The following is a 57,671-nucleotide window of genomic DNA, read 5'->3' as shown; positions in this document are numbered from 1 at the left end:
TGGTTTTAATCCAAGGTCTGAAAGGTTTTTGCGAAGCTTCTCCATAAACTCATCTCCTGGATCAGTTTTCACAGTGCGGTAATCTGGGTCGGCCTCCTTCCACAGTGGAGTGTCCTGGAAAAGTTGGTATTCATGATGCCCGATTACGTAGTCAATGGCCGGGTATTTTTTGCGGAGATAGCGAATCAATTCCTCGTTTGCACGAAGCTGGGCAGAAGTCAAAGGAGCGTCAGGTCCTCCCACATTTTCTATCCCCACAGCGCAATAATTCAACCCAATAGTGTGTCGGGCAAAGGTGGTATCGGGCAAAAGCCGAAAAATCGTTCCATCCCGATCTATCAAAAACTGACTTGATACATTCAGATTGCCGGCACTTGTCAGATCTTCCCTTCCTCCCAAAGTCGGGGAATCAAAAACATCGAATGTCACCTCTACATTGTCGATAGCTGTCCAATGGACTACGACCATTTGGGGCTCGATAGTGGCCTGAGCTTTTTCCAATCCGTGACGGTCTTTTAAGTATTGAATGGAAAGCTGCTCGCGCTCAGCATTCCAAGTTATCGGCTTATCAATGATTCGAAAAGTAGCCTCCTGTTGGGATTTACAGGAGAGAAAAAGTAATGGTATCAGTAGGCTAAAGATGAAAGGGTGAGTTTGGTGCTTCTTCATATTTTGGGTCAAATTTTGAATAGTACTCGATAGCTAAACTACCTAGAAATTTGCAGGATTGAGAAGAAAATCCCGCAATTTTTTGCAAAGCACATCTAAAATGCCGGATTTTTTGCAAGTTTTTGCTGTTTTGATTAGCTTCCAAAAACAATCAACCCAAAATGCTTAAAGAAGAACGGCAAAAGTTCATTCTCGACCAAGTACATCTTCATCACAGAGTTTTGCTCAATGACCTCGCAGAAGCACTCGAAGTCTCTATCGATACCGTTCGTCGAGATGTCAAAGAACTCGACAAGGAAAAAAAGCTAAAAAAGGTCCATGGTGGAGCCACATCATTTGGCTTCATGAATTTTTCCAAAGAAGATGGAAATACTTATCTCCTTTCTAAAAAGATTAAAATTGCCGAAAAGACCGTTTCATTACTTTCCGAAGGTCAAGTCATCCTGATGAGCGGAGGTACAACCAATTTGGAGGTGGCAAAGATGATCCCCAGGAAATTTCCATTGACAGTCTTTACGCCCAGTTTGCATATCGCTGTACAGCTTTTAGAGTTGCCGGAAGTAGAAGTTTTCTTTTTGGGCGGAAAGCTACAGCACGAATCAAAATTTGCCATTGGAGGCACAGTAGTCAATGCGCTCAATCGACTCAAAGTAGACCTTTGCATTCTAGGCACCGGCTATTTAGACGCTGAGGCAGGACTCACAGAATTTGACTGGGAAGTCATCCAGGTGAAGCAGGCGATGATTCAAGCTGCCAAAAGGACGATTATCCTATCCGTATCGGATAAGTTGCATAGTGTTCAAAAATACCGGACCTGCAGCCTAACGGAAGTTAACACCTTGGTGACCGAATTGGATCCGATGGATTCCAAGCTCGACGCTTTCCGACCTTTTCATCTGAAGATCGTTTAGAGCCTAGACACCTCTCCCACTTTCTTTTAGCTCAATGTCAGTCAAGTCAGCTATTTTGACTGGCTTCTTGGATTCGATGCTATTTCGAGCTGCGATACCTACCAAAATTGACATGGCTCCATCTCGACTTCCAGCCGATTGACGCCAAGGATCAGCCATTTCAGGATCTTTGAAAAGCTTATCCTTGAGACGGGTATCGCCTCCACCATGACCTCCACCTCCGTGGGGTATGACTACCTCCTTTCGCTCCCCAAAGTTGGTTGTCAGGTAAAGCACATCTTCGGCTTTTTCCTCCCAAGGCTGTCTTTCTTTGATCCATGCCTCGAGCCGACCTTTCGTCCCATTAAATGCGATGCGGTAGCCTTCATAAGGCGAATAGGTGGTCAGGGAGTAACTAACCTGAACCTTATTTTTATACTTGATTTGCACGGCCATTTTATCGTAGATATCCACGTCCTCGCGGAATACACATCCATCTCGATCATAGCCATCATATTGAGCATTATCCACATAAAGCTTTTTCAAATGCTCATTTCTGGTAATGTCCCAGAAGAAGTCACAATTATCTTTGTGCGGACAGCTACGACAATTTTTTCCTCGGAATGGTCCATTTTTTCCATAAAATTCCAACTCTCCGAAAGCAAAAACTTCCTCGGGATCTGAATCTATCCACCAATTCAACAAATCGAAATGGTGTGTTGATTTATGCACCAATAGCGACCCTCCAAATTCTTTTCTGCGATGCCACCTTCTGAAATAATCGGCTCCATGGTACACATCGAGATACCAGTGAAAGTCTACTGATGTCAACTCTCCAATATCTCCTGCTCGAAGGATCTCATACATTCGCTGCCTATGAGGAGAATAGCGGTAGTTAAAGGTAACGATCAACTTCTTGCCTGATTTCCGCTCTGCATCCAAAATCGCCTGGCACTTAAACTCATCAGTGGTCATGGGTTTTTCGGAAATGACATGAATCCCATTTTCCAATCCTTTGATAATATACTCATGATGGGTGCTGTCCATGGTGGTGACAATCAACACATCCGGCTTGGTCTCTTTAATCATCTGATCACCATCTGTAAATACCGGACAATCTACCCCGATAAATTCCCTTCCATATCGCAAGCGCCCTTCATTGATATCACACAAGCCGACAAACTCCACTAGTTCACCATAGACCCTGACCACATCTCTTCCAAACATGGTAGTTCCCCGTATCCCTGTTCCTACCAGCGCCAATCGCATCTTTTGATTCTTTTTTTCCTTTTCAAAAAGTGAAAGCGCTTCAGCTACAGGATGAACAAACATGCTTCCGGCAAGTAGTCCTCCTGTCAAGGCAATAAAGTCTCTTCTGGATTGGGCGTCTTTTGGGTCCATCATATTTTGGGTTTGAGTTTAAAAGATTAATTTAATTAATCTCGGATTGTTTACAGAATCTTTAATCGGAATCGATTTCATTAAGCAAAAAAATATTTCCTTAAACCTCGGATGCCCTAATTTAGTATGTTTGAATATGAATCAAAACGCCACCATTGAGCGAAACATCTCCATCAGCAGTTTACTGCGAATCAGCAGACCTATCAATTTACTGCTGGTGGCATTCACACAGCTGATGACGGCCTATTTCCTGGTGGAAACTAGTCAGACAGGACTTCCTGTATTGGAGGACTTCAAGCTGTATATTTTGATTCTGTCCACCTTGATCATTACTGCTGCAGGCTACATGATCAATGATTATTACGATGTCAAAATTGACTATGTCAATCGTCCCAATGAGGTCATCGTCGGAAAAGGCATCAAGAGACGAGTGGTCATATTTCTGCATACCATTTTCAATTTTACCGGTATTGGGCTTGGAGTGTTGGTTGCGCCTAGAATAGGCCTAGTCAACTTCATCGCAGCCTTTCTTCTTTGGCTATACAGTAACCAACTCAAAAGAAAACCTTTCATCGGCAATCTCACGGTGGCTTTCCTCACAGGACTCTCGGTCTATTTGGTAGCCTTTTATTATCAAAAAAATGAGCTGTTAGTCTTTACTTATGCCATTTTCGCCTTTTTTCTCAACCTTATCCGCGAAATCATCAAGGACATCGAAGACCGGGATGGGGACAGAAAGCATGGCTGCCAAACGCTTCCTATCGTACTGGGATTCCGAAAGACCAAGCAAGTAATTTTCATTATTGCCATCTGCTTTGTATCTGCGATCAGCATTGTGACTATAGAGCTCAACAAGCCAGAACTATTCTACTATTTCGGGATTTTAGGCTTCTTTTTCATCTGGTTTATGCGGAAAGTTTACGTTTCGGATCGCAAAGCACACTTTACCGAGTTGAGTACTTTTGCAAAAATCCTGATGCTTGTCGGCACCCTAAGTATGGGTTTTTTGTAAAGTGAAAAAACGAGTAATCGGCTAAATTTTAGCAATTCCACAACATTCGGGATATTTTTATAAAAATTCTTCATCAATGAAGCATCCCAGCACCCTAGTCATTAAAATCGGCTCAAATGTACTGACTCAAGCAGATGGCCTGCCCGATCTTGGCAGAATGGAGCATTTGGTCGGTCAAATTATGCAGCTTTTGAAAGCCGGAAACAAACTTGTGCTGGTAAGCTCCGGTGCGGTGGCTTTTGGTAGACAGGCGGTAACTATTCCAGAAAAACTTAACCCAATCAGCAAGCGCCAAATTTGGGCAGCTACCGGTCAGGTTCATCTGATCGAGGCTTATCAGCGGCTTTTCCAAATACAGGGACAATCAGTAGCCCAAATCTTGGTGACCAAGGAGGATTTTAGGGATCGAAAGCATTTTCTGAACATGAAGAACTGCATGGAAGGGCTGATGCAGCAAAACATTCTTCCGATCGTCAATGAAAACGATACGGTTACGATCACGGAGTTGATGTTTACAGACAATGATGAACTCGCTAGTTTAACAGCGGCCATGGTCAATGCCGACAGTCTGATTCTTCTTTCCAATGTAGATGGCATTTTCACCGGAAACCCTGCAGACCCAGATTCAAAACTCATCGAATGGGTTTCCTCTGATACCAAAGACCTCTCTGAATACATCTCCGCTGCCAAATCCTCCTTTGGAAGAGGTGGTATGCTGACCAAGTTTTCTACCGCAAAAAAATCTGCCGACTTGGGAATCAATGTCATCATTGCGAATGGGAAGCGAGATGGGGTTTTGGAGGAATATCTTTCAGGGAAACTTGCCTGCACCCATTTTGAACCGAAAAAGAAAAAACAAGCTCCGAAAAAATGGCTAGCCCATGGCGCTCAATACTATAAAGGAGAAGTCTTTATCAACGAGGGAGCCAAAGCTTCATTAACTTCAGCTGTCATTCGCAGCCTCCTTCCCGTCGGAGTCACTCGGATAGAGGGTGAATTCTCCAAAGGTGACATTTTGCTGATTCGGGATGAAAAAGGAATAAAGATAGGCTTAGGAAGAGCCGAGTATTCATCCAAATCAGCGGTTGAAAAGCTTGGTCAAAAGAACCAAAAAGCCCTAATCCACTACGATTACTTATACTTATTTGACCATGACTGATTACAATGATATTTTCCAATCTGTCAAAAACAAGTCCCGAAAACTCATTGCTATTTCGGAAGAGCAGGTACAAAAATTGCTTACCGAATTAGCAGAAGTGGCGGTAAAGCAGGCTGATTTTATTTTGGCAGAAAATCAGAAAGACCTAGAGCGGATGGATTCAGACAATCCTATGTATGATCGCTTATTGCTAACACCTGCTAGACTTGAGGGAATCGCTGAGGAGATCAGACAGGTTAGTCTACTCCCTTCACCATTGCATTTGAAATTGGAAGAAAAGCTACTTCCCAACGGATTGTATTTGGAAAAAGTCACGGTGCCTTTGGGGGTTTTAGGAATCATCTATGAGGCTAGACCTAACGTTACATTTGATGTATTTTCCATTGCTTTGAAATCCGGAAATGGCTTGATTTTGAAAGGAGGTTCGGACGCGGATTATTCCAATAGGGCAATCATCTCTGTCATTCATGAAGTTTTAGAGAAGAATGGAATTCCTACTGAAGCTTTCCAACTGCTGCCAGCAGATCGGAAAGCTACCAAGGCCCTTTTGGAGGCGGTGGATTATGTGGATGTCATCATTCCTCGAGGCTCTCAAGGCCTGATCAATTTTGTGCGAGAGCATGCCAAAGTTCCGGTCATTGAGACAGGTGCGGGGATCGTCCATACCTATGTAGATGAAACTGCCGATTTGGAGAAAGCCAAGGCAATTATTCACAATGCCAAAACCCGAAGACCGAGTGTATGCAATTCCTTGGATTGCTTGATTGTCCATCAAAGTCAATTAAAAAATTTGAATGAGTTGATTCAGCCTTTGTTGGAAAGTGAAGTAAAAATCTATGCAGATGAGCAGGCTTTTAGCAACTTGGAAAATCATGAATTGATACAAAAAGCGATGCCAGAGCATTTTGGAACCGAGTTTTTGAGTTTGCAATTGGCTATCAAAACAGTGGACAGCCTGGAGGAGGCGATTGCTCATATTTCGACATTTTCTTCCAAACATTCTGAGGCAATTGTTTCAGAGAGTCAGGAAAACATACGGCGATTCCTTTTGGAAGTAGATGCCGCAGCTGTCTATTCCAATGCTTCCACGGCTTTTACTGATGGGGCTCAGTTTGGACTTGGTGCTGAGATCGGAATTTCCACCCAAAAACTGCATGCACGTGGTCCGATGGCTTTGAGGGAATTAACTAGCTATAAGTGGGTAATAAGGGGAAATGGGCAGGTGAGGAAATAATCTAATAGACTAGATAATTTGTTGTTCCTCTAATTTCCATCATGAAATTTGGTCTTGATTCTAGGTTTTCCAGTGGTTTTAAACAGTTGTCAATAACCTCTATTAGATCCTTATTTGAAATATTTCCCAAAGTAATCCAAAGAAGTTTTTTTGGAACTTTTTTCAAAAGGTAGCTATGTCTAAAATCAGAATCTTTGGAAATGAGAATAAAATCAAAATCATCACAGTACTCTGAAATTTCTGAATCCTTAGATCGATATCCATTTAGAATATTATTGACGTGGATGGTCTCAAATCCTTTTTCACTCAAAAATTTTACAAGCTTAAAAGAGATATGGACATCGCATAAAAATCTCATCCCTATCCATTCAAAACTCCTGAAAGAGAAGCTCTGGCAAATTTGATAGCCTCAAAAATATCTTCTTTTTCAAGTTCTGGATGATCTTCTAAAATTTCTTCAATAGACATCCCAGAAGCCAGCAAATCCAGCAAGACTTCTACGGGCCAACGCATTCCACGAATCGTCGGCTTTCCGTGACAAATTTCGGGATCTATCGTTATCCTTTTGAAAGAATTCATATTCTAATATACTGACTTAGATTATTTTAACGAATAAATCTACCCAGTAAGTTTCCTTACTTTTTGTGCCGATCAATCAGCACCTCCATCACCTCATCCAATTCATATCCTTTGGCCTCCAAAAGGACGAGATAGTGAAAAAGTAGATCTGCAGCCTCACCCAAAAACAATTCCTTATTGTCATCCTTGGCTTCGATGACGATTTCTACCGCTTCCTCTCCTACTTTCTGAGCGACCTTGTTGATACCTTTGGCAAACAGCGAAGCCGTGTAAGACTTGTCCGATGGATTATTTTTTCTATCCTTGATGATTGCTCTCAGTTGATCGATAAAGCCTGTCTTGGACGAATTTTCTTCATCCCAGCAAGTATCAGAGCCAGTATGACAGACAGGTCCACGAGGATTTGCTTTTACTAAAATGGAATCCCCGTCACAATCTCCCGCAATCGAAACCAACTCCAAAAAATTCCCTGAAGTTTCCCCTTTGGTCCATAGCCTATTTTTACTTCGCGAGAAAAAAGTCACCATGCCGGATTCCTTTGTTTTCTCCAAAGCTTCCTCATTCATATATCCCTGCATCAAGACTTTGCCTGAAACAGCATCTTGTACGATGGCGGGAATAAGGCCGTTCATTTTTGAAAAGTCGATGTTCATGTTTTCTTTTTATTTGAAACACAGTGGAAATACTGTAGAAATATACCCTGACAAGTCAGGGTGAAATAAAAACGGAAAGAGTAAATCCAATATTTCGGCCCGTTTTAACGGGCCACATTTCAACGTATTTCGATTGTATTTCTCACATAACTATTTAAAACTTCGAGGTCTAAAAAACCTCAAGGGTTACTTTCTAATCGATATTCCCTCCCCAATCAAATAACTTTTCAATCCAGGAATAGGAATTTCTTTAAAGTGGAAAATACTCGCTGCCAAAGCAGCATCTGCTTTTCCAAAGGTAAACACATCTTTGAAATGAGGCATGGTACCCGCTCCTCCTGATGCAATCACAGGAATAGAAAGCGCTGACGAAATCTCAGCGGTGATTTCATTTGCAAAGCCTGCCTTCGTACCATCATGATCCATGGAAGTAAGTAGAATTTCACCTGCTCCTCGATCTGCTACTTCCTTTGCCCATTTCTGCGTTTGCAAAAGGGTTGGCTTCCTTCCCCCATGCGTATGTACATAGTCTGTTCCATCCACATCCCGGGTATCGATGGCGACCACGATGCACTGCGAACCGAACTCCCGAGCCATTTCATCAATCACACCTGGATTTTTGACCGCTGCCGAATTAATGGAGATTTTATCTGCACCAGCATTTAGCAAAACCTTCACATCTTCCACTGTGGAAATTCCTCCTCCGACAGTAAAGGGAATATTGATCGCCCTGGCAACCTTAGTCACCAATTCAGCCAGGGTTTTTCGCTTATCTACCGTAGCAGTGATATCCAAAAAGACCAGTTCGTCTGCTCCTTCATCTGAGTAGACTTTGGCTAGTTCTACCGGATCACCTGCATCCCGCAATTGTACAAAGTTGACACCCTTGACGGTGCGACCGTCTTTGATATCGAGGCAGGGGATGATTCTTTTGGTTAACATTTTCGGATTGGAAAATTTTAAAATTGAAAGATTGGAAAATTAAGTTCCAAAGTTGGCCTATCGATTAAATTTTGCTAGTTCCTCTAAACTCACCTTTCCTTCATAATAAGCTTTTCCAACAATGGCTCCATAGACCCCAATTTTCTCCAATTCTTCTAAATCCTTGACTGAGGATACTCCTCCACTAGCTATCAATTTTAGATCAGGAATCTCTTCCATGATTTCTTGATACAATTCCACTGATGGACCTTGTAGCAAACCGTCTTTAGCCACATCTGTGCAGATCACATAGCGAACTCCCAGTTGGAAATAGGACTTTATGAAAGAAATCAGCTCTTGTTCGGTGGTCTCCTCCCAACCATGAATAGCAATCTTGCGGTCTTTAGCATCAGCTCCCAAGATAAGTTTTTCCGGACCGTAGGTAATCAACCAAGATTTGAACATGTCAGGCTTTTTTACCGCTACGGAACCTCCCGTCACCTGAGATGCACCAAGGTAAAAGGCTTTTTCGATCTCTTCTTCACTTTGAACTCCTCCTCCAAAATCCACTTTCAAACTGGTTTTCTGAGTGATATCCAATAGCACCTGATCATTGACGATGCGTTTGGCTTTGGCACCATCCAAATCTACTAAGTGAAGTCTTTGGATGCCCGCGTCTTCGAAACGCTTGGCCATTTCAACGGGATCGTCGTGATATTCTTTTTTGCTGCTGTAATCGCCTTGACTGAGACGAACACACTTACCATCTATTAGGTCTATGGCGGGAATGATAAACATATTTTAGATACAAGAGCCAAGATTCAAGAATCTGGACACCTTTTTTTAATAGTTTGGATAATTATAAAGGTTTAGGCTCCCTGCCTATCGTCAGACAGGCGCTCGACCTGACCGGAATCCTTGTCAGGCTGAGCGGAGTCGAAGCCTAATTAAATGCCTAAGAAGTTGGAAAGCAACTTCTCCCCCACAGTACTGCTTTTCTCAGGATGGGCTTGAATCGCCCAATAATTATCCCGATGAAGAATAGCTGTAAAATCATGAATATAATGCGTGCTAGCAATCGTAGCATCACTCAATTCCGCATAGTAGCTATGCACATAATAGAGAAATTTTGGGTCAGGAAGATCCTTTAGAAGGACATTATCAGCCAGATTCTCCAACTCATTCCAGCCAATGTGGGGGACCTTGAATTCCTGAGAGTTTTCAGGGATAAAGCGTTTTACTTTCACCGGAAAAATCCCCAAGCATTCCGTATTATTCTCCTCTGAATGCTCGCAAAGTAATTGCAAACCCAAACAAACACCTAAAAAGGGTTGCTTAATTTCCCGAATCAACTGATCTAGTTTTCTGGCTTTGAGATAAGTCATTGCGGTACTGGCTTCTCCCTGACCAGGAAAAATAACCTTATCGGCATTTAATATTTTCTCAGGGTCATCGGTTAGCTCAGCATCTGCTCCCAATCGCTCCAGCGCATACAATACCGACTGCACGTTGCCGGAGTTGTATTTGATTACGGCTATATTCATTTTAATAAAGTCCGATGCACGGTGTCCGATGCCGGATGCCCTATCGGTCATCTGACACCGGACACCGGACAAATTCCTTGCTTATTGATTCTAGCTTCTTGTTTCTTTCGTTAACATTTCCTCCAAAACCGCTTCTATTTCCGGTATGGAGTTGTAAAGTTGCTCATAACTTTCGATCACGAAGTATTTATCTTGGAATTTATTCTTCCAATACTCCTGATTCATGATTCTTTTCACGTCATAAGGATAATGAGCAGGCTCATCAGAGAGAGAGAATTTGGTTTCACCTTTAGAGCTCAAAATCCCTGCTCCATATATGCGCAACTCTCCATTCTCCCGGATCAAACCAAACTCAATTGTAAACCAATAAATGCGGCTGAGCAACTGAATCGCCCAGGGATCATCGATATGCTTCAAGGCAATACCTGAAAGCTTCTCCAAAAAGTCCACATAAGGCTGATTGGTCAACATAGGCATATGGGCAAAGGCATCATGGAACATATCCGGCTCCTCGAGATAATCCAACTGCTCCATTTTTCGCAACCAGGTGGAAGAAGGAAATCTTCGGTTGTTTAGCAAGCCAAAGAACAAATCATCATCGATCAAGCCCGGCACAACTTGCACAGCCCATCCTGTAGTTTCCTTCAAAATCTTATTGAGTTCCTCAAAATTAGCAATGCGATCAGCAGTGAATTTTACAATCTCCACCCCGTCCAAATAAGCCTGAGAGGCTGCTTTTGGGAGGTTAGGCATTTGTCGCTCATAGAGAATCTTCCATACCTTAAAATCTTCCGCCGTGTATGCCTCATAGTCCTGCCTGAGGTCCTGCAATCGGGGGTCGCTAAAGATCCAGTTTTTCGGTTTATCAGTCATATTTCTATTTGGGTTTATACTTATCTAACTTTTAATTCTCGCTTGGGTTTTGTTTACCTATCATCCATGGGCTTTAAAACGAAAAAAGCCCATCCCGCAATTGGAATAGGCTTTAATATCGTTCGCAAGAAACCATACTTATCCCATTCCTTCATTGAAGCGGATAGTGGGAATGATGAATATAAGTTCTTGGAGTTGGACTCATAATCTAATTTGCTACTAAGATACTCAATAGGAGGTTTACAAAGCAAGTGCTTTTACAACAACTCAAATCCCTTTCTCATTGCGAAACTCTCCCGAATCCAATTAGCTAATCTGGCACTTTGGGCAAAATCCAAGGTTTGCTGTCCGTCTGAGTATGCTTTTTCCGGAATCTCATGGGATTCATAGATAACTCCATCAGCTCCAGCCATCACACCGGCTAAGGCCATCTGTGGCACATAAGAGCGAATACCAATACCATGAGAAGGATCCACAATCACAGGAAGATGAGATTTGGCTTTCAAAATCGGAATCGCATTCAGATCCAAGGTGTTTCTTGATGCCTTTTCGTAAGTTCTAATTCCTCGCTCACAGAGAATCAGTTTTTCATTTCCTCCAGAGAAAACATACTCAGCAGACTGAAGCAATTCTTCTATCGTACCAGAAATACCCCGTTTGATCATTACGGCTTTATCCACTTTACCGAGTTCATCGAGCAGGTTGAAATTTTGGGAGTTTCTAGCCCCTACCTGATAAATGTCTACATAAGGATACATCTCTTCGATTTGGGAGGTCTGCATCACTTCGGTGACTATTTTGATACCAGCCTCGGAGGCTATTGAGTGCCAAAGCTTGAGTCCATCAATACCCATACCTCGGAAAGCATAAGGAGAAGTTCTTGGCTTGAATACACCACCACGCATCATTCGGATTCCGTTTTCGACGCAATGAGCGACCACATTTCGAATCTGCTCTTCCGACTCGATGGAACAGGGACCTGTGATGATCGCCATTTCTCCATCCTTGATAAATACCCCGTCGCCCAAGTCGATGGAAGTTGGTTTGGCCTTCCATTTTTTGGAAACCAGTTTGTATTCATCAGAGACAATATGTATATCCCGGATGCCATCGAGTTGGCCGATTTTACGGATATCAAAATCTTTCTTGCCAATACCGATCAGGTAATCCCCCAATTGAGTCTTGACCTCTGTAGTTTTATAGCCGATTCCGTTGACCTTATCGATCAAGGTTTCCTTTTGCTTGGAAGAAATATCGGGTTGTAGTTGAATAATCATTTTTATGTGCGATTTACGAAATACGAATTACGAGTCTTCCCAACTCTTTTTGGTTAATTGTATGAATTGGGTTGATTTAAAGGATTTTCAAATCTGACGCAGCGGACAAGAGCTTTCAATTTTTCAATACAGATTGTAAATAGTTCTTAATATCCTCACCTAAATCCTTTGAGTCTTTGATAGTTTTGATAAAAGCCGAACCGATAATGGCTCCGTGGCTGTAGCTTGAAGCAGTTGTGAAGGTTTCTGCATCAGAAATCCCAAAGCCGATTAGACGAGGATTTTTAAGATTCATATCCTGCACCCGTTTGAAATAGGTGATTTGCTCCTCGCTGATTCCACTTTTTGCTCCGGTGATCGAATGTGATGAAACCATATAAATAAAGCCATCTGTATTTTCATCGATCTCACGTATACGCTTTTCGGAGGTTTGTGGGGAAATCAGGAAGGTGTTCACTAATCCATATTCTTCGAAAAGCGATTTGAATTCATCCAAATACTGCTGCATCGGCAAATCAGGGACGATCAAACCATCAATCCCAACCTCCTTGCACTTTTTACAGAAGTCCTCCATTCCAAACTGAATGATTGGATTCAAGTAACCCATCAAGACTACGGGAATATGGATTTTGGCACGAAAGCCCTTCAGTTGCTCAAAAAGCTTCTTCATGCTCATGCCATTTTCCAAGGCAATCTTATTGCTATCCTGAATGGTCGGACCATCGGCAATCGGATCGGAATATGGAACACCGATTTCGATAATATCAGCACCACCTGCTTGAATGGCCTCCATCACCGGAATCGTATCTTCCAAATGGGGAAAACCAGCCGTAAAGTAGATCGAGAGCACCCGCTCCTGCTTGTTGTTGAATAAATAATGTATTCGGTTCATTTTTAAATACGATTTACGAAATACGAAATACGAGGCTTGTTGAGCTTTTGACCCTGGAGCTTAATCTATTCGTAAATTCAAATTGATGTTTTTTTGCGATTGAAAGAGGCTTTTCGATTGAGGTTCAAAATCCATCCGTACTTCGTTCTTCAAACTACCTACTTCCCTCAATATCCCCCCCATTTAATATAAGTCTCCAGATCCTTGTCCCCTCGGCCGGAAAGGTTGATCACAATAACGTCATCTTTGCGGTACTCAATCATGTTCAATGCATGAATAGCATGGGCTGTCTCAATAGCTGGAATGATTCCTTCTGTGCGGCTGAGTAGAATCCCCGCTTGCATGGCATCTTCATCTTCCACGGCCACGAATTCTCCCCGACCGATATCGAATAGATGCGCATGAACAGGTCCGATTCCAGGATAATCCAAGCCTGCAGAAATTGAATGCGGTTCGACCACTTGACCATCTTCGGTCTGCATCAGAATCGTCTTGGAACCATGTAAAATACCGGGCGTACCCAAAACGGTGGTTGCAGCCGATTTACCACTACTGATTCCCAATCCTGCGGCCTCAGCTGCAATCAATCGAACATCAGGAGTATTGTAATAGTGATAAAAGGCACCTGCTGCATTCGATCCTCCACCCACACAAGCGATGACCAAATCCGGGTTTTCGCGTCCTTCTTTCTCCTTCAGTTGCCATTTCATCTCCTCTGAGATCACCGATTGGAATCGGGCTACCATCTCAGGATAAGGATGCGGGCCTACTACCGAACCGATGATATAATGTGTATCCACGGGATTGTTGATCCACTGACGCATAGCCTCATTGGTCGCATCCTTGAGTGTACGCGAACCTGAAGTTGCAGGGACTACCTTTGCCCCAAGGATTTTCATCCGCTCCACATTGGGACGCTGACGCTCTATGTCCAGTTCTCCCATGTACACGGTACAGTCCATCCCCATCAGTGCACAAACCGTCGCTGTAGCTACTCCGTGCTGTCCAGCTCCCGTTTCGGCGATGATTCGCTTTTTTCCGAGCTTCTTGGCCAAAATGATCTGACCGATGGTATTATTTACTTTGTGCGCACCGGTATGGCAAAGGTCTTCCCGCTTTAGGTAAATTTTTGCACCAAAGGTCTCGGACAATCGGCTGGCAAAATATAACGGCGTTGGTCTTCCCACAAAGTCCCTCAGCAAAAGCTGAAACTCTTGTTGGAATTCCTCTGAGGCCACAATAGACTCGTAATTATCTCTCAACTCCTCGATATTGGGATGGAGCATCTCAGGGATGTATGCACCTCCAAACTTTCCATAAAAACCCTTTTCATCCACTCTTATCATATCTTCTCCAGTTTAAATGGCCTCTTGTGACAGAAGCTTTTGTTTAAATTTTTTCAATTTTTCAATATTCTTTAAGCCAGGCGCATCCTCAAATTTGGAATTCAAATCTACCCCGCTAAATTGTGGAATTTGGCGGTTCAAATTTAGAATTTCACCGGCACTTTCCTCATCCAACCCACCACTCAAAAGAAAGCTTTTGTCGAAGGGATAAGTTTCCAAAACAGACCAATCAAATTTCTTTCCCGAACCACCATGCGCGGCAGTCGCGGTATCGAAAAGGAATTTATCTACAAATGGCAAGTAGCCTTCCAAACTTCCCCAATCAATCTCCTCTTTCACGGATATCACCTTCCAAATCTCAGCTTCCGTATTTTGGGAAAGCCGCTCGGCAAATTCGGCAGATTCACTTCCATGTAATTGAATGGCTGAGAGTCCAAAAAGATTGACTTTTCGAAGAATTTCGATCTCCGTTTCGTTGACGAAAACCCCGACTTTTTTTACATCAACTTTATTGAAATCTATAGCTTTATCCTCTTTCACAAAGCGTGGGGATTTGGGATAGAAAATCAATCCCATCCAATCAGGCTTGACCTCCGAGATCAAACCTTGGATATTTCCCAACTCACGCATGCCGCAGACTTTGATTTCCATCAGACTTCTGATAATTCGCTCGCAGCTAATTTTTTAAACTCCTTGATGAAATTGTAAGCAGCTTGCTCCGGCCTACTCGATTTCATAAAATTCTCTCCGATCAGAAAACCGTCGAACCCAGCCTTCTTCAATTCAATAAGCGTTTTAGGATCTGAAATCCCACTCTCAGAGATTTTTACAAAAGAAGAAGGAATCGCTGAAACTAGCTCCAAAGAGGTATCGATGGAAACATCGAAAGTCTTCAGATTTCGGTTATTCACTCCTACAAGGTCCACTCCGTCATTTAGGCTTTTTTCCAATTCTTCTCCATCGTGAACTTCCAACAAAACCTCTAATCCCAGACTTTTTGCAAAGTATGCAAGTGACTTAAGCTTCTCTGGCTCCAAAGCCGCAGCTATCAAAAGAATGCAGTCTGCACCAATTGATTTGGCCTCGATGATTTGGTATTCATCCACCACGAAATCCTTCCGAAGAATCGGACAAAAGTTGAATTTGCGAGCGACTTTCAAATCTTCACTACTTCCACCAAAATACTCCTGATCAGTCAAAACGGACAAGGCAGAAGCCCCAGCCTGCATGTAGCCAATGCTGACCTGCTCTACCGAAGCAGCCCCATTTATCAGACCTTTCGAAGGTGATTTCCGCTTGAACTCAGCAATGATTCCGGATTTTTCAGGATCAGTCACATACTTTTTCATCGAAACCACCTTGCCATCGAAGAAGATGCTTTTTTCAAGCAGTTTGACTGGAATCAAGCTTTTGCGCTCGGCTACCTCTCGGTATTTGTCAGCAATTATTTTTTCTAAAATATTCATAATCAATGTTTAAGCGAATGAAACAGAGGTTTTTGGATTGACAAGACCATTGAATACATCAAAGGCTTTTCCGCTTAGCAATACCTCTCGTGCTTTCTCCACAGCATCCGGGAATGAGAGATCAGAGTTGGCGGTAACCAAAGCCGCCGCTGAATTGGCTAGGACGACCTCATTTTGAGCCTTCGTTCCTTTGCCTCTTAAGATATTTTCGAAGATTTTGGCGGATTCTTCCACAGTTTCGCCTCCTTTGATTTCTTCGGCATTCAGTTTAAAGAGTCCGATTTGCTCTGGCTTGAATAATTTTTCCCCAGAATTGGATATCATTTTAAAATCTCCCGTAAGCGAAATCTCGTCATAGCCATCCAAGGCATGTAAAATGGAAAATTGCGCATCACTTTCCTGATAGAGATAGGCATACAACCGGGCCAATTCCAAGCTAAAAACTCCCACCAATTGCTTCTTTGGAAAGCTTGGGTTGACCATTGGGCCAAGCATATTGAAAAAGGTTTTTACACCAAGCTCTTTTCGGATCGGAGCCACATTTTTCATCGCCGGGTGAAAAAGTGGTGCATGCAAAAAGCAAATACCTGCCTCGTCCAATGAGCGCCTGATTTCACTGATGTCATTGGTAAACTCATAGCCAAAATAAGCCAGCAAGTTTGAGGATCCACAAATCGAGGAAACCCCAGTGTTGCCGTGCTTGGCGACATTTTGCCCAGCTCCTGCGACGATGAAGGAAGAAAGGGTCGAAATATTGAAGGTATCCTTCCCGTCACCTCCCGTGCCACAAAGGTCCATGGCATCATATTCAGCAATCTCTACCGGCACACAAAGCTCAAGCATGGCCTCACGGAAGCCTCGAAGCTCCTCCACCGTGATCGAACGCATCAAATACACCGTCATAAAGGCTGCGACTTGAGAGGAATTATAGGCTCCTGTTGCCAGGTTTTTTAATACCTCACGAGCTTGACTTTGACTCAGAGTTTTATGCTCGATCAGTTGATTTAAAATTTCTTTCATTTTAAGGTTGATTTTGGGCAGAAATCAGGATTCCAACCAGTTTTGAATGATTTTGACTCCATTTTCGGTCAGGATACTTTCGGGATGAAACTGAACTCCTCTGACGGCAAAAGTTTTGTGGCGAACGGCCATGATTTGTCGGTCCGGAGTTCTTGCTATCACCTCTAGGTCTTGCGAAAGGGTGGATTCGTCAATGACCCAAGAGTGATACCTTCCAATAGGAAAAGTATCTGTGATTCCTTCGAAAAGCAAATCTTTTTCCACTTTCACCTGAGAAGCTACTCCGTGTAGGACTTCAGACAAATTGATCAAACCACCGCCAAAAGCCTCCCCAATCGCCTGATGTCCCAGGCAAACTCCTAGGATAGACTTCTCAGAAGAATACCTTTTCAATAATTCGGGCATGATCCCAGCCTCTTCTGGAATACCAGGACCGGGAGAAAGCAGGATTTTGTCGTATTGAGCAACCTCTTCCAAGGAAATCTTATCATTCCGAAAGACATCCATTTGATCTCCATAACCTAGCTGTCGGATGATATAAACCAGATTGTAGGTAAAGGAGTCGTAATTGTCGAGTACTAGTATTTTCATTTTTGGGATTGGAAAATTGAAAGATTAGAAGATTGTAAGATTACTTTTCATCCTTTCCTTTTTCGATTCTTTTCAAATTCTTTTAAATATTTGATTAGGCCTTTAACAGCACTAGAAAAGAGGACCAGGTCCTTGTAATTAAAATCATAAATTTCTTGGTTAATTTTTCCAGCTTTCATCATCAGAAATAGCTGACTTCTTAATTCTCCTGCGGAACCTTTAGCAATTTCTAAATACCGGATAAATTGACGGTTTCTATTATATTCAAAGCCTTCAGCAATATTGTTTGAGATCGAAATTGCAGCACCAATTAGCTGATCTTTAGCTCGATAATCCTTTAAGAGTTGTTCAGTTTCTACCAGTTTATAAATTCTAACTCCTATTTCTAACGCATGTTGCCAGATAGGCAAATCCTCAAATCGCTCGTATTTCGCCATAATCTTCCAATTTTTAAATCTTTCAATCTTTCAATTAAGCTAAATCAACCTTTCAACTTTCAAACCTTACAACCTTTAACTCCTAAAACCCCTTAAATCTCCTCCGCCGCCCTTAACGCGACTCTTAGCGCCTCCAGTTTATTCGCAACTTCCTGCAACTCGGAGGGAATGGAGGACTTGGCTACTACACCGGCTCCGGCTTGAAAGCGAAGCTGATTGTTTTCCGAGACAAAGGATCGGATCAAAATGGCATGGTTGAAATCTCCATTGAATCCCAAATAACCAATCGCGCCTCCATAAAACTGTCGACTTATATTTTCAAGGCCGTCGATGAGTTCCATTGCCCGGTATTTTGGAGCTCCGGAAAGTGTCCCGGCTGGGAAGGTATCTGCCACGAGTTGCAGGGGATTGGCTCCTTCCGGCAATTCTCCAGTCACTTTTGACACTAAATGAATGACGTGCGAATAGTATTGGATTTCTTTGAATACATCCACATTGACTACATCGGAAGAACGGGACAGGTCGTTCCGAGCCAGATCCACTAGCATCACATGCTCTGAATTTTCCTTCGGGTCATCATACAATTTGCGGGCAAGAGCGGCATCCTCTTGGTCATTTCCTGTACGACGGAAAGTACCTGCAATCGGATATATCGTTGCTTTTCGATTTTTGACCACAATCTGTGCCTCTGGAGAGCTTCCAAAAACCTTAAATGAACCATAATCGAAATAGAACAAATACGGCGAAGGATTGACGGAGCGAAGTGCACGGTACACATTGAATTCATCTCCTTTGAATTCTGTGGTAAACCTTCTGGAAAGTACGATCTGGAAGACATCACCTCTGAAACAATGCTCTCTTCCTTGATTCAGGATTTTTAGAAATTCCTCATCCGTGTAGTTGGAAACTTCCTCCCCGACTTTCTTGAAGGAATAGGCAGGGATATTTTTATTGTTGAGCAATTGCTCAATTTCAGCCATGTACTCCGGATTTTCAGCTCCGGCTACTCGGTGTTCGAAAAGATGAAGTTCATTTTTGTAATGATCGACCACAATTATGTTTTGATACATGGAATAGTGCATCATCGGCACCTCGTTGGGCTGAGTTTTACTCAGTTTGATATCCTCAAACCAGCCCACCGTATCATACTGGATATAGCCAAAAAGCCCATTTGTACTAAACTTGAACTTGTCTGGTGTTGGGTCAAATTTGTTTCCAAAAGCCCTCAGATGATCCATTAAAGGCTTTTTGGGAGTCACCTCGTAATTAAGCTCTTCTCCGTTCGGCAATTTTTCAGACACCTTCCCATCGTTGAAGGAAAAGGTAGCCAATGGATTGAAGCAAATGTAGGAGTAGCTATTTTCCTGGCCATGATAATCGGAGCTTTCCAGCAAAATCGGATTCGCAAAACGATCCCGAATCTGAAGGTAAATACTCACCGGGGTAATCGTATCAGCCAATCGCTTTTTGTAGGTGGTCAGAATAGGAAATTTCACGTGGTTCATGAGTGGTTATTTTTTGACATAAAAAAAAGCTTACCGGGGGAAACCAGTAAGCCTTTCATGTATTTCTTGCATTCAAATTTAGGCAAGGGCTTTCTGTGCTTTCCCCGGGAAAGTTTCAGTATGCCACCACCAATATTTGTTTGTGCTTTGTTTCATAAGATATCGGCAAATTTAGGAAGGGATCCCAATTCACAAAATCCAATCATCAAAATATTGGCTTAATTTTGAAAAAAAATTAAAAAGAACTCAATGGGCAAGGCAATAGCACAGTATTTCAAGCGGATTTTTGATGACTATCAGGTTTTGGTAATGGTCAATCCCTCAGATTATACCGGTACGGAATTGATTTTACATCCTGACGGAAAAGTAGAAAAAACAGAAATGACCTTCGATGAAGAAATTTTTGAGGATTTGGCCGAAGATGAATTTAAGCCATGCAGCCCTTTGGAGTTTCAGTTGCTTTTGGCAAAAAGTTGATTGGAGGGATTGAATTTTAAATCAGATAAATAACTTAATTTCTTGCCTGATTTTGTTAAATTAAGCTTATCAAAAGGAAAAAGGCTAACCTACAAACTAATACGATGAAGTTATTATTAGAAATCGAAGACGAAAAAGCGGATTTCATTTTGGAACTTTTAAAAAATTTCAAATTTGTAAAAGCCAAAACCCTAAGCCCGTATAAGGCTGACGTTTTCAGCAACCTGAAGCAATCTATTGAAGAATACAATCAAGTCAAAGAAGGTAAAACAAAATTAATTTCAGCCAAAGAACTATTGGATGAATTATGAAATAGTTGCTATTCCGAATTTTAGGAAGGAGTTAAAAAAGCTTTCAAAAAAATATCCTTCCTTGAAGGAAGATTTTTCAGATCTAATCCAGAGTCTTCAAAAGACTCCAATCCAAGGGATTTCTCTAGGTAAAAATTGTTTTAAAATCCGAATGTCAATCAAATCCAAGCGGAAGGGAAAATCAGGTGGCGCTAGGGTTATTTCATTAGTAAAAATTAATAAAAATACCGTTTTCTTACTTTCAGTTTACGACAAAGCCGAGAAAGAAAATATTTCAAACACAGAGTTAAAAGCACTTATAGGGCTGATCGAAGGAGAGGAGCAAGAATAAAATACAAGGAATTAGGGTGACGCTTTTCTCAAAGCAAGCTCTTAATGCCTTTCCCAATCACTTCTTCATATACCCATCTCTCACCGCCTTAAACTCAGAACCAGCCTTCCAATTAGGCCAATTGTTACTATTGGAAATATTCTGTCCGATATTAAAAAGCAATTGGACATCATCGACTGCGCCATTTAGATTCCACCGCTCAGGATCGTACTCATCAGAAGGCTTGTGATAATATTCGGCCGTATAATTAGCCTGTAGGGTTTTCCCAAACTCCTTTCCTTTCTCCACATGATCAATTCCTGTGTGAAAATACAAAGCCGGCACGCCAACTTTGGCAAAATTGAAGTGGTCCGATCGGAAATAATACCCAGCAACAGGATTGGGTTCGGGAGCTGAATACCTCCCCAACTTTTCCAATTCTACATTCAGTAAATCCTCCATTTCGGATTGGCCCACTCCAATCACCGAAACGTCACGCATTTTTCCGTAAGGGTTTATTCCATCCATATTGATATTGGCAACTGTCTTTTCTAGGTCATAAATCGGGTTTTGGGCGTAATGAGCCGAACCCAAAAGTCCCTGTTCTTCTGCCGTGACAGCCAAGAAAACCACAGAGCGCTCTGGCTGCTCACTTTCTTTAAACGCTTTGGCAATTGCCAATAGAGCGGCCGTGCCTGAGGCATTATCCAAGGCTCCGTTATAAATACTATCGCCTTTTTCATCTGGCTTTCCTATTCCCAAATGATCCCAATGCGCGGTATAAACCACATATTCCTCGGGTCTTGTGGAGCCTGTAATCTTGGCAACCACATTTTTGGATGTATTGTAGGTAGCCTCCACTTCCATACTTGCACTAGCTTTCAAATTCATGGGAATCGCTTCAAAATCCGCCTTTCTGGCCTTGGCCAAAAGTTCTCGCTCATTCAAACCAGCCATTTCAAAAAGCTTATTTGCCGTAGGCAAAGTCACCCATCCCTCAAAGGCCAACTTATAGTCCTCTTTCCCGCGATCATCTAAATAAAGCTTGGAGGCATTCCATGAATTTTGAATCACATTGAAGCCATAACCAGCCGGAATTGTATTGTGAACGATCAGGCAACCCAAAGCTCCCTGACGAATAGCCTCTTCATATTTATAGGTCCAGCGCCCATAGTAGGTCATAGTATTTCCTTTGAAAAAATCCTGATCCTCTGTACCAAAGCCTGGATCATTGACCAAGACCACCACAATTTTATCCTTCACATCGATGTTTTTATAATCGTTCCACCCATACTCAGGAGCGACGATACCAAAGCCTGCGAAAATCATTTCCACATCCTCAAAGGCTACCTCAGACTCTGTCCGTTGAGTCCAAAGCACATAATCTTTCAGCCCTTCCAAGGTCAGTTTTTGATCTTCTGATGAAATCTCCATTGTTGGGGAAGCCGAAGTCAGAATAGATACCAAGGGAACATCCTGAATAAAGGAATCTCCATTACCAGGTTCGAGGCCAATTTCTTGAAACTCCTGCAGGAGATAGTCTACTGTCTTTTTTTCTCCTTCGGAAAAAGGCATTCGCCCTTCGAAATAATCCGATGACAAGGTGTCTATATGAGGCTCTAGATCAGCAACCTCGAACTTATAGGGCTTCTCGGAGGTGCAGGCCCCTGCTAAAAACATAAAGACGAGTAACTTGGCGTGGAATGCTTTCATAAAATCCTTTTCGATGATTGATAAATGAAAGCTACGCAAAATTTGATTATGGATAGAAAATTACAAAATTGGAGGAAGCTCAAGCACATATCATAAAAAAATGAAAATGGCCTTACTTTTTTTTGTTTGCCTGCATGGCTTAATCCATTTGATGGGTTTTCTCAAGGCATTCAAATTGGCTGAAATCCAACAGCTCACCCAGCCTATTTCTACAACTCAAGGCGTTTTTTGGCTAATTGGGGCTTTGCTGTTCTTAGCCTTTGCCCTAGCTGCTTTCCTGGAGAAACCATTAGCTGGCTACCTTGGTCTCGCAGCTGTTGTCCTTTCGCAGATTCTGATTTTCACAGTTTGGCAGGATGCAAAATTCGGTAGTATCGCCAATTTGATTCTCCTATTTGTAGCAATACAAATGATCTATCAGGCTAATTGGGAGAAAAAAATCACCTCAGAAAAAGCTGTATTTAAGGAATCGGGAAGTATTCCTGATCTGAGAAAAACAGAAGAACTACCTCTTGCTATCCAAAAATGGTTGAAAGCATCAGGATACCGGATGGAAAGTCCCATGATCTCTGCTGAAATCCATCAAACTGCCCAGATGAAAATGAAACCGGCTCAAAAGGATTGGAAAGAAGCCCAAGCTTTTCAAGTGAGCAGCTTAGACCCGCTTGGCTTCCACTGGCAAGTAGAGATGGATATGATTCCCGGCATTAAAATTTTTGGTAGAGATCAATTCAAAGATGGAAATGGCGAAATGCTTATTCGTATTGGAGCAGCCATCCCCATTGTGGACGAGAGCGGAGATAAAATCAATGAGGGAAGCCTACAGCGGTTTTTAGGCGAACTTGTTTGGATGCCTAGCTTGGCATTTCATCCGGCTATCAGCTGGAAAGAATTAGATCAAAATACTGCAGAAGCTACTCTGAAGATAAATCAAACTAGTGGTAGCGGAACATTTCATTTCAATGAAGCCGGTGATTTTGTTCGATTTGAAGCTTTGCGATTTTATGAAAATAAAGAAGATTCGAAACGATTCCCCTGGATTTTGAAAGTGGAAGAATACCGAGATTTTGAGGGTATTCGGATCCCAAGCAAAATGAATGCAACTTGGAAACTCCCTGAAGGGGATTGGACTTGGCTCCGTTTACAGATTGATTCTATTAGATATACTTACAACTAGAAACCCGTGATTAAAAAGCTCATCATCTGCCTTCTTCTTTTCGGAATGCACCTTAGCGCATTGGCACAAACTGAAAAACTACGACTGGCGGTAGGAGGCCTAAGCCACGGACATGTTGGCTGGGTACTATCTTCTATGGATCGAGGCGATTATGAAATTGTAGGTATCGCAGAAAGTAACCGAGAACTTGCGGAAAAATATGCCACTCAGTTCGGGTTCTCCATGAACATAGTCTATGATGACTTAGCAGAAATGCTTGAGGAGACTAAACCTGAAGCAATCGCCGCATTTGGAAACACCTTTGATCACCTGAAAATTGTCCAAGAGGCAGCTCCAAGAGGAATCCACGTCATGGTCGAAAAACCCCTTGCGGTTAGTTTAGTTCATGCCCACGAAATGGAAGCCTTGGCAAAAAAACATAGAATTCACTTGCTTACAAATTACGAGACCAGTTGGTATCCTACTAACCATCGAGCCAAAGAGATTTTGGAGTCAGGAGAATTTGGCGAAGCAGTAAAAATCATCGTCCGAGATGGACACCGGGGACCAAAAAAGATTGGTGTTGGCCCGGAATTTTTGGAATGGTTAACTGACCCCAAATTGAATGGAGGAGGCGCCTTGATGGATTTTGGTTGCTATGGAGCCAACCTGATGACTTGGCTCACAGCAGGCGAGCGCCCCATTTCTGTTACTGCCATCACCCAGCAGCTTCAACCTGAAAATAATCCCAAGGTAGAGGATGATGCCACTATTATTGTCAACTATCCTGATAAGCAATTGATTATCCAAGCTTCATGGAATTGGCCCATTGGCAGAAAAGACATGGAAATTTATGCTGAAAAAGGAGTGATTTATGCAGACAATCGAAACCAACTCCGGACTCGATTAGCAGAAGGCTATGATGGATTTCAGGAGCAGGTTTTTAATCTTCCCGAGCTCCCACCTCCCTACCCCGATCCATTCCTGATGCTCAAAGCTGTGGTCAGAGGAGAACTAGAATTATCGAGCTTTGATCTTTATTCCCTAGAAAACAATCTCTTGGTCATGGAAATCTTGGAAGCAGCAAAGGAAAGTGCTGAGAAGGGGCAGACTGTTTATTTTGATTGAAAATTTGTAATTTCTTGAAATTTTAAACTTAAAGATCATGAAACTAGGCGCATTCTCCATCAGTCTTTCTGTCAAAGACCTATTAAAATCCAGAACATTTTATGAACAACTCGGATTCGCTGTTTTTGCTGGAAGCATGGAACAAAACTATCTGATCATGAAAAACGATCAGACTTTGATTGGCCTTTTTCATGAAATGTTCGAAAAAAACATCCTGACTTTCAATCCCGGTTGGGATCAGGAAGCGCAACAAGTGGGCGACTTCGACGATGTACGAAAAATTCAAAAATCACTAAAGGAATCCGGAATTCCATTAGCTCAGGAAGCCGACCCAAATAGCTCAGGTCCTGCAAGTATCCTTCTTTTTGACCCTGATGGAAATACCATTTTAATTGATCAGCATGTTGAATCCTAAGAAGCTTTCACTCACTTGCTTGTGGAGTATTGCCGTTTTTATTTTTCTCACGCCCAATTTTCTCCAAGCCCAATCCAAAGAAGACACAGTCTTTACGATTCCATTTCATATGGACGCCAGGCTTTTGGTTTTCAAAGGAAAAATGAACGGCCAAGAAATTGATTTTGCCTTTGATACTGGAGCTGCTATGGGGCTAGCTGGTGAAAACATCCTTGAAAAGGGAGGGATTTCCAAAAAAAGCAAACGAATGACGATGAGGGATTCCAACCGGGAGCGGAAAAGAGTAAGAACAGGAATTACTAATCTGGTGGAGATAGGAGGCTTTGAAATTACTAATGTCAATAACCTTTTGACAGATATGCCTTATTTGGTCTGTCATGATTACTACCTTCTCGGGTCCAATGTTATTCAGAAGCTCAATTGGAAGATTGATTTCGAACAAAAAACTATTCAGGTATCGCTGAAACCCTTTCCCGTAGAAAGCCATTTTATGAAAATCCCTGTGAAATATATGGGAAATCGGCCTTTTTTGGACTTTAGCTTTGAGGGAATTGATTTCGAAAATATCCTCATCGACACCGGATTCTCAGGAATACTGGATATTTCTGACAGGCAGAGTTCTATTCAAGAATTTTTAGCTTCCAAAAAATCGCTTGGATTAGATAATCCCAACATAAGCTTAAATACGGGCGCAGTAAGTCAGACTGTGATCCCTACCTCCATTATACTTTTAGATAGTCTTAGGATCGCTGGAAAGTCTTTCCCTCAGGTACCGGCTACATTTGAGTATCCAACTGCAAATAAACTAGGAATAGGCTTTTTCGCTCACTTGAGCCATCAAACGATTATCAACAATTCGGAGTCCGCTTACTACCTTAATCTAAAAGAAAATCCCGGACCATTTAAATATCCAAATTACCTTAATCTAAACTACCAAAATGGCAAAGTGGTCATCTCTGGCAAATCCGTAGGGCTCATTCCAGAAGACGAACTTATAGAAGTGGGAGAAGAAATTCTAGAAGTCAATGGAATTTCACCTGAAAGTTTTGAAGATCAGTGCCAATTTATCCGATGGTATTATGGGGTAAATGTCGACCAATTCACAATCAAAAAAACGAATGGGCAGGAACTGGTTTTTTCCAGAATACCTTATCGATTTTAAGGAGAATTAGAAATAAATCATAAAGATTTCAAAAGCTAAATCCTTTTAAATCAACACCCTTTCGCCAGTCTCTGCGGATTCTAAAATCGCCTCCACGATCCGGATATCCCGCTTTCCTTCCTCACCCGGTACTTTCATCGCTTGATTATTCATAATCGCGAGTGCATCCATATCCATCTGATTGGCTTGCTGCCAAGGGACTTGATATGGGAAGTTGATTTCACCTAGCGGACTTTTTCCGCGATTTCCTGCGTAGGCCTGAAAGGGTGCCATTTCTATAGTGCCGTCTTCACATTGGATGTTCAAAAAATTGATATTTTCTGCAAAGCTAGTTTTGATCCAAGCAGTCACTCCATCGGGGAATTCTAACTCGGCTTCCACGATTTCACCCAACCCATTTTGGTAGATATCTGGTCTTTCGGTCCAGACTTTGGCAGATTTGACAGCAATAGGTTCCATGTTGCTCCCTAGTCGGGCTCCTTGAATAGAATAAACCCCCATATCGTAAATCACTCCACCTCCCATTTCACGCTTTTGTTTCCAATGATTGGTGCGGTTTTCCCGATAACCAGCAGCACATTCTACCCGCTGAACTGGACCTAGCAGTCCTTCCTTGACTATTCGCTGAAACTCTAGGGTATTCGGTTCATGCTGACAACGGTAGCCAATGGAAAGGCTCACTTCATGGGCATTGCAGGCATCGATCATGGCTTGGCAATCCTCAGCAGTCACGGCCATGGGTTTTTCACACCAAACCTGCTTTTTGGCCGCAGCGGCCCGCTCCACATACTCTCGATGCATGGAGGGTGGAAGGACCACATAGACGACATCAATAGCGGGATTGTCTTTGATGGAGTCAAAGTTTTCGTAGTTATACACATTCTCCTTTGGAATCCCGTATTTATCCATCCAGATTTTCTCTTTTTCGGGCGTTCCGGTTACGATACCTGCCAGGTAGCAATGCTTCGTCATTTGTAGAGCTGGAGCCAAAAGATCCGTGCTGTAGTAGCCCAAACCGACTAATGCAACTCCCAGTTTCTTTTCGGAGTTTTTGGGTTCGGCACAGGCTGAGAATGCATAAGGGGTCAGGTAAGTCATGCCTGAAAGCAATCCGAGTTTTTTAATCAATTCTCTTCTGGAAAAATGTGTCATCTCTTAGTTCAATTTTCAACCAAAATACAGATTTATAAGATTGCTTTCAAAAATTACTTCTATTTAACACTTTGTTTAATTTGATCTCAATCAGCTGATTTCCTGACTTTTGTCATTCCAAATTTTTGGAAGAGAGTCGAAATTTAAATCAACAAAATCAATTTCAATCATGGGCACATTAGCAAAACGAAATAGAGGTTTTTGGCCCAAAATGGTCCAGGACTTCTTTGGCGCAGAGAATCCCTTCGACTGGGATGAAAAATTGTGGTTCGCAGACAATTCTGCGGAGGTTCCCTCAGCCAATGTAATCGAGAATGAAAAGGAATTCAAAATCGAGTTATCGGCGCCGGGATTTGAAAAGAAGGACTTCAAAATAGAAGTGGAGGATGGCATTCTCAATATTTCTGCGGAGAAAAAGGACGAAAAAGAAGAGGAAAAGAATGATTATCGAAGAAAGGAATTTTCGTATTCAAGTATTCGAAGGTCTTTTGTACTTCCCGAAAATATCACCGAAGAGAGCATTGATGCCAAATACGAAAAGGGTTTGTTGAAACTAGTCCTTCCTAAAAAAGCACTAGCCGAAGGAAAAGCTAAAAAGGCAATTTCGGTAGGCTGAAAAAACCCATAGAGGTAGTATTTTTTGATTGATAGTTAGAAAAGGAGCCCCGGATATTCCGGGGTTCTTTTTTGGATTTTATTCCATCCATATAAAAGCAGTTGGAATTCAGTATTTTGAGCTCGACTTTCTATCAAATTCCAACTTCATGAAAATAGCTCGCATTTCCTTTCTTATTTCGACCATTTCCCTCACCATCTTTCTTTCTTGCACAGAAAAAGAAAATGAAATCCAAGGTCTCAATCAGTCTGTAGAAGTCATTCGCGACCAAAATGGGATCAATCACATTTTCGCCCAAAATGAAGAGGACCTATTCTTTGCACAGGGATATCTTGCTGCCAAAGATCGCTTATTTCAATTTGAGCTTTGGAGGAGACAAGCTACAGGAACATTAGCTGAGATTCTGGGAGAGAGGGAATTCGAACGCGATCGAGGTGTAAGACTCTTCAAGTTTAGAGGAGACAAGGAAACCGAACTCAAACATTACCATCCTCGAGGAGTGGAGATCGTAGATGCTTTCGTGGCAGGTATCAATACATACATCGCGGAATCCAAGGCCAGTCCTGAAACTCTGCCAATTGAATTTAAAATGCTGGGCATCCAACCCCAACCCTGGACTTGGGAGGTGGTGATTTCTCGTCATCAGGGTCTGTTGGAAAATGTGGTGGACGAATTGGATATCAGCCGGGTTGTCAGTCAGATTGGAGCCGAAAAAGCAAAAGAACTTTACTATTTCCATCCCAATGAGCCAGTCTTAGATTTGGATCTGGGTATCCCAGAAGAATTATTGATGAAAGATATTCTGGCTCCCTATCAGGCATTCCGAAGGAGAGTTGAATTTCGGCCGGAAGACATCATAGAGGAATTTCGAAGGGATAGTAAAGAGTTTGAGGAAGTCACTGCCTTACTTGAAGAAGAATTAAATTTCACCTTAAACTCAGATGCTTTTGCACAGGGTAGCAATAATTGGGTCATTTCAGGAGAAAAATCTGCCAGTGGCTATCCCATGATGGCCAATGATCCCCATCGCTTACAGGCCATTCCTTCTTTACGCTATTGGGTTCATCTGAATGCTCCGGGTTGGAATGTGATTGGAGCGGGAGAGCCTGTTATTCCAGGCGTTTCCATCGGGCATAATGAGTATGGGGCTTGGGGCTTGACGATTTTCTCGACAGACAATGAAGATTTGCGAGTGTATGATATCAACCCCGATAACCCTAGCCAATACCGACACAAGGGCGAATGGCTGGACATGCAAAGTATCCAAGACACGATCAAAGTGAAAGGTAGTGAAGACCGAATCGTGGAGCATTTATATACTATTCATGGCCCTATTACCTTTATCGATGAAGACTTAAATAAGGCAGTGGCGGTGGAATGTGCTTGGTTGGAACCTGGTTCGGCGCCCTATCTCGCCAGTCTGCGAATGGATCAATCGAAGACCTGGGAGGAATTTAGGGATGCCTGTACCTACAATTATATTCCTGCGGAAAATATGGTTTGGGCAGATCGAGAAGGAAATATCGGCTGGCAGGCAACGGGAATCGCCCCCATTCGAAAGGGCTTTTCCGGACTGGTTGCTACCATGGGTGATGGTCGCTACGGATGGGATAACTACCTTCCCATCGCCGATCGACCTCACTCCATAAACCCCGAATCTGGTTTTATTTCTACGGCCAATCAAAATGTGGCTGAAGCAGATTATCGCTTTCCAGAGGCCCTGGGCTATGAGTGGGCGGATGATTTTCGAGGGGAGCGAATCAAGGAGGTATTGGGTCAGGATAAGAAGTTTACGGTCGAGGAATTGGGAGCTTTGCAAAATGACTATCTGGCTTTACCCGCAAGACGATTAGTTCCTTTTCTGAAAAATCTAACTTTTGAAACTGCGCGTGCTGATTCTTTAAGTCAGGTCCTGCAAAACTGGGATTTTGTTTTGGCTCCCAGCTCAGTAGAAGCGGGAGTTTATGTGATGTGGGAGCGAATTCTGAGGCAAAACGTTTCCGATTTGATGATTCCAGATGAAGTCAAACCCTGGCTGGGAAGCATTCAGCTGACTCGGGTGCTGGAGTGGATGGAAAATCCTTCTAGGATCTATGATCAAAACCCGATAGAAAACCGGAATCAATTATTGATGGCAAGTTTCGAGGAAGCTATCGAAGCTTTGGAGGACAAGCTTGGGGAAAATCCATCCAACTGGCACTATGGACAGGCGGATTACAAACACGCCAAAATCCGTCATCCCCTAGGCGAAGTGGTCAATGCCGAATGGCAGGCCAAACTCAACACCGAAACGCTGCCTCGGGGAGGATATAGCTTTACCCCCGGAGCCAACGCCTATGGAAACAATAATACCTCCGGTGCTTCCTTTAGAATCGTAGTGGATACCGAAGACTGGGAAAAAACCATCGGAATCAACAATCCTGGACAGTCGGGAAACCCCGAAAGCCCCTTTTACAAAAACCTATTTCCCATCTGGGCTAATGATGAATTTGTGGGGATTCCCTTTGCAAAGGAAAGCATACTTAGAAAAAAGGCTGTCCAAGAAAAATTGGAACCGAAAGAATAATATTTACTCAATTCCACATTATTAAATCCCCTCCTGCTCAATCAGGTAAACCAAAGCCGTCATGGCCGCGGCACCTAGCTCGAGCTCGCGTTGATCCACTACTTCAAAAACATCAGCAGGGGTATGATGATAAATAAAATAACGTTGGGAATCGGGATGCAAACCGATCAAAATAGGGCCTTGATCCCGAAGCGGCCCGATATCGGCACCACCTCCAGGCACATCAAATTTCCAGATATTGTAGGGAGTAAAGTGGTCTTTCCAAGCGGCAAGTTTGGTGCGCTGTACATCTGTACCGGAGGAGGAAAAACCCAAGGGCAAAAACCCACCGGCATCAGATTCAATGGCAGCAATATGCCTCTCACCTTTTTCTTTGGCCACCCGGGCATACTCTCTTCCTCCCGCTAATCCATTTTCTTCATTCATCCACATGACCGCCCTTATCGTTCTTTTCGGTTTCCAGCCCAGTTGCTTATAAATCCTCAATACCTCTATCGCCTGCATACAGCCTGCCCCATCATCATGCGCACCCTCACCTACATCCCAAGAGTCCAGGTGTCCACCCACTGCGATGATTTCCTCTGGCATTTCCGAGCCTCTGATTTCACCGATCACATTGTATGAAAGCACCTCTCCCTTCATTTCTCCCTCAGATTTGAGGAATACTTTCAGGTCGGATTGCTCCTGAAGCAATTCACTCAGTAGCTCAGCATCTGCTGTACTAATGGCCAAAGCGGGTATTTCAGGATAATCAGGATTGTATCGTTGATTTCCGGTATGAGGAATCTGATCAATCCGATTGCTCATGGAGCGGACAATCACGCCTTTAGCTCCAAATTTAACCGCCTCTGCAGCTCCTGAGCCTCGCTGACCCACTGCTCCACTGTAGGCTTGAAAGGTATTGATCAGAGTTGGGTCCATTGGCTGATTGAAAAAAACAATTTTACCTCTAGCCCCTTCTCCAAGAGCTTTTAATCCATCGAGTCCTTTGACTTCCACCACATCTCCCAAAAGACCACTTGGTCCTGTCCCTTGCGTATTCCCAAGTGCCAATGCGTTTAATTCCAGCGTGCCCAATTTATTGGAGTTGACGATCTTAACTTCATCCTTGCCTCCACGAACCCAATGCGGAACCATCACCGGCTGTAAATAAACCGTGTCAAAACCATAGCTTTCCATAAGTTGCCTGGTGTATTCCACCGCCGCTGCAGCTTGAGGAGAGCCAGACAATCTGTGCCCGATTTCCTTGCAGAGGTAGCGGAGATTTTCATAAGTATGCCCTTCTGATAGCTCCAGATCAAAAATCGACTTGATTTTCTCTTCATGACTTTGGGCAAAAAGCCCCAAAGGAAATAGGCAAAGTAAAAGGAGTATTTTCTTCATAATGATCGGTTTTATGGGAATAGAATGAAATCTTGGTAAAATTCAAAACTTACTGGGATTAATGGTTAGAATATGCTGTCAACCTGCTTCATCCTGTAGCTTTTGTCGAAGAATGGTACTTTGATCCTCCTCCAATATCCAGCCCATCCCTGCAGCATGTCTACTAGCATCCATGGAATCTTTCATCAGAATAAAGGGTACAGCTACCTTTTCATAATCTTCTTGAAGCCCTGAAAGATCCCTATCCCCAACGGCCCGGATATAAACCCCCTGAATCCGACCCGGGAAGTCCCGGCAAACCTCCAGATAAATCTCCGGATCCTTCTGCCCACTGTCTCCAATTAAAATGAATGGCAAATCAGGATAAGCAGATAAAATATGCTCAGCCTGCTTCAATTTATGATCCCAATGACTCCCGGCTATAAACTGATCCCTTGATAGTCCCAAATCACGCAGCATCAATGGTCCTCTAGGAATCTGGTGAACCGCCATCATTTCCTGAAGAAAATCATAGAGATTCCAAGGGCTACTCGAAACATAAAATATGGGATTGCTATCCTCCCCATCCGAACCTTTTCGAAGTGCATCGTACAAGGCAGCCACCCCTGCAAAGGGAATTCTGGTATGGGCATTCTTGGCAAAGGTGGTTTTCAGCATATCCCAAAGCCTCGTTGCCCCAGTGGGTACGATCGTATCATCTATATCCGAAATGATTCCAAAATCAGCCTTCTTCGAGGGGACATATATCCAGGCGCTCGCTTCTACCTGACCTTGATTTCTGATTGGAGGATTAGGCAGAGAAAGGCTAAGGCTATTCCAACCCGACTCAGGCTTTTTCTTTGGAGAAAACCTGAATTCGAAATAGCCTTCTTCGTCGGTCTTGGCTAAAAGTCTTTCTTCACCCCAAACTAATCGAACATCCACACCGGGAAAAATAACGGTTAAAAACCGCTTTCGCATGGATCGGAAGTTTTCTTTGAATCCGTCCTCCTCATTTGCAGGTGCGATCCCCTTATCCTCCAAAACCCTGCCTGCGAGATAGATTTCCCTTTCACTTCCAAATCCCAAATAGGGTTGAATCTTTGCCTTTTTCACCAGACCAAGCCGAATGCTCATCCATAACTTGGCGTTTGAGACCTGTCGCTTAAAAAAGTAGAGTAAAGGGAGAAGTTTTTTAAAAGGCATTAATCATCAATTTTGAGCTTTGTAATTTTTCTCACAAAATATCGAAAGTCCAATATCCTAATTTTGGAAAAACATTGCTGGTTTGAATTACCTCAGAATAAAATAAACGCTATGAAAAATCTCAGCTGGATATTTCTTTTCTCAATCCTTCTGATAAATGCCTGTAGTACCTCTTCCACAAAAACGGAGAATCAGGTCATCAATTTGGACCCCAAGAAATTCAGCGAATTGAGTCCATCGGGTAAAATTATAGATGTCCGTACTCCTCAGGAAATCGCTCAGGGAAAAATTGAAGGTGCGATAGAAATGGATTATTACAGGCCGGATTTCAAAAGCAAGGTTTTGGAACTTCCTAAGGACAGCCAAATTTTTATTTATTGTGCAGTCGGTGCTCGAAGTAGGGATGCTGCAGAAATGCTTGTAAATGAGGGCTTCACCAATGTGCATCACCTCCAAGGAGGAATCCAAGCTTGGTATCAGCAAGGATTCCCTTTGACTCGATAAAGATGGCCTTCTAGTAAATTGATTCGATTTGATACCGAATCCCATTGAACTCAAAGCTTTCGCCAGACTTCTTGCCTTCCATCACTTTGAAAATAGGGGCCTTCACCGAAATCCCAAAGATTGACTTATCGTTCACCTCCACTTGCTCGATAGAAGTGGAAATAAAAAAGGTCCGCTGATCTGTCACGACGACAGCACCATGTTCAACGTGGGTTTTGGCCTCATTTGGATCCAGATTGTTAAGTGTCTCCAGTTCTTTTTTGAGGAAACTCAATTCGTGCTCTAAACGAACCAACATTTCATTTTGACCACCGCTTCCGCGATGCGCCTGACTGGCAATTTCATCATGGTCGGTGAGATTCTGTCGGATATTTTTGACTTCCTTTTCAAAATCTGAAATAGTCAACTCCTGCTTGATTTGGCAAGCATGAAGAATACTGGCTTTGGATATACGCGTATCACTCATAACTCATTGGGATTAATGAACTCAATTTTAAGCCCAAAACGGCAGAGAAAATATGACATTAATCACCCAGAAGCCTGAATTAAATCGAATGATTGCTTTTGACCTAATTAATCAACTTTCTGATCATCGGCTAAACTGCCAGATTAAAAGCCTACGTACTAGACTAAGCCTAGAGGTTTAGATTATGCCAGCTTCACTCTTCCTACTCCCCGCTTCCCACCAGATAAAAAGAGAAATTATGGCACTTTTCATCATTTCAGAAAATCATATTCAGACAGTACAAATCTCCTCATTCAAATATCTCATGAATTGGCTGGCCTGTCGCGCCATTTGGAAGCCGAATATTGAGCAGCATGGATAGCGTCGGGGCGATATCCGTGATAGTTGCATAGCGGGTACTTGACCCTGCAGCCACGTTCCATCCATAAAAAAGAATCGGAACATGTGTATCATAAGTGTATCCCGTGCCATGAGATGTCCCTCTAGGACCTCCTGTCAACCAACCCGGCTCCAGGATCAGTAGCAAATCTCCTGAAGATTTATGATTATATCCCATCTGCAAAAGCTTTGCCCTCCCGGATCCAAACTCGGTGCTTCGCATGGTGTGAGCCGTATAGACTTCCTTGATCCCTCGGAATCGTAGAAGGAAGTTTGCCAAGTCCTCCTGCATGTCATCCAGATCAATTTCCTTCTCTTGGATCAACTTGTGATTCAAAAAGACCTGATCATTTGACACGTTTTCGATCCAGTCTCCTTCACCATATACATAGTTGCTGTAGCCCATCAGCTGACTTCGGATATAGCCAACATTCACATTCCCAGCAAAGATATTTTCGCTTTCCATGTGAGTGGCAATCTCAGCTACCCCATGATCAGCAGATAGAAAAATCAAGTAGTTACCCTCGCCGTACTCTTTATCCAAAAAGTTGAGAAATTTTTCCATTTCTCGATCAAGTCTAAGATAATTATCCTCCAGCTCCATCGAGGATGGGCCAAAGCGGTGACCGATGTAGTCAGGAGACGAAAAACTAACCGCCAGAAAATCGGTTTCTTCCCCTTTTCCAAGCTTCTCTCCTTCGACCGCCGCATAGGCAAAATCAAAGGTCAAGCTATTTCCAAAAGGAGTCGAAGAAATCATGCCTGCTCCTCCATTATTTTCATTCAGTTTTGAGAGATCGTAAGGGAAAACAGGGGCATCCTTTCCGATAAAAGGTTGCTCAAAATTATTGTCATCATCAATGCTATTCACATAAGTATTCGCTGGAAAAAGGGGCTCCCAAGTCATCTGAAGATACTTTTGTACCTGCTTTTGCTCATTAAATTTCTGAACCCAGCCTGGTAATTTGTCTCCGTAATAAGAAGAGGTCATAAACTCTCCTGACTCACTATCAAACCAGTAAGCATCTCCCAGATGGCCGGCAGGCATACTCGCTCCACGGTCTTTAATAGCAATTCCAACTACTTTAGATCGCTTATTATTTGAAAGGCGCAACTCATCCGTGATGGTGGTACTAAGTAGGTTTCTTGGGCTGATTTGCCCTGCCCGAGGCGTGCCACCTATATTGTAAACAGTAGTATCTTCTGCACAATACACTGATCGCTTAAGCGTTTTCGAATACCAGTTATTGGCTATAATTCCATGAATAGCAGGAGTGGTGCCGGTATAAACAGAAGCATGGCCCGGACCGGTGTAAGTTGGGATATAATTATAATGCCCATTTTTCATCATAAACCCTTCCTTCATCAGTCGCTTAAATCCTCCTTCAGAATATCTGTCAGAAAAGCGATAAAGATATTCTTGACGCATTTGGTCGACGATGATTCCTACGATCAATTTTGGCTTTTCGGACGATTGTTGCGCAAAAGCTCCTAAAGAGACAGACAGGAAGAACGTGAGAAAGAATTTGGAGATGATTTTCATTCTTTTGGGTTTTTTAACGCCACAAAGATAAGGATATAGATACATCTGCATATTAACACTTTGTTAAATGGACAAAAGCCTACATCTTAGGCTTGTTAGATATACTTATTATGAAAACATACTTTCTCTCTTTTTTATTTCTTTTGGTTTCCTCTCTCTCATCGGCACAGTCATATTTTGATGACGGGCTGAGCGCCGAATGGCACCGACAGCGGAGAGATGCTTTGCGAGAGCTTATGCCCGCAAATAGCATGGCAATCCTCTTCAATAATCCGGTGAAGAATCGATCCAACGATGTAGACTTTATTTATCACCCCAATACCGATTTTTATTACCTGACCGGGTTTCGTGAGCCAAACTCAGCTTTGATTATTTTCTCCGAAAAGCGCATGATCGATGGCATGGAAACCGATGAGATCATTTATGTCCAGCCGAGAGACCCAAGGTCAGAAATGTGGAACGGAAAACGTCTAGGAACAGAAGGCGTGCAGGAAATCTTAGGCTTTCAAGCGGTTTTTCTTTTTGATGACTTCGGGAAAAAGCCGGTGCTAAATGCCGGAGATTTTGACAAAATTTTATCCATGGATTTAGGCGCTGAAATAGAGGGAAGCAGTGCAAATGCACCCTTGCGACGCATGATTGCTGATTTTAAAAAAAATGCAAACTACCCGAGCGACAAAAGCCCTGTTTCACTTCAGATGTATGATTTGATTCGGGCTACTGATATCGAAAATTCCGCCAATGTAGCACAAATCATCGGTCGCTACCGCCAACGCTATCCGGAAGTGGAAAATGATGAAATCCTTCGAAATTTTGTCGAGGCAGACAGCCCTGAAAAACGAATGGAAGTGAAATCCAAGATTCCCGCAAGCAAAACAGACCTTTTTGCCTTATCCCAGATGATGGATGTCCTACGAGAAGTCAAAACAGCCGAGGAAATTGCCTTGCTCCGAAAAGCGGTTAAAATCTCAGCTATTGGCCAAATCGAGGTGATGAAAGCTGCAAAGCCTGGCATGTCAGAGCGTGAAGTTCAGGGAATCCATGAATTTATCTACAAGCGCTATGGTGCAGAAGGAATCGGCTATCCGTCTATTGTAGGTGCAGGTAATAATGGTTGCATTCTGCATTACATCGACAATGATATGAAGCACATGAGCGAACGCCTGATCCTGATGGACCTAGGAGCTGAATGGCGTGGCTATACCGCTGATGTCACGCGTACCATCCCTGTCAATGGGACTTTCACCCCAGAAGAAAAAGCCATCTACGAACTCGTCCTAAAATCGCAAGAGGCAGGAATAGCCCTCTGCAAACCTGGAGTGGACTTTTCAGAAATCGGCCAAGTGACCCGAAACATCATCAACGAGGGACTTGCCGAACTGGGCATTATCAAAAAGGGTGAGCGTCACAACTATTTTCCCCATGGAACCAGTCACCATCTGGGCTTGGATGTACATGACCGAGGAGGATATGGAGCCCTGAAAGAAGGGGTTGTTTTGACCGTTGAACCAGGCATATACATTCCTGAAGGCAGCGATTGTGATCCTAAGTGGTGGGGCATAGCAGTAAGAATCGAGGATGACATCCTAGTCACTCAGTCAGGTCCTGAGAATCTTTCCAAAGACGCTCCACGCACTGTTGCAGACATCGAGCAAATGATGAAAATCCCGAGTATTCTGGAAAATTGGGTGCTACCTGATTTAGACTGATGCTTGAATCCTCCCGCAAAGGTTGAAGGAGCAAAGATTAGTTTTAAAAACACATTAAAGGTAGACCTAGAAACCAGATCTAAAATTTACTTTAACCAGAGTGATGATCAAACAAGTCTATTTATTTGTAAATTTAAAATCAAAGCATTAAAAAGGTTTTTCCTTTATAATGACTCGCTCATCAAGTAAAACCTGAAATAGCATTTGAATTTAATGGAATACAATGAAAATGAAATTTCAAAGATTGTCCTAGATACGGCTTTTGAGGTTTACTTTAAACTTGGGCCAGGTTTGCTTGAATCAATTATGAGCAAATTTTGGCGATAGAGCTTAAAAACAAAGGCTTGAAAATAGAGACTCAAGTACCAATACCAGTATTTTGGAAAGGTAATGAAATAGGAACTGCTTATCGCGCAGATATCCTGATCGAAAGAAAAGTACTTATCGAGCTGAAATCAGTAGAAAAAGTTCTTCCAGTTCATCCAAAGCAATTGAAAACGTATTTAAAAGTACTGGATTTAAAGCTGGGCCTACTTATAAATTTTAATGAGGCTAAGTTTGTTAATGGAATTGTGCGGGTAGTCAATGGCCTCAAAGATCCAAGTTAAAAGCTCCTTATTAGAAAACTTTTTTTCTTTGCTTTCTTTGCGGGAGACTCCTAGTCTCGTCTATTCAGATCACCCCGCTTAATCGACCGAATGAATTGAGCCCAAGCAAATGGATCTAGGAGACGCAATGGCCTTGGCCCGTAGAGATCCTGATTTTGTTGCATCAGGCCTTGTTGGAAGTAGCGGAAGTTTTCATTCCCCGAAGCTGGCATCATTTCAGCAGCTCGTAAAAGCATCTCTGGGCTCATATTTGAGCCACTGATGGTCATTGGATCTACCACAGACATTGCCAAAACCGCCTCTTTGAATTCTTTTTCCGAAGGATATGGCATAACTTCTATTTCCTCCAAAGCAATCTCATCCAATTCCATCGTCAAAATCAAGCTAATCCGGTCATCCTCCATATTCTCCGGAACCTTATAAGTTTGTCTTTTCAAACCAATAAAGCTGAAGACCACACTATCGCCTTCCAAAACAGGCATTGAAAAATATCCAAAGCGACCACTACTCGTTCCCCGACCTTTCTTAGGAACATAAATATTTACTCCTGGAACAGCATCTGTGCTATCAGCATTGAGGATGATACCGGAGAGTTGGACTACCTTTCGCTCGCGTTGATCTTGGGCATGAACCCATCCACTAGCCAAAAGCGAGAAACAAATGATAAGAAAAGAAGGTAGAAGTAGCTTTTTCACAAATAAAGAAACCAAATTGATGGACGAAAGTTGCCAAATGAAACGCACAACTCCTGAAAGTTCGGTTGATTTTTTAATTTCACCAGCAAATCGCTGTTAAAATTGCTCAAATGAGACTCAAAAATATAAGTTTAAATTATGGATTGCGAATTTTTAAAGCGTTAAGTGAGGAAGCGAGAGTCCGCATCATTCATTTGTTGCTTTTAAATAAGGAGCTGAGTATCTCTGATTTGGAGTTAATTCTGGATTTTACCCAGACCAAAACCAGTCGTCATCTCATCGGTCTGAAAAATGCTGGACTTCTCGGTAGTCGGCGTGTAGATCAATGGGTATTTTATTACATCCTGGAAGAATACCTCGAAATCATTCAGCAGATTTTTAAGTTTATTCAAAAGGATCCCAACTTGCTGAAAGATCAGGAGACCTTTGAAATCCTCAAATCCAATCGTGAGCTGGCGATCAATAAAATTCAAAACAACCAATACAGACGATAAACCCATTGAAAACTTACCAACACCTCTTCTTCGACTTAGATCATACGCTGTGGGACTATGATCGAAATGTCAGTGAATCCCTGCAAGAACTTTATGAAATCTATACCTTAAAGGAATTGGGTATCCCAACATTCGAAAAGTTTTTCGAAGCTTTTCATGCTGTCAATTTCAAACTCTGGGACTGGTACAATATTGGGAAAATCGACAAAATCAATCTTCGTAAGGAACGCTTTCCAATGATTTTTTCCCATGCAGGAGGTCGCGTAGATGCGATCCCCCTGGAATTTGAAGAGGACTTTATGCATCGAACTTCAAGCAAGCCACATGTTTTCCCCTATTCGAAGGAGATTTTAACCTACCTAAAAGAAAAATATCGAGTCCATGTCATCACCAATGGATTTAATGAATCCCAAGCGAAAAAGATGAAGTCCTCGGGTTTGGATGTGTTTTTCGAGCTGGTGGTCACCTCAGAGACCACAGGCCATAAAAAGCCAGATGTTCGAATTTTTGAATATGCATTGACTGAGCTGAAAACACACCCTGAACATTGTCTGATGATTGGTGACAATCCCAACTCGGACATCTTAGGTGCTCAGCAGGCTCAGATCGATCAGGTTTATTTCAACCCTGAGGGAAAAACCATAGCCCTCACCCCTACTTATGAAATCAGACATTTGCGAGAGCTTGAGCAGCTTTTGTAAGTAAAATCACGGCCCGTTTTGACGGGAAAGCTTATCTTTGGCGCATCAGAATCACATAAACTCCAAATAGTATGTTAAAAGGATTTTTCAATGTCCCCACTCCCGTCAATGAGCCGGTAAAGTCTTATGCTCCGGGAAGTCCTGAGCGAAAAGAATTGCAGGCGATGTTGAGCGAATTACGGGCTAAAGAAATTGACGTCCCGATGTATATCGGAAGCGAGGAAGTCCGCACTGGCAAAACCCGTCCAATGTCTCCTCCACATGATCATCAGAAAGTATTAGGCCACTTTCATGAAGGAGATGCTTCCCATGTAGAGCAGGCAATTAACGCTGCTTTGGGAGCCAAAGAGGCATGGGAAAACCTGGAATGGGAACAACGAGCAGCTATTTTCCTGAAAGCAGCAGACCTTTTGGCAGGTCCTTATCGCGCCAAAATCAATGCAGCCACCATGCTTGGTCAGTCGAAAAATGCCTTTCAAGCAGAAATAGATTCTGCCTGTGAATTCATAGACTTTTTGAGGTTCAATGTGAAATACATGACTGAAATCTATTCCCAGCAGCCGCCAGTGTCTGGAAATGGCGTTTGGAATAGAGTAGAACAGCGTCCTTTGGAAGGCTTTGTTTTTGCTTTGACTCCCTTCAACTTTACAGCCATTGCCGGGAATCTACCTACTTCTGCAGCCATGATGGGAAATACCATCGTATGGAAACCAGCCTACACGCAGATTTACTCAGCGAATGTGTTGATGGAGGTTTTCAAGGAAGCTGGAGTTCCTGACGGCGTGATCAACTTGATTTACGTAGACGGCCCAACAGCTGGTGAGGTGATTTTCAAACATCCGGACTTTGCGGGAATTCACTTTACAGGTTCTACCGGCGTATTCCAGCACATCTGGAAAACTATCGGAGAAAACATCAAGCTCTACAAATCTTACCCTAGAATCGTGGGCGAGACAGGAGGAAAAGACTTTGTCTTGGCTCATAAGTCTGCAGATGCAAAAGCAGTGGCGGTTGGATTGGTGAGAGGGGCTTTCGAGTACCAAGGCCAAAAGTGTTCTGCCGCTTCCCGTGCTTACATCCCGTCCAACCTTTGGGAAGATGTGAAAAAGTACATGCTGGAAGATCTAGCTTCGCTCAAGATGGGTGGTACGGAAGACTTCACCAATTTCATCAATGCGGTCATCGATGAAAAGGCCTTTGACAAAATTGCCAAGTACATCGACAATGCAAAAGCAGCCGATGGTGTTGAAATCATCGCTGGAGGAAACTACGATAAGTCTAAAGGCTACTTCATCGAGCCTACCGTCATCCTAAGCCAGGATCCGATGTATACGACCATGTGTGAAGAGATTTTCGGTCCGGTTTTGACTATTTATGTTTACAATTCCGAGCATTTCGAAACCGTATTGGAATTGGTGGATCAGACTTCTCCGTATGCTTTGACAGGTGCTGTATTCTCTCAAGACCGCTATGCGATCGAATTGGCTACGCAAAAGCTAAGAAACGCAGCCGGTAACTTCTACATCAATGACAAGCCAACAGGGGCCGTAGTTGGTCAGCAGCCATTTGGCGGAGCTAGAGCATCTGGAACCAATGATAAAGCAGGTTCCATGATCAACTTGCTACGTTGGGTGTCTCCTCGCACGATCAAGGAAACCTTTGTATCTCCAAAGGACTACCGATATCCGTTTTTGGGGAAAGACTAAAAAATGCTCAATGAGCAATGATCAAATTCAATTTTCAAGAGCCTCGGCTCCGATAAAATCGGGATCGGGGCTTTTTTAATACCCCAATCTTCTCTTTTTAAATAAAAAAAGGCTGAATCACTCCAGCCGCTTTATTGACCTTTGAGGTTTTAAATAACCTCGAAGGTCTCACTAACAAATATATTTTTGACCTAAATATGGATTTAGTTAACTTGTTGTTTTAAAGATCAATGTCAAAACTTCAACTTTTATGACTGATCCATTTTTCCCAGAAGAATTTTACCATGTTTATTCCAGAACTATTGGAGAGGAACTTCTTTTCCGGACTGAAGAAAACTGTATTTACTTTCTTAAAAAATATCAAACTCATTGCTCAACTCACTTTTCAACATTAGCCTACTGTTTATTACCCAATCATTTTCACTTTTTGATTCGAGTAAAAGAAATTACCGAACCAGAAGTTGCTTTAAGTGCTTTTTCAAACTTTTTGAATGGCTACGCTAAAGCATTTAATAAGCTTTATGACCGACACGGAGGATTATTTCAACGCAAATTCAAAAGAAAACGAATCGATAAAGAAAGCTATCTATCTCAAGTCATAATTTATATTCATCGAAATCCTCAAAAGCACGGAATAGTAGAAGATTTTAAAAAATGGAGGTTTTCATCCTACCAAGCCATCATCTCTCAAAAACCCACCCAAATCGACCGAGATTTTGTAATTGAATGGTTTGGAGACCTTGAGCAATTCCGAAAAACACATCACTTGGAAAACGTTTCAAATTTTCCAGAGGAGCTTTCCCTTGAATAGAATAAGGATTAAAAATCTCAAAAAAACTCGAAGGATTTCTCTAGAGGAAATCTTCGAGGCTTTGAGTTGAAAATGTGAAAGGAAAATAAAACCTTCGAGGTCTTGAAGACCTCAAAGGTTAATTAGGTATACATCGCTCCATTCACATGAAGCACCTGTCCGGAGATGTAAGTACTCATATCGGAACCCAAGAAAACACAGGCATCCGCAATTTCCTCCGGCTTGCCACCGCGTTTCATTGGGATCGCATCTCTCCAGCCCTGAACTGTCTTTTCATCCAAAACCTCGGTCATTTCAGTCTCGATAAATCCAGGTGCTATGGCATTACAACGGATATTCCTTGAACCCAATTCCAAAGCGACGGATTTGGTGAAGCCGATGATTCCAGCCTTGGAGGCTGCATAGTTGGCTTGACCAGCATTGCCTTTGGCACCGACTACAGAAGTCATGTTGATGATAGAGCCGGACTTGGCTTTCATCATGGTGCGGGTTGCGGCTTTGACCGTATTGAAACAAGACTTCAGGTTGACATTCATGATTTCATCCCAAGACTCCTCAGTCATTCGCATCAAAAGATTATCTCGGGTGATTCCAGCATTATTAATCAGGATATCCAAAGACCCAAAATCTGCCACAACACTATTTACCAAATCTTCAGCAGCTTTGAAATCAGAAGCATCAGATCGATATCCTTTGGCTTTGATCCCAAATTCAGCCAGTTCAGCTTCCAAAGCTTGACCTTTTTCGACCGAAGAAAGATAGGTGAATGCGACATTTGCCCCTTCTTGAGCATATTTGATGGCAATGGCTCTCCCGATTCCCTTGGAGGCACCGGTGATCAATGCAGTCTTTCCTGAAAGTAATCCCATAAATTCTATTTTTTGATTGGTCAAAAATATAAAAAAAGCCAGTAGTAATCCTTCCCTAAACCGAGCAAATCGATCTCCTTCATTTTTAAACCTTGAAAAACAAGCAAATATCTACTCAGACAAAATTAATCATCTGTAAATAACCACTTTAACGAAAGGAATTTTCGAAAATTGACTTTCCGAGGCCCTAGAGGCGGATTTAATAGCGTTTTCAAGCTTTTGAGTAGATTTTTTTCTGAAACCAAAAGGCCTATTTTTGCATAGTTTCAAAATTGTAACAAACTCAAGAAAATATGTCTTCATCAAAATTTGATCTGATCGTATTGGGAAGCGGACCTGGAGGCTATGTGGCTGCCATTCGTGCATCCCAACTCGGACTGAAAACTGCTATCATAGAAGCTGAGGAGCTGGGTGGAATCTGCCTCAACTGGGGTTGTATCCCAACAAAGGCCCTTTTGAAGAGTGCACAGGTATTCGAATACATCAATCACGCCAATGACTATGGAATCAGCGTCAAAGATGCTTCGGCCGACTTCACAGGAATGGTTAAGCGTAGCCGAAACGTAGCCGACGGCATGAGTAAGGGTGTTCAGTTTTTGATGAAGAAAAATAAAATTGAAGTGATTGCTGGCTGGGGCAAAATCCAACCTGGTAAGAAAGTAGAGGTTACAGATAAGGACGATAAAAAGACCGTTTATTCAGCCGATCATATCATCATTGCTACCGGTGCTCGATCTAGAGAATTGCCTTCTATGCCTCAAGATGGCAAGAAAATCATCGGCTACCGAAAAGCTATGACTCTAGAGAAACAGCCCAAGAAAATGGTTGTTGTGGGTTCAGGTGCAATCGGAGTTGAGTTTGCTTATTTCTATAATTCTATTGGCACGGAAGTAACAATCGTAGAATACATGGATCGAATCGTCCCTGTAGAAGACGTAGAAGTTTCTAAGGCTTTGGAAAAAATCTACAAGAAAGCAGGGATGAAAATCATGACTTCCTCCGAGGTAACTGGCGTGGATACGAAGGGCGCCGGATGTAAGGTAAAAGTAAAAACTGCCAAAGGCGAGGAGACGCTAGAATGTGATGTAGTGCTTTCTGCAGCTGGAGTAGTCTCTAACCTAGAAAATGTCGGTCTGGAAGATGTAGGAATTCTAGTAGACAAAGGCAAAATCAAAGTCGACGAATATTACAAAACCAACATGCCTGGCTACTATGCCATCGGTGATGTGGTTTCCGGACCTGCATTGGCTCACGTAGCTTCTGCCGAAGGGATTATTTGTGTAGAAAAGATTGCAGGCCATCATCCTGAGGCTTTGGACTACAACAATATCCCTGGTTGTACTTATTGCTCTCCTGAGATTGCTTCCGTTGGTTATACAGAAGCGAAGGCTAAGGAAGCAGGCTACGAAGTGCGAGTTGGTAAGTTCCCATTCTCTGCCTCCGGCAAGGCTTCAGCAGCTGGCGCAAAAGACGGATTTGTAAAATTGGTATTTGACAAAAAATATGGTGAGCTTCTAGGCGCACACATGATAGGAGCCAATGTGACCGAAATGATCGCTGAAATCGTCGCAATCCGTAAGCTGGAAACTACAGGACATGAATTGATCAAAACAGTTCACCCTCACCCAACTATGTCTGAAGCGGTGATGGAAGCCGCAGCAGCAGCTTATGATGAAGTGATTCACCTCTAAAAAAGTTTTAGCAAAATTACACCGGATCAAAACAATTGGTCCGGTGTTTTATTTTTCTCATATTCATAGACAATTATTTTGGAGGAAAAGGAACTAATACTGGGATTACGCGAAAGAGACCGCAAGACGGTAGAGTATTTATATGAAAAATACTCGAGAGCTCTTTTTGGAGTAATCCTTCGCATCATCAATGATCGGGATTTGGCTGAGGAAGTCTTTCATGATGCCTTTGTAAAAATCACCCAAAAAATCGATTCATACGACGAGTCAAAAGGGCGACTATATACCTGGATGGCAAACATCTGCAGAAACTCGGCTATTGATAAATTGCGATCCAAAGAAATCTCTCAATCCAGTAAGACCAATACTATTGATGACTTCGTATATGGTCTCGAAGGAGGTGCTCAGACCCAGGAGAAAATAGATGGTATCGGTGTGAAGGAACTGATGGATCAACTCAACACAGACCAAAAGTTCATCATTGAGTATATTTACTTTCAGGGATATACCCACTCGGAGATTGCAGAGGAATTTGACATACCCTTAGGGACAGTCAAATCCAGGCTACGGGCAGCCCTTCAGGTTTTAAAAAAGAATATTGAAAGAATTTAGCGTGAACACCCAAGAATATATCGAATCAGGCAAGCTGGAGCTCTTCCTAATCGGAGAGCTGAACGAGCGTGAGCGGGAGGAGGTCATCGCTATGGCTAAAGCCCACCCTGAGATTCAGCAGGAATTAGATTCCTTGGAGGAGGCTATGTTTTCTTTGGATGAACTGACGGGAGTCGAGCCTTCCATTCAGACAAAAGAAAAAATCTTCGCCACTCTTGATGAAGATCTTCAAGAAAGGAAAATTCCTACTCCAACGGCAGCTCCTAAGGAAACCAAAACGGTCAAAATGACTCCTTGGAAACCTTTTGCTGTGGCGGCATCATTGGTGGCTGTATTGGCCAGTGCGGCGGCAATTTATTTTGCCGGAAAATTCTATGAAACTGATCAGAAGTTTGTCGCCTTGCAACAAGAACAGGCCGTTTTGGCAGATAATCTGAATCAGGTAAAGCAAGAATTTGAGCAAACAGATTCTCGTTTGGACCGCTTGGTTGCGGGTGATTTCAGACGTATCGAAATGGTCGGAGAAAGCTTTGACATGCAAAAAGATGCGAAGGTGGATGTCTTTTGGGATCAATCTCAGCAAGAGGTCTTCATCGCGGTCAACAGGCTAAACTCACTCAGCGCTTCATTTGACTACCAGCTTTGGGCAATAGGCCCGGATGGTCCGGTAGGAATCGGCATCGTGGACCCTTCACAGCCATTCAGCTTACAGCAAATGAGTGCAGTAGCCGAAGCAGGTGCATTTGCTATCACCATCGAACCCAAAGGCGGGTCAGAATCGCCGACTCTGGAAAAACTGGTGGTTTTGGGCGAAGTGGCCTAAAATCTCAAAAAAATTATAGAAGCCCGTTTTGAACAAAAACGGGCTTTTTTCTTGATTTTTCCGAACTTATACGCTCCTGAACCTATTTATCATTTCGCAAATGGAACTACAGCTCTCCACACCCGCACTTCTTTTTTCAGCCATTACGCTATTGATGTTGGCTTTCACCAATCGATTTTTGGCAATAGCGAGTCTTATCCGTGGTTTGCACAAAAAATTCAAAGAGAGTCCGGATGAAGAAAAACTGGTAGTTGAGCAGCTGCATAATCTGCGTAGAAGGCTTTCTCTGATCAAAAACATGCAGCTATTCGGGATTTTCAGCTTTTTGCTTTGCGTGACCTGTATGTTTTTGCTCTTTCAGGGATATACTATCGCTGCTAATTGGGTTTTTGTGGGAAGCATGGGATCCTTGTTGATTGCTTTGGCACTCTCATTAATTGAAATTCAAATCTCCACAAAGGCACTCAATCTTGAGTTATCCGATATGGAAGATGTATTTGCGAAGCGGAGTAGCACATTGGACACCTTTTTCAGAAAGGAAAATAAAAAAGAATAAAAAAAACTCAGTCAAAAAAATCCGCCAAATCACCCCCATTTGGATTCGAATCGTCTCTTAAAAAAAGAGATAAAAAAAATAATTCATCACCGTGATGACCATCAAAAAGACGCTTAACCAAATAACCTTTTTAAGGAAAGTTTTCAGTACCATTTGGACATTTTGATTACTGATTAAGGAACAAAAGTATCCCGCTGAAATTTAAAAAAAACAGCAAATGAGAATTTGAGAAGAACTGTTGAGAAAGCGTAAGCTTTGGTCTAGAATCTGCTGATCAAAGCGATCTCAATACCTGAATGAGTTGATCTTTCTTGCGGGTAGCAAGCGGTAATGTCGCTCCGTCTTTCATCCGAATCGTACCGCCGTCACGTTTATCGTAATGATCAAAAAATGATAAATTGATCAAGTGAGATTGATGAGAGCGAAAAAAACCTGAGGGCTCCAATAATTCAGCATACTCTTTTAGAGTTCTGGAAATTAATAGTTTACGCCCATCTCTCAGAAAAAACCGAGTGTAATTATCCTCGGATTGACATCGCAAAATGTCAGAGACTTGTACCAAATAAATATTATCAGAGTCAGAGAGCACCAATTGCTGAAGTTTCTCAGCGTGCTGAATTACTTCAGCCTCTTGGATTTGCATCTTTTGTAAGGGCGGGTGTTTTCGTACTTTTTCGATAGCCTCTTCAAGATCATCGGGATCCACCGGCTTTAGCAGGTAATCGATGGCACTTACCCGAAAAGCCCGAATAGCATAGCCATCATGCCCAGTCACAAAGATCAACCTGAAACCAGGTTCTTTAAAACGATTGAGCAAATCGAAGCCTGTACCGTCTGCCATTTCGATGTCTAAAAATACCAGATCAGGAGAGTGCGTGGTTATTGCAATTTCTCCGGAATTCACTCCTTCTGCCTCACCAACGATCTCTATATCAGGAGCTACTTCATTGAGAAGCAATCTCAGATTTTCTCTTACATGAGCATGATCATCAATAATTAGCGCTCTCATGAATTAGTAGTTTTTGGAAAAAGGGACAAGAAGGACAACCTCTGTACCCTGTAGCCCTTTTTCAGATAAATCTGTGACTTTTAATTGAATTTGATTCTTAAGCTTCCGGTTATAGTTTTCAATTCTTTCTCCAATGATGGAGGTAGCCAAGGATTGATGCCTGCTAGAAGGCTTCACTGTAGCTTTGATTCCCAGTCCATTGTCTTTAATTCTCACTTGCACATATTCATTTACCAATGAAAACTCTAACTCAATTTTACCGTCTTGGTTTTGAATTCCATGTTGGATGGCATTTTCTACGAAAGGCTGCACAAACATTGGAGGAATTTCATATGTCTGTGAATCCAAAGGCGGAAGACAAGAGATTTGAAAATCAAATTCCTTTTGACTGAGGTTTTTTTGGACCTCTAGATAATTTTCAAGCATTCCTATTTCTTCCTCCAAAGGAATGTATTCTTCTCGTGAGTTTTCCAGCACCTGCCTCATGAGTTTGGAAAACTTACCTAAATAGTAGGAGGCTTTCTTTGACTCGGAGTTTAGCATATAGTTTTGGACCGAAGAGAGCGCATTGAAAATAAAATGCGGGTTGAGTTGGGATCGCAAAAAGCGTTGCTCAATCTCAGACATTTTTGCCTCCGCCCTGATTTTTTTCCGAAGATAAATGCTATATCCCAAGCCAATCAATAATATGGTTCCAACTATTGAAAGAAAAAGTAACTGATTTTTCTGTGTGAGCTCAAGACTTTGAATTTCATTTTCTTGGGAAAGCGCCAGAATCTCAGCTTCTTTCTTTTCAGTTTCATATTGAGCTTTCAATTCTTCGATAGTTTGTGCCTTCTCCAAGGAAAAGATACTATCCCTGATATTTTGCCATTTTTTGAAAGAATTTAAAGCAAGGGAAAAATTCCCGCGTCGCTCATAAAGCTTACCGAGTCCTCGATACCCATCTTCCAAAAGGGGCAAAGCCTGAATTTCCTCAGCTAAAGCGATTCCATCCCGAAAATACTTTTCAGCTTCTTGATAGCGCCCCTGCCCTGAATAAACGTCTGCCATACCCAACATGATAGTCCCTACATTTCGGGTAAAACCACCTTTCTGAGCAATTTCCAAAGCAATGATGTATTCAGATTCGGCACGATTCAGATCATTTTTAGAAAAATAAACCGAGCCCAAATTACTTTTGGCCATCATCACCCCTACTTGTAAATCTGCCTCCCGGCTGACTGCTTCCACCTTCTCAAAAGCCTGCAAAGCCTGATCATAATCACCCAAATTATCATAGGCTGAGCCAAGATTATTATAAAGAATGGCTAATTGCTGGAAGTTTGATGTATTTTGAGAGGCAATTTGTATGGCATCCAAATATACCTCGATGGCTTTTTCGACTTCTCCGGTTCGGTTGTAAATGATACCCAGATTATTGTAGACCGAAAGCAAGCCTTCAGACTGATCTTCATTTTGGAGATACACTCGCTCCGCCGCCAGAACATACTGCAAGGCTTGATTTAGATTCCCAACCTGGAGGTAGTATGCACCTAGCGAATTATTAGCTAAAGCCTCTCCCTTGGGAAAGGAGATTTCTTGTGATATTTCAAGAGCCTTTCTGGCATAATCAAGTCCACCCTGCTCCTCTGTAAATGTACTTGCTTCGCAAAGCTCAATCAGAAGTAGGACATAGGCAGAATCTTTTTCCTCCTGCGCATCAAGACTAGCCTTGAGGCTATCTACCCGGTTAACCTGTGCCTGAGCAAGGCAAACGGTCCAAAAAAAAGCAAAGGAAATCCAGCAGCGCAGCAGCATTGCAATAGTTGGTTTAAAGGAAAGGGGTGCTAGTCAAAAGGTGATTTTAAATCGCCTATGAAAATGGGGAATGATCTTCAAATCAAGAAATATTTTCTTCAGGATTATTCTAAAAGTTTTTATTCGAAGCCCTAAACCACCTTTTCTAAAATTTCTCTTTAATAAATGAGACCATTTTGTTCTATTTGAAAAAAAACTAAAGCATGCGAGTATTTATACCCTCTTGGTGTATTTTAACGGCACTTATCTTCATTTCCTGTGAATCCAATTCTCAAAAGAATGAAGTACCCGAGAACCAAGAAAGTGAATCTACACACCGAATTCAGGTGTCCAGTCTTTCCGAGACAAAAGATTTTTATACCTGGACATCTGATCGAATACCGCTAGTCTCTGCTCATCGAGGTGGACCTTATCCTGGCTTTCCTGAAAATGCGATCGAGACCTTCGAAAATGTCCTAGAATACACCCCTGCCATTATTGAATTAGATGTAGCTATGACTCAGGACTCCGTTTTAGTACTGATGCATGACGATGATTTGGATCGGACGACCAACGGAACGGGGAAAGTGAATGAAGTTACTTATGACTACATCCAAACGTTGTTTTTGGAAGACAATGAGGGAAAGCTCACTGAATTCAAAGTTCCTACTTTGGAAGAGGCACTTATTTGGTCTAATGGAAAAGCCCTACTCACAGTTGACATCAAGCGATCTGTACCTTTTGAAAAAGTGGTAGAAGAAGTGAGGGAAACGGAAAGTGAAGCTCACGCAGCATTAATTTCCTATACCTTTCCCGCTGCCAAAAAGCTTAATATCCTTGCTCCTGAGCTCATGCTTTCGGTGACCATCCGAAATGAAGAAGAAATCAAAAGACTAGAAGAAACCGGTATTCCCTGGGATCGGGTTATTGCTTTCACCGGGGTGGCTGAAAGACCCAAGTCCTTCAATGAAGCCCTTCATGAAAAAGGAGTTTTTACCATTTTGGGTACTTTAGGCAACCTAGATCGAAGCGCAGTGGCAAGGGGAGATGAGTTGTATTTGAATTTTGTGAATAACGGAGCGGATATTTTAGCAACGGACCGACCCATCGAAGCAGCGAAGGCCATTCAAACCCTTCACCCAGAAAGCAGTTCCAAATCCAAGTATTTCACCCATGTTGATTGATTTAAGAAGTGATACGCTTACCCAGCCCACACCGGGCATGAAAGAAGCGATGTTTGCAGCCCCAATAGGCGACGATGTTTTTGGAGAGGATCCAACTGTCAATGCCTTGGAGGAAAAAATCTCCAAGCTATTTGGTATGGAAGCGGCACTCTACTGTCCCTCCGGCACCATGACGAATCAGATTGCGATTCGTCTTCACACTCGGATTCAGACAGAAGTAATTTGCCACAAATATTCCCACATCTATCTCTATGAGGGGGGTGGGATCATGGCCAATTCCCTAGCCTCAGTCAAATTGCTGGATGGGAATTTGGGAAAAATCACCGCAGCCCAGATTGCCGAATCCATCAATCCGGATGATGTACATGCCCCGGAGACAACCTTGGTTTCTCTGGAAAACACCATGAACAAAGGAGGTGGAAGCATTTATACCTTGGACGAAATCAAACCAATCCATTCACTTTGTCAACAAAAAGGCATTAAGCTTCACTTGGATGGTGCGCGATTTTTCAATGCACTGGTCGAGACTGGAGAAAGTGCAGCGGACTGGGGGGCACATTTTGATACCATCTCCATCTGCTTGAGCAAAGGATTAGGCTGCCCAATAGGATCTGTTTTATTGGGATCTAAGGCAGATATCAAGCAGGCACGGAAAGTTCGAAAAGTATTTGGTGGCGGAATGCGACAGGCAGGATTCCTGGCTGCAGCTGGTATTTATGCCTTGGACCATCATATTGAAAGACTGAAGGAAGATCATGCCCGAGCTAGGATGTTGGGAGAGATGCTTAGCAAATCCCCTTTCGTTTCAGAAATACTGCCAGTAGCTACAAACATTGTGATCGCCAGACTAGAGAATACAAGCCCTGAGGAATTCATGAAGAAGCTGGCGGATCAAAATATCAAATCCGTGAAATTCGGAAAAGACCTAGTTCGATTTGTAACTCATTTGGATTTTGGAGACGATCACTTGGAGGAATTTGGAAAAAGAATTCAGAATATCTAGCAGACAGTATTTGACTTTATTCAAAACGAATCAGGCCTGAAAAGGCCTTTTTTTATGCTATTTTGCGATTCTCAAAGGAATAAATAAACCTGAAAGTAATTAAATATCGATACTCGATACTTTCTAATTTCTTATCTCTAATCTCTTGCTTCTACGAAAATGAATTCTACCCCCCTTGCCGAGCGAATGCGTCCTACCAGATTGGAAGACTTGATTGGTCAGGAGCATTTGTCCTCTCCCAGCTCTTTTTTGTATAAAGCTATCAAGTCCGGAAATGTACCTTCCCTGATCCTTTGGGGACCTCCCGGGGTGGGAAAAACAACCATCGCCAATATCATTGCCAATGAGATTAAGGCTCCTTTTTATACCCTTAGCGCGATAAGCTCAGGCGTAAAAGACATCCGAGAAGTCATCGAAAAGGCCAGGTTTCAGATGGGGGTAGTGCTTTTTATAGATGAAATCCACCGCTTCAATAAATCTCAACAGGACGCCTTATTGGGAGCTGTGGAAAAGGGAATAATCCGATTGATCGGTGCCACCACAGAAAACCCTTCCTTTGAAGTTAATTCTGCCCTTCTTTCCCGTTGTCAGGTTTTCACCCTGAATCCATTAGGTAGATCCGAAATGGAGGCCATGATGCAGCAGGCTTTGAAAAAAGATGTGGACCTAAAAAAGATCCAAGTCGAGCTTCAGGAAACCGATGCTCTGCTTCGTATTTCCGGAGGGGATGGCAGAAAGCTGCTCAACCTTTTAGAAATCGTAATCGATGGGATCAATGAAAATCCCTGTGTGATCACGGATGAAAAAGTCATGCAGATCGCTCAACAGAAAGTAGCACTTTACGACAAATCAGGGGAGCAACATTACGATATTATTTCGGCTTTTATCAAATCCATCCGAGGCTCTGATCCAAATGCAGCCGTTTATTGGCTAGCACGAATGATCGAAGGAGGTGAAGATGTGAAGTTCATCGCTCGCAGATTGGTGATTTTAGCAACTGAAGACATCGGCAATGCCAATCCCAACGCCCTGCTTTTAGCCACCAACTGTTTTGAAGCTGTGAAAATCATTGGCTATCCGGAAGCAAGAATTATCCTTTCTCAGTGTGTGACTTATTTAGCGAGTTCTCCAAAAAGCAATGCCGCTTATCTTGCCATCAACCAAGCCCAAGCCTTGGTCAAGGAAACCGGCAATCTCTCTGTCCCGCTACATCTCCGAAATGCCCCAACGAAGCTGATGAAGGACCTGAACTATGGCAAAGCCTATAAATACTCGCATGATTTTCCCGGCAACTTTGTTGAGCAGGAGTTTTTACCCGATGAGATTCAAGACACTAAGTTTTACGAACCAGGAGAGAATGCCCGAGAAAATGAATTGAGGAGATACCTATCCGGAAAATGGAAGGGAAAATATGGGTATGAATAAGGTCCATCTGAATAAAATCAATAAACTTTTATAAATTTTTTTTTAGGATAAAATAAGATTTATTTAGCTGAAATATTTTTTTATTTCGAGGGAAAATAATTGTTTAGACATCTGAAAAATAAGTAGGTCAAAAAACTTAGTTTATTTTCTTTTGTTCAAAAACGAACACTCGAAACAAATCGTATTGGCTTACGAGTTACAATTGAAAACTAATCCTAATCTAAAATGAAAAAACTCACAGCCTTTGGCCTGTTGATGGCTTGGATGATAATTCCAGCAATGGCCCAAAAGAAAATCGAGTTCAGGGAGTTTACCTTGGACAACGGGTTGCATGTCATTCTACATCAAGACAACTCCACCCCGATTGTAAACACCTCAGTTCTTTATCATGTAGGCTCTAAAAATGAAAATCCTGAAAGAACTGGATTTGCGCATTTCTTCGAACACCTGATGTTTGAAGGTTCTGAAAATATCGAACGCGGGCAATACATGAATATTATTCAGGGACGTGGAGGAACGCTCAATGCATTTACCTCCAACGATATTACATTTTATTATCAAACTGTCCCATCCAATGAACTGGAATTAACCTTGTACATGGAAAGTGAGCGAATGCTTCATTCCAAAGTAGATGAGACGGGTGTGGAGACTCAAAGAGAAGTCGTGAAAGAAGAAAAGAGACAGAGCTATGACAATCGTCCTTACGGTTCGATTTTGATCGAAACATTGAAGAGAGCGTATTCAGAGCATCCTTATCAGTGGGCGCCAATTGGATCTTTGGATCATTTAAATGCAGCAACGATTGAGGAATTCCAAGATTTCTACAAGCAATTTTATGTGCCGAATAATGCTACACTGGTAGTAGCCGGAGATATCGATTATGCGCAGGCTGAATCTTGGGTTAGGGAATACTTCTCAGAAATCCCTAGAGGTAGCGGAGAAATCTACAGACCAAACGTTACGGAGCCTAAGAAGACCGAAGAAATCAGAGATGTAATCTATGATAATATTCAAATTCCGGCCGTGATTCAGGCTTACAATCTTCCGCCAAGAAATCATCCGGATTCCTATGCACTTTCTATGCTCTCAACTTACTTGACAGGAGGTAATTCTTCGCTAATGACAAAAGAATTGGTAGATAAGCAGCAAAAGGCCCTTGCAGTAGCTGCTATTCCCCTAGAACTTGAAGATGGTGGAATATTCATCATGTATGGAATCACCAATATGGGTGTAGCTCCTGAGGATTTGGAAAGTGAAATTGATAAGCTAATTGCACAGGTACAGTCGGAAGGAATCTCCGATAGAGATTTTGAAAAACTGCAAAATATTATTGAAAATAATATTGTAAGCGGAAACTCCTCTGTATCTGGCGTTGCGCAGAATTTGGCTGAGGCTCACGTGATTTTTGGAGACACCAATTACATCAATCAGGTAATGGACTACTACAGCAAGGTGACTCAGGAAGACATCAAGCGAGTAGCAAACGAATACTTGAACCTTGATGGACGAGTGGTTTTATATTATTTGCCTAAACCGCAAGAAACTACTGAATAATTATTTGGCTTAAATCAGAATAGAAAGATGAAAAAATTAGCAATACTATTATTCGCTGCTCTCCTAGTAGGCAATGCATGGGCTCAAGTTGACAGAAGTGAGCTTCCTGCTTCAGGACCGGCTCCCGAAATCAATATTGGAGATGCTGAAATGTTCACCCTAGAAAATGGGTTGAAAGTTATCTTGGTTACAAATGACAAATTGCCAAGAGTGGCTTTTTCTCTTGTTTTAGACCGAGATCCTTTGATGGAAGGAGATAAAGCAGGACTTACTGGCTTTGTGGGCCAAATGATGACATCAGGTACCGAAAGCAGAACAAAAGATCAGATTGATGAGGAAATTGACTTTATAGGGGCTAGCCTTTCGGCTTCTTCTACTTCCATATTTGGATCCTCACTGAAGAAGCATCAGGGAAAATTACTTGAACTGATGACTGATGTTCTGTACAACCCAAGTTTTCCAGAGGAGGAATTAGAAAAATTGAGAAAGCAAACATTAACAGGCTTGGCTACAACCAAAGATGATCCGAATGCCATCTCAAGTCGATTAGCTTCTGCCATGGTTTATGGTAAAGATCATCCTTATGGTGAAGTGGAGACAGAGGAGACAATCAAAAATATCTCTGTTGAAGATGTAAAATCCTATTATGAAACCTTTTTCAAACCAAATATCGCCTACCTCACCATTGTAGGTGATATGGAGCTTAATGAAGCCAAGAAAATTACCGAAGAATATTTTGCAGATTGGCAAGCCGGTGATGTTCCGACGTTTACTTACGAGAAGCCAGCCAGAACGAATCAAACGGTAGTAGGTCTTGTAGATAGAAGCTCTTCCGTCCAAACTGTAATCAATGTGACTCAGCCTGTAGAGCTCAAGGTAGGAGACGAAGATTATATTTCTTCAAGACTACTTAACCAGATTCTAGGTGGCGGCTCATCTGCTAGACTTTTCATGAATCTTAGAGAGGATAAAGGCTATACTTATGGCGCCTACTCATCTATTAGTCCTGATCGATTGATTGGTAGGTTTAATGCTAGCGGTTCTGTTAGAACTGAAGTTACTGATTCTGCAGTCGTAGAGTTTCTGTATGAGATTAATAAAATTGTAGAAGAAGGAGTAACAGCTGAGGAACTTGAAAAAGCAAAGGCTAATCTATCAGGTTCTTTTGGAAGATCTCTTGAAAGTCCTTCCACCATTGCAAGTTTTGCATTGAATATTGAGCGCTATGGACTACCTAAAGATTACTACAAAAATTACCTTCAGGAATTAAATAGCTATACGGTTTCAGACATTAACCAAACGGCAAAGAAATTAATTGATCCGAGTAAGCTTTACATCACAGCAGTAGGAAATGGAAGCGAAATTCAGGAAAAATTAGCTCAGTTTGGCGAAGTTAGGTTATACGATAATATGGGTTTCCCTGCTAAGGAATTGACAGCTGATGCTGATATGACTGCAGAAAAAGTAATTTCCAATTATCTTGAAGCAATCGGAGGAAAGGATAAAGCTCAAACCATCGAAACAGCCAAATTCACCATGAATGCAGAAGTGATGGGAACAGTTCTAACTATGGCAATGACCTATGACGCCAACGGCAGATATGCTCAAAAAACTTCAGTAGGTGGAAATGTCATGCAAAGTTCTGTCATCCTAAAAGATTCTGGTAAAATCAGTGTTCAAGGTCAAAGCATGGAACTTACCGGCGCACAACTAGAGGAAGCTAAAATTAACTCCTATCTGATTCCAGAAGCCTGGATAAGTGATTTGGGATATTCGCTTTCACTTGACGGACTAAAAGACGTGGATGGAACTCCTGCCTACAAAGTGGTTATTTCAGCTCCATCCGGTGCCAAACTGATCAATTACTACGATCAATCAACCGGCTTGAAAATCAAAAATGAAAATCCAGCTTCAGGAGATACATTCTATTCAGATTATCAAGAAAAAAATGGAGTTTTAATACCGATGACTTGGACTATCAAATCTCCAATGATCCCAGTTCCTTTGGAAGCAAAGGTTGCTGAAGTCACCATCAATGAGGAATTAACTGAAAGTGATTTTCAATAATTAAAATAGAACAAATTGAAAAGGAGGCAAATGCCTCCTTTTTTTATTTCCACTATGCAAATCCCCCTACTTGATTATTTAATATCTATTAATAAAGCCACAAATTTTAAAGCCCTTTTGATACATAGTAATCACCAAAATAAGTACGAAATAAAAGATGATGAATTATGAACATATTTTTTTATGGCACTAATTAAAATTCAGATAAATAGGACCATAAAACAGAGCAATAACCTTTATCATTCTGGATTTTAAACACTTAAAATTGATGAAATAAAACTGTACAGGTCTAGGTATTAATTACTAAAATAGACATGGTACACTTGTATTTAACTGTCCCAGTTCAGATGCATTTCTTCTACCCTCATTCAAAAAGCCCTAAAACGAAAAAACCCCAGCTGTTAGGCTGAGGTTTTGAATAATGAGGCGGCGACCTACTCT

General features: G+C 42.3%; 57 protein-coding genes (1 of these 57 running past the window's edge). 29 read left to right on the top strand and 28 right to left on the bottom strand.

The features are described from left to right. Positions 1 to 669: the 5' portion of an N-acetylmuramoyl-L-alanine amidase gene (locus OU792_RS04880; RefSeq protein ID WP_274669628.1), read on the bottom strand. 15 nt of this gene lie to the left of the window's left edge; the window shows 669 of its 684 coding nt (coding positions 1–669); its start codon is at positions 667 to 669; its stop codon lies beyond the left edge, outside the window. 161 nt (positions 670 to 830) lie between these two features. On the opposite strand from OU792_RS04880, the gene OU792_RS04875 reads away from it, so the two are divergent. Next, positions 831 to 1,580 carry a DeoR/GlpR family DNA-binding transcription regulator gene (locus OU792_RS04875; protein WP_274669627.1) on the top strand — a complete coding sequence of 250 codons (750 nt, stop codon included), beginning with the start codon at positions 831 to 833 and terminating at the stop codon, positions 1,578 to 1,580. Positions 1,581 to 1,583: 3 nt separating this feature from the next. Here the strand turns inward: OU792_RS04875 and OU792_RS04870 are convergent, their stop codons facing one another. After that, positions 1,584 to 2,963 carry a Gfo/Idh/MocA family protein gene (locus OU792_RS04870; RefSeq protein WP_274669626.1) on the bottom strand — a complete coding sequence of 460 codons (1,380 nt, stop codon included), beginning with the start codon at positions 2,961 to 2,963 and terminating at the stop codon, positions 1,584 to 1,586. A gap of 133 nt (positions 2,964 to 3,096) precedes the next feature. Between OU792_RS04870 and OU792_RS04865 the strand changes: the two genes are divergently transcribed. The 3 genes from OU792_RS04865 (at position 3,097) to OU792_RS04855 (ending at position 6,365) form a co-directional block, all read left to right on the top strand. Further along, on the top strand, positions 3,097 to 3,972 hold the full coding sequence (locus OU792_RS04865) for a geranylgeranylglycerol-phosphate geranylgeranyltransferase (RefSeq protein ID WP_024281643.1): 876 nt from the start codon (positions 3,097 to 3,099) through the stop codon (positions 3,970 to 3,972). A gap of 76 nt (positions 3,973 to 4,048) precedes the next feature. Further along, on the top strand, positions 4,049 to 5,131 hold the full coding sequence (gene proB / locus OU792_RS04860; RefSeq protein ID WP_274669625.1) for a glutamate 5-kinase: 1,083 nt from the start codon (positions 4,049 to 4,051) through the stop codon (positions 5,129 to 5,131). Beyond that, positions 5,124 to 6,365 carry a glutamate-5-semialdehyde dehydrogenase gene (locus tag OU792_RS04855; protein ID WP_274669624.1) on the top strand — a complete coding sequence of 414 codons (1,242 nt, stop codon included), beginning with the start codon at positions 5,124 to 5,126 and terminating at the stop codon, positions 6,363 to 6,365. Before proB ends, OU792_RS04855 begins: the two co-directional genes overlap by 8 nt. 1 nt (position 6,366) lies before the next feature. Here the strand turns inward: OU792_RS04855 and OU792_RS18665 are convergent, their stop codons facing one another. The 16 genes from OU792_RS18665 to OU792_RS04780 all read right to left on the bottom strand — a co-directional run bounded on the left by OU792_RS18665 (position 6,367) and on the right by OU792_RS04780 (position 19,469). Next, the gene (locus OU792_RS18665; protein ID WP_353890119.1) at positions 6,367 to 6,723 is read right to left on the bottom strand and encodes a DUF5615 family PIN-like protein; all 357 of its coding nucleotides are present in this window, start codon (positions 6,721 to 6,723) and stop codon (positions 6,367 to 6,369) included. Positions 6,724 to 6,725: 2 nt separating this feature from the next. Continuing rightward, positions 6,726 to 6,944: a DUF433 domain-containing protein gene (locus OU792_RS04850; RefSeq protein ID WP_274669623.1), complete on the bottom strand. Its 219-nt coding sequence runs from the start codon at positions 6,942 to 6,944 to the stop codon at positions 6,726 to 6,728. A gap of 56 nt (positions 6,945 to 7,000) precedes the next feature. Then, positions 7,001 to 7,597 (bottom strand): bifunctional phosphoribosyl-AMP cyclohydrolase/phosphoribosyl-ATP diphosphatase HisIE, encoded by a 597-nt coding sequence (gene hisIE, locus OU792_RS04845; protein WP_134200570.1) that lies wholly within the window; start codon positions 7,595 to 7,597, stop codon positions 7,001 to 7,003. A gap of 186 nt (positions 7,598 to 7,783) precedes the next feature. Next, positions 7,784 to 8,539 (bottom strand): imidazole glycerol phosphate synthase subunit HisF, encoded by a 756-nt coding sequence (gene hisF / locus OU792_RS04840; RefSeq protein ID WP_134200568.1) that lies wholly within the window; start codon positions 8,537 to 8,539, stop codon positions 7,784 to 7,786. 57 nt (positions 8,540 to 8,596) lie between these two features. Next, on the bottom strand, positions 8,597 to 9,316 hold the full coding sequence (gene hisA, locus OU792_RS04835; RefSeq protein WP_134200566.1) for a 1-(5-phosphoribosyl)-5-[(5-phosphoribosylamino)methylideneamino]imidazole-4-carboxamide isomerase: 720 nt from the start codon (positions 9,314 to 9,316) through the stop codon (positions 8,597 to 8,599). Positions 9,317 to 9,465: 149 nt separating this feature from the next. Further along, complete coding sequence (gene hisH, locus OU792_RS04830) at positions 9,466 to 10,062, bottom strand: imidazole glycerol phosphate synthase subunit HisH (protein WP_274669622.1); 597 nt, start codon at positions 10,060 to 10,062, stop codon at positions 9,466 to 9,468. A gap of 90 nt (positions 10,063 to 10,152) precedes the next feature. Next, positions 10,153 to 10,935 (bottom strand): phenylalanine 4-monooxygenase, encoded by a 783-nt coding sequence (locus OU792_RS04825; RefSeq protein ID WP_274669621.1) that lies wholly within the window; start codon positions 10,933 to 10,935, stop codon positions 10,153 to 10,155. A gap of 257 nt (positions 10,936 to 11,192) precedes the next feature. After that, positions 11,193 to 12,212, bottom strand: a complete 1,020-nt coding sequence (gene aroF, locus OU792_RS04820; protein ID WP_222582668.1) for a 3-deoxy-7-phosphoheptulonate synthase — start codon at positions 12,210 to 12,212, stop codon at positions 11,193 to 11,195. 115 nt (positions 12,213 to 12,327) lie between these two features. Further along, positions 12,328 to 13,104: a tryptophan synthase subunit alpha gene (gene trpA / locus OU792_RS04815; RefSeq protein WP_274669620.1), complete on the bottom strand. Its 777-nt coding sequence runs from the start codon at positions 13,102 to 13,104 to the stop codon at positions 12,328 to 12,330. A 167-nt stretch (positions 13,105 to 13,271) separates the two neighbouring features. Continuing rightward, positions 13,272 to 14,450: a tryptophan synthase subunit beta gene (gene trpB, locus OU792_RS04810; RefSeq protein ID WP_274669619.1), complete on the bottom strand. Its 1,179-nt coding sequence runs from the start codon at positions 14,448 to 14,450 to the stop codon at positions 13,272 to 13,274. Between the two features lie 12 nt (positions 14,451 to 14,462). Further along, complete coding sequence (locus OU792_RS04805; RefSeq protein ID WP_274669618.1) at positions 14,463 to 15,101, bottom strand: phosphoribosylanthranilate isomerase; 639 nt, start codon at positions 15,099 to 15,101, stop codon at positions 14,463 to 14,465. Next, on the bottom strand, positions 15,101 to 15,916 hold the full coding sequence (trpC, locus tag OU792_RS04800; RefSeq protein ID WP_274669617.1) for an indole-3-glycerol phosphate synthase TrpC: 816 nt from the start codon (positions 15,914 to 15,916) through the stop codon (positions 15,101 to 15,103). The genes OU792_RS04805 and trpC overlap by 1 nt, the downstream gene beginning before the upstream one ends. 9 nt (positions 15,917 to 15,925) lie before the next feature. Beyond that, a complete protein-coding gene (gene trpD / locus OU792_RS04795; protein WP_274669616.1) occupies positions 15,926 to 16,936 on the bottom strand; it encodes an anthranilate phosphoribosyltransferase in 1,011 nt (336 codons plus the stop codon). Positions 16,937 to 16,960: 24 nt separating this feature from the next. Next, a complete protein-coding gene (locus OU792_RS04790; RefSeq protein WP_222582662.1) occupies positions 16,961 to 17,527 on the bottom strand; it encodes an anthranilate synthase component II in 567 nt (188 codons plus the stop codon). A 47-nt stretch (positions 17,528 to 17,574) separates the two neighbouring features. Next, a complete protein-coding gene (locus OU792_RS04785; RefSeq protein ID WP_026944827.1) occupies positions 17,575 to 17,964 on the bottom strand; it encodes a four helix bundle protein in 390 nt (129 codons plus the stop codon). 92 nt (positions 17,965 to 18,056) lie between these two features. Further along, positions 18,057 to 19,469 carry an anthranilate synthase component I family protein gene (locus OU792_RS04780; RefSeq protein ID WP_134200549.1) on the bottom strand — a complete coding sequence of 471 codons (1,413 nt, stop codon included), beginning with the start codon at positions 19,467 to 19,469 and terminating at the stop codon, positions 18,057 to 18,059. 249 nt (positions 19,470 to 19,718) lie between these two features. Here OU792_RS04780 and OU792_RS04775 point away from each other — a divergent pair, with 249 nt between their 5' ends. From OU792_RS04775 to OU792_RS04765, 3 genes are all read left to right on the top strand, one after another. Further along, entirely contained in the window at positions 19,719 to 19,946 is a 228-nt protein-coding gene (locus OU792_RS04775) for a hypothetical protein (RefSeq protein ID WP_024281622.1), read from the top strand. A gap of 104 nt (positions 19,947 to 20,050) precedes the next feature. Continuing rightward, on the top strand, positions 20,051 to 20,257 hold the full coding sequence (locus OU792_RS04770; RefSeq protein WP_026944823.1) for a hypothetical protein: 207 nt from the start codon (positions 20,051 to 20,053) through the stop codon (positions 20,255 to 20,257). Further along, positions 20,247 to 20,588: a type II toxin-antitoxin system RelE/ParE family toxin gene (locus OU792_RS04765; RefSeq protein ID WP_274669615.1), complete on the top strand. Its 342-nt coding sequence runs from the start codon at positions 20,247 to 20,249 to the stop codon at positions 20,586 to 20,588. The genes OU792_RS04770 and OU792_RS04765 overlap by 11 nt, the downstream gene beginning before the upstream one ends. Positions 20,589 to 20,645: 57 nt before the next feature. Here the strand turns inward: OU792_RS04765 and OU792_RS04760 are convergent, their stop codons facing one another. Then, positions 20,646 to 22,280, bottom strand: a complete 1,635-nt coding sequence (locus OU792_RS04760; RefSeq protein ID WP_274669614.1) for a M28 family metallopeptidase — start codon at positions 22,278 to 22,280, stop codon at positions 20,646 to 20,648. 106 nt (positions 22,281 to 22,386) lie between these two features. On the opposite strand from OU792_RS04760, the gene OU792_RS04755 reads away from it, so the two are divergent. The 4 genes from OU792_RS04755 to OU792_RS04740 are packed head-to-tail and all read left to right on the top strand — an operon-like array spanning position 22,387 to position 26,141. Next, positions 22,387 to 23,457: a DUF6544 family protein gene (locus OU792_RS04755; protein WP_274669613.1), complete on the top strand. Its 1,071-nt coding sequence runs from the start codon at positions 22,387 to 22,389 to the stop codon at positions 23,455 to 23,457. A gap of 6 nt (positions 23,458 to 23,463) precedes the next feature. Next, positions 23,464 to 24,564, top strand: coding sequence for a Gfo/Idh/MocA family protein (locus tag OU792_RS04750; protein ID WP_274669612.1), 1,101 nt, complete (start codon positions 23,464 to 23,466; stop codon positions 24,562 to 24,564). 37 nt (positions 24,565 to 24,601) lie between these two features. Continuing rightward, on the top strand, positions 24,602 to 24,979 hold the full coding sequence (locus OU792_RS04745) for a VOC family protein (protein WP_134200541.1): 378 nt from the start codon (positions 24,602 to 24,604) through the stop codon (positions 24,977 to 24,979). Then, entirely contained in the window at positions 24,966 to 26,141 is a 1,176-nt protein-coding gene (locus OU792_RS04740) for a retropepsin-like aspartic protease (protein WP_134200539.1), read from the top strand. Before OU792_RS04745 ends, OU792_RS04740 begins: the two co-directional genes overlap by 14 nt. A gap of 45 nt (positions 26,142 to 26,186) precedes the next feature. On the opposite strand, the gene OU792_RS04735 is transcribed toward OU792_RS04740, so the two are convergent. Next, entirely contained in the window at positions 26,187 to 27,293 is a 1,107-nt protein-coding gene (locus OU792_RS04735) for a Gfo/Idh/MocA family protein (protein WP_134200537.1), read from the bottom strand. A gap of 169 nt (positions 27,294 to 27,462) precedes the next feature. Between OU792_RS04735 and OU792_RS04730 the strand changes: the two genes are divergently transcribed. After that, a complete protein-coding gene (locus OU792_RS04730; RefSeq protein WP_134200535.1) occupies positions 27,463 to 27,909 on the top strand; it encodes an Hsp20/alpha crystallin family protein in 447 nt (148 codons plus the stop codon). Positions 27,910 to 28,057: 148 nt separating this feature from the next. Next, positions 28,058 to 30,475 carry a penicillin acylase family protein gene (locus OU792_RS04725; RefSeq protein ID WP_274669611.1) on the top strand — a complete coding sequence of 806 codons (2,418 nt, stop codon included), beginning with the start codon at positions 28,058 to 28,060 and terminating at the stop codon, positions 30,473 to 30,475. A 21-nt stretch (positions 30,476 to 30,496) separates the two neighbouring features. Here the strand turns inward: OU792_RS04725 and OU792_RS04720 are convergent, their stop codons facing one another. Next, positions 30,497 to 31,858, bottom strand: coding sequence for a M20/M25/M40 family metallo-hydrolase (locus OU792_RS04720; RefSeq protein WP_274669610.1), 1,362 nt, complete (start codon positions 31,856 to 31,858; stop codon positions 30,497 to 30,499). A gap of 78 nt (positions 31,859 to 31,936) precedes the next feature. Then, positions 31,937 to 33,043 carry an App1 family protein gene (locus OU792_RS04715; protein WP_274669609.1) on the bottom strand — a complete coding sequence of 369 codons (1,107 nt, stop codon included), beginning with the start codon at positions 33,041 to 33,043 and terminating at the stop codon, positions 31,937 to 31,939. A 111-nt stretch (positions 33,044 to 33,154) separates the two neighbouring features. Between OU792_RS04715 and OU792_RS04710 the strand changes: the two genes are divergently transcribed. After that, positions 33,155 to 33,547 (top strand): rhodanese-like domain-containing protein, encoded by a 393-nt coding sequence (locus OU792_RS04710; protein ID WP_274669608.1) that lies wholly within the window; start codon positions 33,155 to 33,157, stop codon positions 33,545 to 33,547. A 10-nt stretch (positions 33,548 to 33,557) separates the two neighbouring features. Here OU792_RS04710 and OU792_RS04705 read toward each other — a convergent pair whose 3' ends face one another. Beyond that, positions 33,558 to 34,013, bottom strand: coding sequence for a hypothetical protein (locus OU792_RS04705; protein WP_134200525.1), 456 nt, complete (start codon positions 34,011 to 34,013; stop codon positions 33,558 to 33,560). A 289-nt stretch (positions 34,014 to 34,302) separates the two neighbouring features. Next, complete coding sequence (pafA, locus tag OU792_RS04700; RefSeq protein ID WP_274669607.1) at positions 34,303 to 35,934, bottom strand: alkaline phosphatase PafA; 1,632 nt, start codon at positions 35,932 to 35,934, stop codon at positions 34,303 to 34,305. 110 nt (positions 35,935 to 36,044) lie between these two features. On the opposite strand from pafA, the gene OU792_RS04695 reads away from it, so the two are divergent. Together OU792_RS04695 and OU792_RS04690 are read left to right on the top strand one after the other, a co-directional pair. Beyond that, complete coding sequence (locus tag OU792_RS04695) at positions 36,045 to 37,643, top strand: aminopeptidase P family protein (protein WP_274669606.1); 1,599 nt, start codon at positions 36,045 to 36,047, stop codon at positions 37,641 to 37,643. Positions 37,644 to 37,960: 317 nt separating this feature from the next. Then, positions 37,961 to 38,251 carry a GxxExxY protein gene (locus tag OU792_RS04690; protein WP_274669605.1) on the top strand — a complete coding sequence of 97 codons (291 nt, stop codon included), beginning with the start codon at positions 37,961 to 37,963 and terminating at the stop codon, positions 38,249 to 38,251. Positions 38,252 to 38,301: 50 nt separating this feature from the next. On the opposite strand, the gene OU792_RS04685 is transcribed toward OU792_RS04690, so the two are convergent. After that, positions 38,302 to 38,898 (bottom strand): carboxypeptidase-like regulatory domain-containing protein, encoded by a 597-nt coding sequence (locus OU792_RS04685; protein WP_407637237.1) that lies wholly within the window; start codon positions 38,896 to 38,898, stop codon positions 38,302 to 38,304. A 158-nt stretch (positions 38,899 to 39,056) separates the two neighbouring features. Between OU792_RS04685 and OU792_RS04680 the strand changes: the two genes are divergently transcribed. The 4 genes from OU792_RS04680 (at position 39,057) to OU792_RS04665 (ending at position 42,658) form a co-directional block, all read left to right on the top strand. Then, complete coding sequence (locus tag OU792_RS04680; RefSeq protein WP_026944805.1) at positions 39,057 to 39,440, top strand: ArsR/SmtB family transcription factor; 384 nt, start codon at positions 39,057 to 39,059, stop codon at positions 39,438 to 39,440. Between the two features lie 5 nt (positions 39,441 to 39,445). Then, a complete protein-coding gene (locus OU792_RS04675) occupies positions 39,446 to 40,141 on the top strand; it encodes a YjjG family noncanonical pyrimidine nucleotidase (protein ID WP_274669604.1) in 696 nt (231 codons plus the stop codon). A 71-nt stretch (positions 40,142 to 40,212) separates the two neighbouring features. Then, entirely contained in the window at positions 40,213 to 41,847 is a 1,635-nt protein-coding gene (pruA, locus tag OU792_RS04670) for an L-glutamate gamma-semialdehyde dehydrogenase (RefSeq protein ID WP_026944803.1), read from the top strand. 250 nt (positions 41,848 to 42,097) lie between these two features. After that, positions 42,098 to 42,658 carry a transposase gene (locus OU792_RS04665; RefSeq protein ID WP_026944802.1) on the top strand — a complete coding sequence of 187 codons (561 nt, stop codon included), beginning with the start codon at positions 42,098 to 42,100 and terminating at the stop codon, positions 42,656 to 42,658. A gap of 122 nt (positions 42,659 to 42,780) precedes the next feature. On the opposite strand, the gene fabG is transcribed toward OU792_RS04665, so the two are convergent. Further along, a complete protein-coding gene (gene fabG, locus OU792_RS04660) occupies positions 42,781 to 43,527 on the bottom strand; it encodes a 3-oxoacyl-[acyl-carrier-protein] reductase (protein WP_024281594.1) in 747 nt (248 codons plus the stop codon). 293 nt (positions 43,528 to 43,820) lie between these two features. On the opposite strand from fabG, the gene lpdA reads away from it, so the two are divergent. The 4 genes from lpdA to OU792_RS04640 all read left to right on the top strand — a co-directional run bounded on the left by lpdA (position 43,821) and on the right by OU792_RS04640 (position 47,209). Further along, positions 43,821 to 45,218, top strand: a complete 1,398-nt coding sequence (gene lpdA / locus OU792_RS04655) for a dihydrolipoyl dehydrogenase (protein ID WP_274669603.1) — start codon at positions 43,821 to 43,823, stop codon at positions 45,216 to 45,218. A gap of 78 nt (positions 45,219 to 45,296) precedes the next feature. Beyond that, positions 45,297 to 45,830: an RNA polymerase sigma factor gene (locus OU792_RS04650; RefSeq protein ID WP_222582639.1), complete on the top strand. Its 534-nt coding sequence runs from the start codon at positions 45,297 to 45,299 to the stop codon at positions 45,828 to 45,830. A gap of 1 nt (position 45,831) precedes the next feature. Then, positions 45,832 to 46,653: an anti-sigma factor gene (locus tag OU792_RS04645; RefSeq protein WP_274669666.1), complete on the top strand. Its 822-nt coding sequence runs from the start codon at positions 45,832 to 45,834 to the stop codon at positions 46,651 to 46,653. A gap of 100 nt (positions 46,654 to 46,753) precedes the next feature. After that, entirely contained in the window at positions 46,754 to 47,209 is a 456-nt protein-coding gene (locus OU792_RS04640) for a DUF2721 domain-containing protein (RefSeq protein ID WP_274669602.1), read from the top strand. A 274-nt stretch (positions 47,210 to 47,483) separates the two neighbouring features. Here OU792_RS04640 and OU792_RS04635 read toward each other — a convergent pair whose 3' ends face one another. Further along, on the bottom strand, positions 47,484 to 48,218 hold the full coding sequence (locus tag OU792_RS04635; protein ID WP_222582637.1) for a LytR/AlgR family response regulator transcription factor: 735 nt from the start codon (positions 48,216 to 48,218) through the stop codon (positions 47,484 to 47,486). Positions 48,219 to 48,221: 3 nt separating this feature from the next. Next, a complete protein-coding gene (locus tag OU792_RS04630) occupies positions 48,222 to 50,018 on the bottom strand; it encodes a tetratricopeptide repeat protein (RefSeq protein ID WP_274669601.1) in 1,797 nt (598 codons plus the stop codon). Positions 50,019 to 50,221: 203 nt separating this feature from the next. Here OU792_RS04630 and OU792_RS04625 point away from each other — a divergent pair, with 203 nt between their 5' ends. From OU792_RS04625 to OU792_RS04605, 5 genes are all read left to right on the top strand, one after another. Then, the gene (locus OU792_RS04625) at positions 50,222 to 51,181 is read left to right on the top strand and encodes a glycerophosphodiester phosphodiesterase family protein (RefSeq protein WP_134200494.1); all 960 of its coding nucleotides are present in this window, start codon (positions 50,222 to 50,224) and stop codon (positions 51,179 to 51,181) included. Then, a complete protein-coding gene (locus tag OU792_RS04620) occupies positions 51,171 to 52,184 on the top strand; it encodes a threonine aldolase family protein (protein ID WP_222582634.1) in 1,014 nt (337 codons plus the stop codon). The genes OU792_RS04625 and OU792_RS04620 overlap by 11 nt, the downstream gene beginning before the upstream one ends. 159 nt (positions 52,185 to 52,343) lie before the next feature. Continuing rightward, on the top strand, positions 52,344 to 53,609 hold the full coding sequence (locus tag OU792_RS04615; protein ID WP_274669600.1) for a replication-associated recombination protein A: 1,266 nt from the start codon (positions 52,344 to 52,346) through the stop codon (positions 53,607 to 53,609). A 225-nt stretch (positions 53,610 to 53,834) separates the two neighbouring features. Further along, positions 53,835 to 55,163, top strand: coding sequence for a M16 family metallopeptidase (locus OU792_RS04610; protein WP_274669599.1), 1,329 nt, complete (start codon positions 53,835 to 53,837; stop codon positions 55,161 to 55,163). A gap of 27 nt (positions 55,164 to 55,190) precedes the next feature. After that, complete coding sequence (locus OU792_RS04605) at positions 55,191 to 57,230, top strand: M16 family metallopeptidase (protein WP_274669598.1); 2,040 nt, start codon at positions 55,191 to 55,193, stop codon at positions 57,228 to 57,230. Positions 57,231 to 57,671 lie beyond the last annotated feature (441 nt).

The sequence above is a fragment of the Algoriphagus sp. NF genome, assembly GCF_028823735.1.
In the GTDB taxonomy this organism is placed as follows: Bacteria; Bacteroidota; Bacteroidia; order Cytophagales; family Cyclobacteriaceae; genus Algoriphagus; species Algoriphagus marincola.
Note: the sequence above shows the minus strand (reverse complement) of the source record. Positions and strands in the feature narration are given on the sequence as shown.

Excerpts from the sequence above, each read along its gene's own strand:
- OU792_RS04875 (WP_274669627.1), top strand. The coding sequence starts at position 831 with ATGCTTAAAGAAGAACGGCAAAAGTTCATTCTCGACCAAGTACATCTT.
- OU792_RS04870 (WP_274669626.1), bottom strand. The coding sequence starts at position 2,963 with ATGATGGACCCAAAAGACGCCCAATCCAGAAGAGACTTTATTGCCTTG.
- OU792_RS04865 (WP_024281643.1), top strand. The coding sequence starts at position 3,097 with ATGAATCAAAACGCCACCATTGAGCGAAACATCTCCATCAGCAGTTTA.
- proB (WP_274669625.1), top strand. The coding sequence starts at position 4,049 with ATGAAGCATCCCAGCACCCTAGTCATTAAAATCGGCTCAAATGTACTG.
- OU792_RS04855 (WP_274669624.1), top strand. The coding sequence starts at position 5,124 with ATGACTGATTACAATGATATTTTCCAATCTGTCAAAAACAAGTCCCGA.
- OU792_RS18665 (WP_353890119.1), bottom strand. The coding sequence starts at position 6,723 with ATGAGATTTTTATGCGATGTCCATATCTCTTTTAAGCTTGTAAAATTT.
- OU792_RS04850 (WP_274669623.1), bottom strand. The coding sequence starts at position 6,944 with ATGAATTCTTTCAAAAGGATAACGATAGATCCCGAAATTTGTCACGGA.
- hisIE (WP_134200570.1), bottom strand. The coding sequence starts at position 7,597 with ATGAACATCGACTTTTCAAAAATGAACGGCCTTATTCCCGCCATCGTA.
- hisF (WP_134200568.1), bottom strand. The coding sequence starts at position 8,539 with ATGTTAACCAAAAGAATCATCCCCTGCCTCGATATCAAAGACGGTCGC.
- hisA (WP_134200566.1), bottom strand. The coding sequence starts at position 9,316 with ATGTTTATCATTCCCGCCATAGACCTAATAGATGGTAAGTGTGTTCGT.
- hisH (WP_274669622.1), bottom strand. The coding sequence starts at position 10,062 with ATGAATATAGCCGTAATCAAATACAACTCCGGCAACGTGCAGTCGGTA.
- OU792_RS04825 (WP_274669621.1), bottom strand. The coding sequence starts at position 10,935 with ATGACTGATAAACCGAAAAACTGGATCTTTAGCGACCCCCGATTGCAG.
- aroF (WP_222582668.1), bottom strand. The coding sequence starts at position 12,212 with ATGATTATTCAACTACAACCCGATATTTCTTCCAAGCAAAAGGAAACC.
- trpA (WP_274669620.1), bottom strand. The coding sequence starts at position 13,104 with ATGAACCGAATACATTATTTATTCAACAACAAGCAGGAGCGGGTGCTC.
- trpB (WP_274669619.1), bottom strand. The coding sequence starts at position 14,450 with ATGATAAGAGTGGATGAAAAGGGTTTTTATGGAAAGTTTGGAGGTGCA.
- OU792_RS04805 (WP_274669618.1), bottom strand. The coding sequence starts at position 15,101 with ATGGAAATCAAAGTCTGCGGCATGCGTGAGTTGGGAAATATCCAAGGT.
- trpC (WP_274669617.1), bottom strand. The coding sequence starts at position 15,916 with ATGAATATTTTAGAAAAAATAATTGCTGACAAATACCGAGAGGTAGCC.
- trpD (WP_274669616.1), bottom strand. The coding sequence starts at position 16,936 with ATGAAAGAAATTTTAAATCAACTGATCGAGCATAAAACTCTGAGTCAA.
- OU792_RS04790 (WP_222582662.1), bottom strand. The coding sequence starts at position 17,527 with ATGAAAATACTAGTACTCGACAATTACGACTCCTTTACCTACAATCTG.
- OU792_RS04785 (WP_026944827.1), bottom strand. The coding sequence starts at position 17,964 with ATGGCGAAATACGAGCGATTTGAGGATTTGCCTATCTGGCAACATGCG.
- OU792_RS04780 (WP_134200549.1), bottom strand. The coding sequence starts at position 19,469 with ATGAACCACGTGAAATTTCCTATTCTGACCACCTACAAAAAGCGATTG.
- OU792_RS04775 (WP_024281622.1), top strand. The coding sequence starts at position 19,719 with ATGGGCAAGGCAATAGCACAGTATTTCAAGCGGATTTTTGATGACTAT.
- OU792_RS04770 (WP_026944823.1), top strand. The coding sequence starts at position 20,051 with ATGAAGTTATTATTAGAAATCGAAGACGAAAAAGCGGATTTCATTTTG.
- OU792_RS04765 (WP_274669615.1), top strand. The coding sequence starts at position 20,247 with ATGAATTATGAAATAGTTGCTATTCCGAATTTTAGGAAGGAGTTAAAA.
- OU792_RS04760 (WP_274669614.1), bottom strand. The coding sequence starts at position 22,280 with ATGAAAGCATTCCACGCCAAGTTACTCGTCTTTATGTTTTTAGCAGGG.
- OU792_RS04755 (WP_274669613.1), top strand. The coding sequence starts at position 22,387 with ATGGCCTTACTTTTTTTTGTTTGCCTGCATGGCTTAATCCATTTGATG.
- OU792_RS04745 (WP_134200541.1), top strand. The coding sequence starts at position 24,602 with ATGAAACTAGGCGCATTCTCCATCAGTCTTTCTGTCAAAGACCTATTA.
- OU792_RS04740 (WP_134200539.1), top strand. The coding sequence starts at position 24,966 with ATGTTGAATCCTAAGAAGCTTTCACTCACTTGCTTGTGGAGTATTGCC.
- OU792_RS04735 (WP_134200537.1), bottom strand. The coding sequence starts at position 27,293 with ATGACACATTTTTCCAGAAGAGAATTGATTAAAAAACTCGGATTGCTT.
- OU792_RS04730 (WP_134200535.1), top strand. The coding sequence starts at position 27,463 with ATGGGCACATTAGCAAAACGAAATAGAGGTTTTTGGCCCAAAATGGTC.
- OU792_RS04725 (WP_274669611.1), top strand. The coding sequence starts at position 28,058 with ATGAAAATAGCTCGCATTTCCTTTCTTATTTCGACCATTTCCCTCACC.
- OU792_RS04720 (WP_274669610.1), bottom strand. The coding sequence starts at position 31,858 with ATGAAGAAAATACTCCTTTTACTTTGCCTATTTCCTTTGGGGCTTTTT.
- OU792_RS04715 (WP_274669609.1), bottom strand. The coding sequence starts at position 33,043 with ATGCCTTTTAAAAAACTTCTCCCTTTACTCTACTTTTTTAAGCGACAG.
- OU792_RS04710 (WP_274669608.1), top strand. The coding sequence starts at position 33,155 with ATGAAAAATCTCAGCTGGATATTTCTTTTCTCAATCCTTCTGATAAAT.
- OU792_RS04705 (WP_134200525.1), bottom strand. The coding sequence starts at position 34,013 with ATGAGTGATACGCGTATATCCAAAGCCAGTATTCTTCATGCTTGCCAA.
- pafA (WP_274669607.1), bottom strand. The coding sequence starts at position 35,934 with ATGAAAATCATCTCCAAATTCTTTCTCACGTTCTTCCTGTCTGTCTCT.
- OU792_RS04695 (WP_274669606.1), top strand. The coding sequence starts at position 36,045 with ATGAAAACATACTTTCTCTCTTTTTTATTTCTTTTGGTTTCCTCTCTC.
- OU792_RS04680 (WP_026944805.1), top strand. The coding sequence starts at position 39,057 with ATGAGACTCAAAAATATAAGTTTAAATTATGGATTGCGAATTTTTAAA.
- pruA (WP_026944803.1), top strand. The coding sequence starts at position 40,213 with ATGTTAAAAGGATTTTTCAATGTCCCCACTCCCGTCAATGAGCCGGTA.
- OU792_RS04665 (WP_026944802.1), top strand. The coding sequence starts at position 42,098 with ATGACTGATCCATTTTTCCCAGAAGAATTTTACCATGTTTATTCCAGA.
- fabG (WP_024281594.1), bottom strand. The coding sequence starts at position 43,527 with ATGGGATTACTTTCAGGAAAGACTGCATTGATCACCGGTGCCTCCAAG.
- lpdA (WP_274669603.1), top strand. The coding sequence starts at position 43,821 with ATGTCTTCATCAAAATTTGATCTGATCGTATTGGGAAGCGGACCTGGA.
- OU792_RS04640 (WP_274669602.1), top strand. The coding sequence starts at position 46,754 with ATGGAACTACAGCTCTCCACACCCGCACTTCTTTTTTCAGCCATTACG.
- OU792_RS04635 (WP_222582637.1), bottom strand. The coding sequence starts at position 48,218 with ATGAGAGCGCTAATTATTGATGATCATGCTCATGTAAGAGAAAATCTG.
- OU792_RS04630 (WP_274669601.1), bottom strand. The coding sequence starts at position 50,018 with ATGCTGCTGCGCTGCTGGATTTCCTTTGCTTTTTTTTGGACCGTTTGC.
- OU792_RS04625 (WP_134200494.1), top strand. The coding sequence starts at position 50,222 with ATGCGAGTATTTATACCCTCTTGGTGTATTTTAACGGCACTTATCTTC.
- OU792_RS04620 (WP_222582634.1), top strand. The coding sequence starts at position 51,171 with ATGTTGATTGATTTAAGAAGTGATACGCTTACCCAGCCCACACCGGGC.
- OU792_RS04615 (WP_274669600.1), top strand. The coding sequence starts at position 52,344 with ATGAATTCTACCCCCCTTGCCGAGCGAATGCGTCCTACCAGATTGGAA.
- OU792_RS04610 (WP_274669599.1), top strand. The coding sequence starts at position 53,835 with ATGAAAAAACTCACAGCCTTTGGCCTGTTGATGGCTTGGATGATAATT.
- OU792_RS04605 (WP_274669598.1), top strand. The coding sequence starts at position 55,191 with ATGAAAAAATTAGCAATACTATTATTCGCTGCTCTCCTAGTAGGCAAT.